The 55,221-nt window shown below is 71.0% G+C and carries 55 protein-coding genes; 29 read left to right on the top strand and 26 right to left on the bottom strand.

Features of this window, described 5'->3' with window-relative positions:
• The first annotated feature begins 78 nt into the window (after positions 1–78).
• The 4 genes from ctaE to qcrB are packed head-to-tail and all read left to right on the top strand — an operon-like array spanning position 79 to position 4,325.
• Complete coding sequence (gene ctaE, locus KDK95_RS09415; RefSeq protein ID WP_212517671.1) at positions 79–729, top strand: aa3-type cytochrome oxidase subunit III; 651 nt, start codon at positions 79–81, stop codon at positions 727–729.
• A gap of 34 nt (positions 730–763) precedes the next feature.
• Positions 764–1,618, top strand: coding sequence for a cytochrome bc1 complex diheme cytochrome c subunit (gene qcrC / locus KDK95_RS09410; protein ID WP_212517670.1), 855 nt, complete (start codon positions 764–766; stop codon positions 1,616–1,618).
• 2 nt (positions 1,619–1,620) lie between these two features.
• Positions 1,621–2,703: a cytochrome bc1 complex Rieske iron-sulfur subunit gene (gene qcrA / locus KDK95_RS09405; protein ID WP_212517669.1), complete on the top strand. Its 1,083-nt coding sequence runs from the start codon at positions 1,621–1,623 to the stop codon at positions 2,701–2,703.
• The gene (gene qcrB, locus KDK95_RS09400) at positions 2,700–4,325 is read left to right on the top strand and encodes a cytochrome bc1 complex cytochrome b subunit (protein WP_212517668.1); all 1,626 of its coding nucleotides are present in this window, start codon (positions 2,700–2,702) and stop codon (positions 4,323–4,325) included. The genes qcrA and qcrB overlap by 4 nt, the downstream gene beginning before the upstream one ends.
• A gap of 180 nt (positions 4,326–4,505) precedes the next feature.
• On the opposite strand, the gene KDK95_RS09395 is transcribed toward qcrB, so the two are convergent.
• A complete protein-coding gene (locus KDK95_RS09395) occupies positions 4,506–4,784 on the bottom strand; it encodes an Lrp/AsnC ligand binding domain-containing protein (RefSeq protein ID WP_212517667.1) in 279 nt (92 codons plus the stop codon).
• Between the two features lie 131 nt (positions 4,785–4,915).
• On the opposite strand from KDK95_RS09395, the gene KDK95_RS09390 reads away from it, so the two are divergent.
• From KDK95_RS09390 to KDK95_RS09375, 4 genes are all read left to right on the top strand, one after another.
• Entirely contained in the window at positions 4,916–6,499 is a 1,584-nt protein-coding gene (locus KDK95_RS09390; RefSeq protein ID WP_212517666.1) for an NYN domain-containing protein, read from the top strand.
• A gap of 102 nt (positions 6,500–6,601) precedes the next feature.
• Complete coding sequence (locus tag KDK95_RS36790) at positions 6,602–7,690, top strand: C40 family peptidase (protein WP_212517665.1); 1,089 nt, start codon at positions 6,602–6,604, stop codon at positions 7,688–7,690.
• Between the two features lie 448 nt (positions 7,691–8,138).
• Positions 8,139–8,624 (top strand): carboxymuconolactone decarboxylase family protein, encoded by a 486-nt coding sequence (locus KDK95_RS09380; protein ID WP_212517664.1) that lies wholly within the window; start codon positions 8,139–8,141, stop codon positions 8,622–8,624.
• A 69-nt stretch (positions 8,625–8,693) separates the two neighbouring features.
• A complete protein-coding gene (locus KDK95_RS09375; protein WP_212517699.1) occupies positions 8,694–9,626 on the top strand; it encodes an RNA polymerase sigma-70 factor in 933 nt (310 codons plus the stop codon).
• 25 nt (positions 9,627–9,651) lie between these two features.
• On the opposite strand, the gene KDK95_RS09370 is transcribed toward KDK95_RS09375, so the two are convergent.
• The gene (locus tag KDK95_RS09370; protein WP_212517663.1) at positions 9,652–10,986 is read right to left on the bottom strand and encodes a glycosyltransferase family 87 protein; all 1,335 of its coding nucleotides are present in this window, start codon (positions 10,984–10,986) and stop codon (positions 9,652–9,654) included.
• 78 nt (positions 10,987–11,064) lie between these two features.
• Between KDK95_RS09370 and KDK95_RS09365 the strand changes: the two genes are divergently transcribed.
• Positions 11,065–12,228: a glycosyltransferase family 4 protein gene (locus KDK95_RS09365; protein ID WP_212517662.1), complete on the top strand. Its 1,164-nt coding sequence runs from the start codon at positions 11,065–11,067 to the stop codon at positions 12,226–12,228.
• 16 nt (positions 12,229–12,244) lie between these two features.
• Here KDK95_RS09365 and KDK95_RS09360 read toward each other — a convergent pair whose 3' ends face one another.
• Positions 12,245–13,027, bottom strand: coding sequence for a hypothetical protein (locus KDK95_RS09360; RefSeq protein WP_212517661.1), 783 nt, complete (start codon positions 13,025–13,027; stop codon positions 12,245–12,247).
• 178 nt (positions 13,028–13,205) lie between these two features.
• On the opposite strand from KDK95_RS09360, the gene KDK95_RS09355 reads away from it, so the two are divergent.
• Entirely contained in the window at positions 13,206–14,045 is an 840-nt protein-coding gene (locus tag KDK95_RS09355) for a TrmH family RNA methyltransferase (protein WP_307844294.1), read from the top strand.
• A 68-nt stretch (positions 14,046–14,113) separates the two neighbouring features.
• On the opposite strand, the gene KDK95_RS09350 is transcribed toward KDK95_RS09355, so the two are convergent.
• Genes KDK95_RS09350 through KDK95_RS09335 form a run of 4 tightly spaced genes read right to left on the bottom strand, consistent with a single transcriptional unit; the run spans position 14,114 to position 17,891 of the window.
• Entirely contained in the window at positions 14,114–14,797 is a 684-nt protein-coding gene (locus KDK95_RS09350) for a ThuA domain-containing protein (RefSeq protein ID WP_212517659.1), read from the bottom strand.
• Positions 14,798–14,819: 22 nt separating this feature from the next.
• Positions 14,820–15,659, bottom strand: coding sequence for a sugar phosphate isomerase/epimerase family protein (locus KDK95_RS09345; protein WP_212517658.1), 840 nt, complete (start codon positions 15,657–15,659; stop codon positions 14,820–14,822).
• On the bottom strand, positions 15,652–16,725 hold the full coding sequence (locus KDK95_RS09340) for a dihydrodipicolinate synthase family protein (protein WP_212517657.1): 1,074 nt from the start codon (positions 16,723–16,725) through the stop codon (positions 15,652–15,654). Before KDK95_RS09340 ends, KDK95_RS09345 begins: the two co-directional genes overlap by 8 nt.
• On the bottom strand, positions 16,725–17,891 hold the full coding sequence (locus KDK95_RS09335) for a Gfo/Idh/MocA family protein (RefSeq protein WP_212517656.1): 1,167 nt from the start codon (positions 17,889–17,891) through the stop codon (positions 16,725–16,727). The genes KDK95_RS09340 and KDK95_RS09335 overlap by 1 nt, the downstream gene beginning before the upstream one ends.
• 69 nt (positions 17,892–17,960) lie before the next feature.
• Between KDK95_RS09335 and KDK95_RS09330 the strand changes: the two genes are divergently transcribed.
• Positions 17,961–19,091, top strand: coding sequence for a LacI family DNA-binding transcriptional regulator (locus KDK95_RS09330; RefSeq protein WP_212517655.1), 1,131 nt, complete (start codon positions 17,961–17,963; stop codon positions 19,089–19,091).
• A gap of 17 nt (positions 19,092–19,108) precedes the next feature.
• On the opposite strand, the gene KDK95_RS09325 is transcribed toward KDK95_RS09330, so the two are convergent.
• Positions 19,109–20,920: an AMP-dependent synthetase/ligase gene (locus tag KDK95_RS09325; protein ID WP_212517654.1), complete on the bottom strand. Its 1,812-nt coding sequence runs from the start codon at positions 20,918–20,920 to the stop codon at positions 19,109–19,111.
• Positions 20,921–21,128: 208 nt separating this feature from the next.
• On the opposite strand from KDK95_RS09325, the gene KDK95_RS09320 reads away from it, so the two are divergent.
• From KDK95_RS09320 to KDK95_RS09305, 4 genes are all read left to right on the top strand, one after another.
• The gene (locus KDK95_RS09320) at positions 21,129–21,575 is read left to right on the top strand and encodes an SRPBCC family protein (RefSeq protein ID WP_212517653.1); all 447 of its coding nucleotides are present in this window, start codon (positions 21,129–21,131) and stop codon (positions 21,573–21,575) included.
• The gene (locus KDK95_RS09315; protein WP_212517652.1) at positions 21,559–22,932 is read left to right on the top strand and encodes an ArsA family ATPase; all 1,374 of its coding nucleotides are present in this window, start codon (positions 21,559–21,561) and stop codon (positions 22,930–22,932) included. Before KDK95_RS09320 ends, KDK95_RS09315 begins: the two co-directional genes overlap by 17 nt.
• Positions 22,933–23,014: 82 nt before the next feature.
• A complete protein-coding gene (locus KDK95_RS09310) occupies positions 23,015–23,488 on the top strand; it encodes a hypothetical protein (RefSeq protein ID WP_212517651.1) in 474 nt (157 codons plus the stop codon).
• Between the two features lie 28 nt (positions 23,489–23,516).
• Positions 23,517–24,464: an ROK family glucokinase gene (locus KDK95_RS09305; protein WP_212517650.1), complete on the top strand. Its 948-nt coding sequence runs from the start codon at positions 23,517–23,519 to the stop codon at positions 24,462–24,464.
• A 138-nt stretch (positions 24,465–24,602) separates the two neighbouring features.
• Here KDK95_RS09305 and KDK95_RS09300 read toward each other — a convergent pair whose 3' ends face one another.
• Positions 24,603–25,142, bottom strand: coding sequence for a hypothetical protein (locus KDK95_RS09300; protein ID WP_212517649.1), 540 nt, complete (start codon positions 25,140–25,142; stop codon positions 24,603–24,605).
• The gene (locus tag KDK95_RS09295) at positions 25,139–25,954 is read right to left on the bottom strand and encodes an alpha/beta hydrolase (protein WP_212517648.1); all 816 of its coding nucleotides are present in this window, start codon (positions 25,952–25,954) and stop codon (positions 25,139–25,141) included. The genes KDK95_RS09300 and KDK95_RS09295 overlap by 4 nt, the downstream gene beginning before the upstream one ends.
• A 244-nt stretch (positions 25,955–26,198) precedes the next feature.
• Here KDK95_RS09295 and KDK95_RS09290 point away from each other — a divergent pair, with 244 nt between their 5' ends.
• Positions 26,199–26,966, top strand: coding sequence for a lysophospholipid acyltransferase family protein (locus tag KDK95_RS09290; RefSeq protein WP_307844293.1), 768 nt, complete (start codon positions 26,199–26,201; stop codon positions 26,964–26,966).
• Here KDK95_RS09290 and KDK95_RS09285 read toward each other — a convergent pair.
• Complete coding sequence (locus KDK95_RS09285) at positions 26,912–27,571, bottom strand: GTP cyclohydrolase II (RefSeq protein ID WP_249160759.1); 660 nt, start codon at positions 27,569–27,571, stop codon at positions 26,912–26,914. The two genes, KDK95_RS09290 and KDK95_RS09285, sit on opposite strands and share 55 nt — an antisense overlap.
• A gap of 318 nt (positions 27,572–27,889) precedes the next feature.
• On the opposite strand from KDK95_RS09285, the gene KDK95_RS09280 reads away from it, so the two are divergent.
• Complete coding sequence (locus tag KDK95_RS09280) at positions 27,890–28,915, top strand: 6-phosphofructokinase (protein ID WP_212517646.1); 1,026 nt, start codon at positions 27,890–27,892, stop codon at positions 28,913–28,915.
• 55 nt (positions 28,916–28,970) lie between these two features.
• Here KDK95_RS09280 and KDK95_RS09275 read toward each other — a convergent pair whose 3' ends face one another.
• Both KDK95_RS09275 and KDK95_RS09270 read right to left on the bottom strand, forming a co-directional pair.
• A complete protein-coding gene (locus KDK95_RS09275) occupies positions 28,971–30,806 on the bottom strand; it encodes an anthranilate synthase family protein (protein WP_212517645.1) in 1,836 nt (611 codons plus the stop codon).
• Positions 30,807–30,993: 187 nt separating this feature from the next.
• The gene (locus KDK95_RS09270) at positions 30,994–32,520 is read right to left on the bottom strand and encodes an MFS transporter (RefSeq protein ID WP_212517644.1); all 1,527 of its coding nucleotides are present in this window, start codon (positions 32,518–32,520) and stop codon (positions 30,994–30,996) included.
• A 215-nt stretch (positions 32,521–32,735) separates the two neighbouring features.
• Between KDK95_RS09270 and KDK95_RS09265 the strand changes: the two genes are divergently transcribed.
• On the top strand, positions 32,736–33,323 hold the full coding sequence (locus tag KDK95_RS09265; protein WP_212517643.1) for a TetR family transcriptional regulator: 588 nt from the start codon (positions 32,736–32,738) through the stop codon (positions 33,321–33,323).
• Between the two features lie 58 nt (positions 33,324–33,381).
• Here KDK95_RS09265 and KDK95_RS09260 read toward each other — a convergent pair whose 3' ends face one another.
• The 4 genes from KDK95_RS09260 to KDK95_RS36780 all read right to left on the bottom strand — a co-directional run bounded on the left by KDK95_RS09260 (position 33,382) and on the right by KDK95_RS36780 (position 36,336).
• Positions 33,382–34,023 carry a hypothetical protein gene (locus tag KDK95_RS09260; RefSeq protein ID WP_212517642.1) on the bottom strand — a complete coding sequence of 214 codons (642 nt, stop codon included), beginning with the start codon at positions 34,021–34,023 and terminating at the stop codon, positions 33,382–33,384.
• Positions 34,024–34,043: 20 nt separating this feature from the next.
• Positions 34,044–34,601, bottom strand: coding sequence for a ribonuclease FAU-1 family protein (locus tag KDK95_RS35695; RefSeq protein ID WP_212517641.1), 558 nt, complete (start codon positions 34,599–34,601; stop codon positions 34,044–34,046).
• A gap of 183 nt (positions 34,602–34,784) precedes the next feature.
• Positions 34,785–35,273, bottom strand: a complete 489-nt coding sequence (locus KDK95_RS09250) for an NUDIX hydrolase (RefSeq protein WP_212517640.1) — start codon at positions 35,271–35,273, stop codon at positions 34,785–34,787.
• A gap of 67 nt (positions 35,274–35,340) precedes the next feature.
• Positions 35,341–36,336, bottom strand: coding sequence for a helix-turn-helix domain-containing protein (locus tag KDK95_RS36780; protein ID WP_212517639.1), 996 nt, complete (start codon positions 36,334–36,336; stop codon positions 35,341–35,343).
• 64 nt (positions 36,337–36,400) lie between these two features.
• Between KDK95_RS36780 and mgrA the strand changes: the two genes are divergently transcribed.
• The 4 genes from mgrA to KDK95_RS09225 all read left to right on the top strand — a co-directional run bounded on the left by mgrA (position 36,401) and on the right by KDK95_RS09225 (position 41,098).
• Entirely contained in the window at positions 36,401–37,393 is a 993-nt protein-coding gene (gene mgrA, locus KDK95_RS09240; protein ID WP_212517638.1) for an L-glyceraldehyde 3-phosphate reductase, read from the top strand.
• Positions 37,394–37,639: 246 nt separating this feature from the next.
• Positions 37,640–38,962: a class II 3-deoxy-7-phosphoheptulonate synthase gene (locus tag KDK95_RS09235; RefSeq protein WP_212517697.1), complete on the top strand. Its 1,323-nt coding sequence runs from the start codon at positions 37,640–37,642 to the stop codon at positions 38,960–38,962.
• Positions 38,963–39,005: 43 nt separating this feature from the next.
• Complete coding sequence (locus KDK95_RS09230) at positions 39,006–40,040, top strand: threonine aldolase family protein (protein WP_212517637.1); 1,035 nt, start codon at positions 39,006–39,008, stop codon at positions 40,038–40,040.
• A gap of 113 nt (positions 40,041–40,153) precedes the next feature.
• Positions 40,154–41,098: a hypothetical protein gene (locus KDK95_RS09225; RefSeq protein WP_212517636.1), complete on the top strand. Its 945-nt coding sequence runs from the start codon at positions 40,154–40,156 to the stop codon at positions 41,096–41,098.
• 153 nt (positions 41,099–41,251) lie between these two features.
• Here KDK95_RS09225 and KDK95_RS09220 read toward each other — a convergent pair whose 3' ends face one another.
• A complete protein-coding gene (locus KDK95_RS09220) occupies positions 41,252–42,790 on the bottom strand; it encodes an MFS transporter (protein WP_212517635.1) in 1,539 nt (512 codons plus the stop codon).
• A gap of 160 nt (positions 42,791–42,950) precedes the next feature.
• Here KDK95_RS09220 and KDK95_RS09215 point away from each other — a divergent pair, with 160 nt between their 5' ends.
• On the top strand, positions 42,951–43,910 hold the full coding sequence (locus KDK95_RS09215) for a TetR/AcrR family transcriptional regulator (protein WP_212517634.1): 960 nt from the start codon (positions 42,951–42,953) through the stop codon (positions 43,908–43,910).
• Between the two features lie 117 nt (positions 43,911–44,027).
• Here the strand turns inward: KDK95_RS09215 and bfr are convergent, their stop codons facing one another.
• Complete coding sequence (gene bfr, locus KDK95_RS09210; RefSeq protein WP_212517633.1) at positions 44,028–44,510, bottom strand: bacterioferritin; 483 nt, start codon at positions 44,508–44,510, stop codon at positions 44,028–44,030.
• Between the two features lie 88 nt (positions 44,511–44,598).
• Entirely contained in the window at positions 44,599–44,844 is a 246-nt protein-coding gene (locus KDK95_RS09205; protein ID WP_212517632.1) for a (2Fe-2S)-binding protein, read from the bottom strand.
• Positions 44,845–44,973: 129 nt separating this feature from the next.
• Between KDK95_RS09205 and KDK95_RS09200 the strand changes: the two genes are divergently transcribed.
• On the top strand, positions 44,974–45,579 hold the full coding sequence (locus tag KDK95_RS09200) for a molybdopterin-dependent oxidoreductase (RefSeq protein ID WP_212517631.1): 606 nt from the start codon (positions 44,974–44,976) through the stop codon (positions 45,577–45,579).
• 13 nt (positions 45,580–45,592) lie between these two features.
• Here the strand turns inward: KDK95_RS09200 and KDK95_RS09195 are convergent, their stop codons facing one another.
• Positions 45,593–46,198, bottom strand: a complete 606-nt coding sequence (locus tag KDK95_RS09195; RefSeq protein WP_212517630.1) for a DUF4230 domain-containing protein — start codon at positions 46,196–46,198, stop codon at positions 45,593–45,595.
• Positions 46,199–46,395: 197 nt separating this feature from the next.
• On the opposite strand from KDK95_RS09195, the gene KDK95_RS09190 reads away from it, so the two are divergent.
• A complete protein-coding gene (locus KDK95_RS09190; RefSeq protein WP_212517629.1) occupies positions 46,396–46,614 on the top strand; it encodes a hypothetical protein in 219 nt (72 codons plus the stop codon).
• Here the strand turns inward: KDK95_RS09190 and pknB are convergent.
• The 5 genes from pknB to KDK95_RS09165 all read right to left on the bottom strand — a co-directional run bounded on the left by pknB (position 46,598) and on the right by KDK95_RS09165 (position 51,377).
• Positions 46,598–48,424 (bottom strand): Stk1 family PASTA domain-containing Ser/Thr kinase, encoded by a 1,827-nt coding sequence (pknB, locus tag KDK95_RS09185; RefSeq protein ID WP_212517628.1) that lies wholly within the window; start codon positions 48,422–48,424, stop codon positions 46,598–46,600. The two genes, KDK95_RS09190 and pknB, sit on opposite strands and share 17 nt — an antisense overlap.
• Positions 48,425–48,484: 60 nt before the next feature.
• Positions 48,485–49,258, bottom strand: coding sequence for a thiazole synthase (locus tag KDK95_RS09180; protein WP_212517627.1), 774 nt, complete (start codon positions 49,256–49,258; stop codon positions 48,485–48,487).
• Between the two features lie 4 nt (positions 49,259–49,262).
• On the bottom strand, positions 49,263–49,463 hold the full coding sequence (gene thiS / locus KDK95_RS09175; protein ID WP_212517626.1) for a sulfur carrier protein ThiS: 201 nt from the start codon (positions 49,461–49,463) through the stop codon (positions 49,263–49,265).
• The gene (thiO, locus tag KDK95_RS09170) at positions 49,454–50,599 is read right to left on the bottom strand and encodes a glycine oxidase ThiO (protein ID WP_212517625.1); all 1,146 of its coding nucleotides are present in this window, start codon (positions 50,597–50,599) and stop codon (positions 49,454–49,456) included. The genes thiS and thiO overlap by 10 nt, the downstream gene beginning before the upstream one ends.
• Positions 50,600–50,822: 223 nt before the next feature.
• Positions 50,823–51,377, bottom strand: a complete 555-nt coding sequence (locus tag KDK95_RS09165; protein WP_212517624.1) for a hypothetical protein — start codon at positions 51,375–51,377, stop codon at positions 50,823–50,825.
• 127 nt (positions 51,378–51,504) lie between these two features.
• Between KDK95_RS09165 and KDK95_RS09160 the strand changes: the two genes are divergently transcribed.
• From KDK95_RS09160 to KDK95_RS09145, 4 genes are all read left to right on the top strand, one after another.
• Positions 51,505–51,870: an Rv2175c family DNA-binding protein gene (locus KDK95_RS09160; RefSeq protein WP_307844291.1), complete on the top strand. Its 366-nt coding sequence runs from the start codon at positions 51,505–51,507 to the stop codon at positions 51,868–51,870.
• Position 51,871: 1 nt separating this feature from the next.
• The gene (thiE, locus tag KDK95_RS09155; protein WP_212517623.1) at positions 51,872–52,552 is read left to right on the top strand and encodes a thiamine phosphate synthase; all 681 of its coding nucleotides are present in this window, start codon (positions 51,872–51,874) and stop codon (positions 52,550–52,552) included.
• A gap of 313 nt (positions 52,553–52,865) precedes the next feature.
• Positions 52,866–54,512, top strand: coding sequence for an MFS transporter (locus tag KDK95_RS09150; protein WP_212517622.1), 1,647 nt, complete (start codon positions 52,866–52,868; stop codon positions 54,510–54,512).
• A gap of 3 nt (positions 54,513–54,515) precedes the next feature.
• Positions 54,516–55,157, top strand: a complete 642-nt coding sequence (locus KDK95_RS09145) for a TetR-like C-terminal domain-containing protein (protein ID WP_212517621.1) — start codon at positions 54,516–54,518, stop codon at positions 55,155–55,157.
• Positions 55,158–55,221: the final 64 nt, after the last annotated feature.

Here is a 55,221-nt window from a genome sequence, read left to right as displayed (position 1 = left end):
CGCCATTAGAAGGATCGTCAGCGACACCCGCACCAAAGGGGTACCCCGACGACGGCCGCTCGGCGGCAGGGGGCAATAATGGCGGCCGTGGCGACAGCAACTGCAACCCAAGCCGCACCCGCGCACCGGGTGCCCAATAGGCCCAACCTGGTCAGCGTCGGGACGATCATCTGGCTGGCCTCCGAGCTGATGTTCTTCGCGGCGCTGTTCGCGATCTACTTCACCCTGCGCTCGGTATCCGGGGACGCGTTCTTCAAGGCGAACGCGGACAACCTGGACGTGACCCTGTCGACGATCAACACGATCATCCTGGTCTCGTCCTCGTTCCCCTGCCAGTTCGGCGTGTTCGCGGCGGAGCGCCACCAGGTCAAGCGCACCGGCTCGATCCTCAACGTCCGGCGCTACGGCATGCGCGAGTGGTACATCCTCGCGTTCATCCTCGGCGCCGTGTTCATCTCGTTGCAGGTCTTCGAGTACTCGTCCCTGGTCAAGGACGGTCACCCGATCTCCGAGAACCAGTGGACCAGTGCCTTCTACCTGGCGACCGGCTTCCACGGACTGCACGTGACGGGTGGTCTGTTCGCCTTCCTGATGGTGCTGATGCGCACCTACAAGGCCAAGCGCTTCACCCACGACCAGGAGATCTCCGCGATCGTCGTGTCGTATTACTGGCACTTCGTCGACGTGGTGTGGATCGGCCTGTTCTTCGTTATCTACGTGCTCAAGTAACTCCGGACGAGAAGCTCCATTAGGGACACTAGTCGTGAAATCGCTCTCTACACGGCGACGCCACCCGCTGGCAGCGTTCGTCGTCCTGGCGCTCGCACTGGCTTTCGCGGGCACCCTCTTCGCCGCGTTCCTGTCGCCGAATTCGGCCTCGGCCGACAGCGGCACCAGCAACGCCCAGGCCATCGCCAACGGCAAGGCGCTGTACGAGACGTCCTGCTCCAGCTGCCACGGTCAGAACGCCGAGGGCTCGAGCTACGGGCCCAGCCTGGTCGGCAGCGGCGCGGCGGCGGTCGACTTCCAGGTCTCCACGGGTCGCATGCCCGCCCAGCAGCCGGGCGCGCAGATCCAGAAGAAGGCCGTGCTCTACACCCAGGAGCAGATCGACGAGATGGCCGCGTACATCGACTCGCTCGGTGGCGGCCCGGCTGTTCCCGACTCCAGCAAGTACCAGGTGGACGACAACCTGGTGCAGCTCGGCGGCGTGCTGTTCCGCACCACCTGCTCCCAGTGCCACAACTTCGCGGGCGAGGGCGGCGCGCTGACGGACGGCAAGTACGCGCCGTCGCTGACGCAGACCAACCCGAAGGCCATCTACGAGGCCATGCTGACCGGCCCGCAGAACATGCCGAACTTCCCGGACACGGTCATCTCCCCGATGGAGAAGCAGGCCATCATCTCGTACATCGTCACCATGCGTGACGAGCCCAACTACGGCGGCGCCGGCCTCGGCCGACTCGGCCCGACGTCCGAGGGTCTGTTCATCTGGACGTTCGGTCTGATCGCGCTGCTGCTGTTCGCGGTCTGGATCGCGGCCCACACTACGAAGGCCTCCGCCGAGCGGGTCGCCAAGGCCAAGGCCGCGACCGGGGCGAAGGGAGGCAAGGAGTAACCATGAGCGGTGACATGACACACGACGAGGGACACGGCTCGGTCGCCGTCGAGCAGGAGCACGGCCACGGCGTGGTCGCGGAGAACCCCTTCGCCGACCCCGGCCTGCCGGAGCACCAGCCGCGGCTGACCGACATCGACGAGAAGGTGGCCAGGAAGTCCGAGCGGATCGTCGCCGGGCTGTTCATCCTGTCCGCGCTCGCGACGATCGCGTTCATGGTCTGCTACACCGAGGTCCCGAACAACACCGCGACGATCGTGGACTTCTTCCCGATCGGCGCGATCTCGGCCTCGAACTTCGCGCTCGGCCTGACCCTGGGCGTGGCGCTGTTCTCGATGGGCGCGGGCGCGATCTACTGGGCCCGCACCCTGATGACGGACGTCGAGCTGCCGCAGGAGCGGCACCTGCTCGAGTCCACCCCGGAGGACAAGGCGGTCGCGGCCGCCGAGTTCCAGCAGGGCCTCGAGGACTCCGCCTGGAAGCAGCGCCCGCTGATCCGCCGCACGCTGATCGGCGCCATGGCGGTGCTCCCGCTGCCGGCGCTGTGGATCCTGCGCGACCTCGGCCCGCTGCCCGGCACGACGCAGCGGCAGACGGCGTGGACCGCGGGCGAGCTGATCATCAACGACAACTCGATCTCGCTGGACGGCACCCAGGGCAGCGGCATCAAGCCCGAGGACCTCCAGGTCGGCACGCTGGTCAGCGCCAGCCCCGCCGCGGTGCTCACCGCCGGGGACAACGCGGTCAACATGATGACGATGTCGGCGATCCTGCTGGTCCGGATGAATCCGGCCGACATCAAGTCGCAGCAGGAGATCGACTGGGGCTACGAGGGCATCGTGGCCTTCTCCAAGATCTGCACGCACGTCGGCTGCCCGGTGCAGCTCTACGAGCAGCAGACGCACCACATGCTCTGCCCCTGCCACCAGTCGACGTTCGACCTCTCGGACAACGGCAGGGTCGTCTTCGGCCCGGCGGCGCGCTCGCTGCCGCAGCTTCCGATCACTGTCAACGCCGACGGCTACCTCGTCGCCAAGGCCGGCTTCGACCAGCCCGTCGGTCCGAGCTTCTGGGAACGCGGATGAGCACTTCGACGAGCAACGAGGAGATCGTCCCGACCACGCTCGGTGGGAAGGCCTCCGACTACCTGGACCAGCGCCTCGGCATCGCCGGCGCGGCCAAGAAGAACCTGCGCAAGATCTTCCCGGACCACTGGTCCTTCATGCTGGGCGAGGTCTGCCTCTACAGCTTCATCATCCTGCTGCTGTCCGGCATCTTCCTGACGCTGTTCTTCACCCCGTCCATGGGCGAGGTGACGTACAACGGCTCGTACACGCCGCTGGACGGCATCAAGATGTCCGAGGCCTACGCGAGCACGCTGAACATCTCGTTCGACGTGCGCGGCGGCCTGCTGATGCGCCAGATCCACCACTGGGCCGCCCTGGTCTTCGTGATGGGGATCATGGTGCACATGCTCCGGATCTTCTTCACCGGCGCGTTCCGCAAGCCGCGCGAGCTCAACTGGCTGATCGGCTTCACGCTGTTCGTGCTGGCGCTGCTCGAGGGCTTCGCGGGCTACTCGCTGCCGGACGACCTGCTCTCCGGCACCGGTCTGCGGATCATGCAGGGCATCATCCTGTCGATCCCGATCGTCGGAACGTACCTGTCGTACTTCTTCTTCGGCGGGCTGTTCCCGGGGCACGTGCTGATCCCGCGGCTGTTCACGGTGCACATCCTGCTGGTGCCGGGCATCATCCTGGCGCTGATCACGGCGCACCTGATCCTGGTCTTCTACCAGAAGCACACGCAGTGGGCCGGTCCCGGCCGGACCAACGAGAACGTGGTCGGCCTGCCGCTGATGCCGGTGTACATGGCGAAGGCTGGCGGCTTCTTCTTCGTGGTGTTCGGCTTCATCGCGCTGCTCGGCGGCCTGGTGTCGATCAACCCGATCTGGGACTACGGACCCTACGTGCCGACGCAGATCACCGCGGGCTCGCAGCCGGACTTCTACATCGGGTTCTTCGAGGGCGCGCTGCGCATGATGCCCAACTGGGAGATCAACGCCTGGGGCCACACGCTCTCGCTGAACATCCTGATCCCGGCCGTGGTCGTGCCCGGCATCCTGTTCACCGGGCTGGCGATCTACCCGTTCTTCGAGGCGTGGGTCACCGGCGACAAGCGCGAGCACCACATCCTGGACCGCCCGCGCAACATGCCGACCCGCACCGCGATCGGCGTGGCCGGCATCGTGTTCTACGGCATCGGCTGGATCAACGGCGGCAACGACCTGGTGGCCACGCACTTCAACCTGTCGGTGGAGACCATCACCTGGGTCGACCGGGTGCTGATCTTCGTCGGCCCGGTGTTCGGCTTCTGGCTCACCCGCCGGATCTGCTTCGGCCTGCAGCGCAGGGACCGCGACAAGGTGCTGCACGGACGCGAGTCCGGCATCATCACCCGGTCGCCGGAGGGCCAGTTCTCCGAGATCCACACCCCGCTGCCGCAGGGCGACCTGCACAAGCTGACCGCGCACGACGTGCACCGTCCGCTGACGCTCACCGAGGTCACCGACAGCAACGGCGTTCCCGCGCCGAAGCTGCGCCTCGCCAAGCTGCGCGCCCGCGCCACGCGGTGGTACTTCGGCGAGCGGGTGGAGAAGCCGACCGAGGAGGAGTACCGCCAGGCGATTTCCAGCGGTCACCACTGAGCGACCGTGGACCGACCGCGGAGGAGTACCGCCACGCGATGCTGTACTCCTCCCGCGGTCACCACTGAGCGACCGCCGAGCGCCCGCGAAAAAGCTGTAGCCACAAAGCACTTCCCCTCCGTACCGTGCAGGTACGGAGGGGAACGTGTTTATGCGGGCGGCATGATCGCGGCTGCTGCGCTACTCGAGCCCGAGCGCGAAGGCGGCGTCCAGGTCCACGTCGCTGTACGCGCGGAAGGCCGTGTGCGTCTCGGTGCGCAGCACACCGTGCACCTTGTTCAGGCGGCCCGGGATCAGGTCGGCCAGATCCTCGTGCGCCTGCACCCGGGCGATGGCGATCAGGTCCCATTCGCCGGTCACCGAGTAGACCTCGCTGATCCCGTCCAGCGCGGCCAGGGCGGCGGCGGTCTCCGGGATGAGCCCGGTCTCGGCCTTGATCATCACTATCGCGGTCACCATGCCGTTCAGCTTAGACCGCGACGCCCCGGGGGCGCGCGGGGGCTCTCGGATGGCGCGTGAAAGCGTCTACGCTGGGAAATACCCGATAAACCATCAGTCAGCGCAGCACGGAAGCGACGGAGAGGCCAGAGATGAGCGGCGAGGAGCCCGGCGTCGACGCGCCCGCCGCCGCGCCCGACCGCAGCCCGGGCGGCGCCGAGCACGATGGCGGCGCCGGCGGCGCAGGCGACGTCGCGGCCGAGAGCGGCGTGAGCGGTGCTGAGCACGATGGCGGCGTCGGCGGCGTGGGCGACGTCGCGGCCGAGAGCGGCGTGAGCACGGCTGCGGACGGCTCCGACCTCGGCCCGGGCGAGGCCGTCCCTGATGACGGCGGCACTCCGTCCGCTCCCGCGCCCGCTCCCGATCGCGCACCCGGCGCCGCGGCCCTGTCCGAGCCCGTCCGGGCGCGGGTGCTCGACTTCGCGGCCCAGGTCGCGGGCGGTCTGCCGACGGCCACGCTGCCCGTCTCGCTGCGCCCCTTCGCCAAATTCACCCCGGCCAAGCGCGCCCGGCTGGCCGCCACTCCGCTGGCCGCCGCGCTGGAGGCGGACGCCGTCTTCCGCGGCCGGGTGGCCGAGCGGGTGCGCGACACGTATCCCGAGGTCGCCGAGGCCCTGTTCGCCGGCGCCATCCCGCCCGCCGCCGACCCCCGCGACGTGGCCGCGATCGTCTACCTGCTGCGTCCAGAGGGCTGGGTGGACCTGCTCGGCCAGGCCGAGCTCGCCGCCCGCGAGTCGGAGCGCGCCCTCGCGGACGAGCATCTGGGTGACGAAGTCGCCCGGCTCAAGGCGGAGATCGACGCGATCCGCGAGCAGACCAAGGCCGAGACCGAGCGGCTGAAGGCCGAGCTGGCCGCCGAGCGCCGGGAGGGCGACTCCCTGCGGCGGCGCATCCGGCAGCTGGAGGCGGACATGCGTCGTGCCCAGGCGCACGCCCGCGAGGCCGTCTCGGAGAGCAGCGCCGTGCAGAACGCCGCGTCGATGCAGGTCTCCGCGGCCGAGGCCGAGCTGCGCCGGGTCCGTGCCCGGCTGGCCGAGTCCGAGGCGGCCCTCGAGTCCGCCCGCAGCGCCACCCGCGCCAGCCGCGGCGCCGACGAGGTGCGCATGCGGCTGCTCCTGGAGACCATCAGCGAGGCCGCGGCGGGCCTGCAGCGTGAGCTGGCCATCTCGCCCACCGACGCGCGCCCCGCGGACACCGTGGAGGCCGTCCGCGCCGACACGCTCGGCGCCCACGACGTGGCCGGCCAGGCCCGCGCCGCCGACGACCCCGCGATCCTCGACGCCCTGCTGGCCCTCCCGCGCGCGCACCTCGTCGTCGACGGATACAACGTCACCAAGACCGGCTTCCCGACGCTGTCCCTGCACGAGCAGCGGATAAGGCTGCTCAAGGGCCTGGGCGGCATCGCCGCCCGCACCGGCGCCGAGGTCACCTGCGTCTTCGACGGCGCCGAGCTCGGCGGCCCGGTCCCCGTCCCGCAGCACAAGGGCGTCAGAGTGCTGTTCTCCCGGGGCGGCGAGATCGCCGACGAGCTGATCCGCAGGCTCGTCGCGGCCGAGCCCCAGGGCCGCCCCCTCATCGTCGTCTCCTCCGACAAGGAGGTCGCCGACGGCGTCCGCCGCTCCGGCGCCCGCCCGGTCCCGTCGTCGATGCTGGTCAGACGGCTGGGCAGAAGCTAGGTGCGGACTGGGCCGCGTAAGCGCCGCCACTTATCAGCCTATTCGCTCGCCCGGGTGACGTATGTTTGATCAACGCCGGATTCGGCCGATACGTTGCGCTCCGTGCATCGACATGTTTCGGGGCAGGGACAGCGTGCCGCGTCGGTGACGGCGGCGACGTGTGCTGTGCTGGGGCTGGGCGCGGGGGTCGGGCACGCGCAGCCGGCGACGGATGTGCGGCAGGCCGCGGAGCAGCGCATTTCCACGCTCTACGCGCAGGCCGAGGCGGCCACCCAGCGGTACGACGCGGCGGACGAGCGGATCGGGCAACTGCAGGCGGCGATCGACAGCGCGAACAGCCAGAGTGCCCAGACCCGGCAGATGCTGGAGATGTTCGACGGCGGGCTCGGCCGGCTGGCGGCCCAGCAGTACCGGAACTCCGAGTTCGGCAGCGCCGTCTCGCTCCTGTTCGCGACGCACCCCGACGACTATCTACGGCGAGCGAGCATGACCAGCCGGGTCGCCGCGCTCGACGACCAGCAGATCCGCCAGGCCGCGGAGGCTCAGCGTGTGCTGGATGCCCTGTCGGAGCTGGGGGCGCAGGAGATGCAGCAGCTCCAGGCGACGCAGGCTCAGCTGGCGTCCGCGCGCACGATGATTCAGGCAGAGCTCGCCCAGGCCCGGCAGCAGCTGGCCGAGCTCGATGCCGCCGACCGACGTGCCGTCAGCTACGCGCTCGACCAGGGTGCGGCCGGCGGCGGCCTCGGGACCCCGTTCGCAGGGCGGGCTCCGTCGCTCGGCACGCTGCTGAGCTCGGTGACGTCCGCCGCCGCCGGTGCGGGCCAGGAGCAGAACTTCGACTCAGCCCGCGCCCAGAAAGCGATCGAGGCCGCCTACTCGGAGCTGGGCAAGCCCTACGTCTGGGGCGCGGTCGGCCCCGACGGGTTCGACTGCTCGGGCCTGATGCAGCACTCCTGGAGCCAGGCCGGCGTCATGCTCCCACGCACGTCCCAGGAGCAGGCAGACGCCGGGCGCACCGTGCCGCTCTCCGCCATCCGGCCCGGCGACCTGGTGATCTACTTCCCAGGCCGCACGCACGTCGGCATGTACGTCGGCAACGGCATGATCATCCACGCCCCGCGCCCCGGCTCCGCCGTCCGGTTCGCCCCGGTCACGTCGATGCCGATCAACACGATCGTCCAACCGGACTGAGGGCCGGTACATCGGCGCCAGTCATGACGAAATTCCCCGTCATGCATGCTTGAGGCCGCGCGCCCTGGCCGAGGGGTACGCCGCTCCGGTCGCCGGAATGGGGTGCGGATTGCTGCCCGGACGATGGTGTCGAGAGCTGCTGGTCTGCACTGCCCGGGTCTGCTGCGGCTCATCAAGGGGTGCTGAGGCGTAGGGCGTGGTCCAGCTCGCGGATCAGTTCGCCGACTCGGCCTCCACCTGCAGGCGCGGCGGGGTAGCGGGTGAGGATTTCGACGAGTGCGGGGGTGGCTCGGCGGCGGGCACGTTGGATGTGGGTGATAGCGGCGGCGGACGGCTCGCCGACTGGGGCCGGTTCGGTGGCCAACTCCGTCATCCTCCTCCGTGTCACAGCCGGCCGCGCTGTCTCGTCTACGGGGTTGTAACCGGGAACGAGCGCACGGAGGACATCATGGACGCACGACTGGACATCTTCGCCACGCCGACGGCGGGCAAGGCGTTCAAGCACCTGATCGCCGCGGGGCACGCCGTGGAGGAGTCGACGGTGCCGTTCGCGACGCGGGAGCTCATGAAGCTGCGGATCAGCCAGATCAACGGGTGCGCGGTCTGCATCGACATGCACACGAAGGAGGCCGTCGCGGCCGGTGAGACGTCGGTGCGGCTGAGCCTGGTGCCGGCGTGGCGGGAGGCGACGGTGTTCACCGAGGCCGAGCGGGCCGCGTTCGAGCTGGCCGAGGAGGGGACGCGGGTCGCGGACGCTGCGGGCGGGGTGAGCGACGAGGTGTGGGAGCGGGCCGCCCGGCACTACGACGAGGAGCAGCTCGGCTCGCTCCTCATGCTGATCTGCTTCATGAACATGGTGAACCGGGTGAACATCATCGCCCGGCGGCCGGCCACCGGCGAGTACGTGGCCGGGCAGCTCGGGAAGACGCGCTGAGCGAAGGCGGGAGTCGGGCTGCGGAGCGGGAAGGGGACGGACGTGGGCGAAGTCGAGGAGGGAACCGGCGTGGGCAAGGTCGAGGAGTTCGAGCAGCTGCGGTCCCTGCTGTTCTCGATCGCCTATCGGATCCTGGGCAGCGTCGGCGAGGCCGAGGACGCGGTGCAGGAGGCCTGGCTGCGCTACGACGCCACCGCCACGGTGCCCGACTCGGCCAAGGCCTTTCTCTCGGCCACGGTGACGCGGATCTCGATCGACGTGCTGCGCTCCGCCCGCGTGCGGCGGGAGCAGTACGTCGGGCCGTGGTTTCCGGAGCCGCTGCTCAGCGATCCGTACGAGGATCCGGCGCGGGCGGCGGAGCTGGCCGACTCGGTGTCGATGGCGGCGCTGCTGCTGCTGGAGCGGCTCAGTCCGCTGGAGCGCGCGGTGTTCGTGCTGCGGGAGGTGTTCGGCTTCGAGTACGACGAGATCGCGGCGGCGGTCGGGCGCGCGGAGCCGGCCTGCCGCCAACTGCTCGTGCGGGCGCGGCGGCACATGCAGGCAGGGCGGCCGCGGTTCGAGGCGGACCGGCGGGAGCGGCGCGAGCTGGCCACGCGGTTCTTCGACGCGCTGCGGGACGGGGACGTGGGCGGGCTCCAGCAGCTGCTCGCCGCCGATGTGCAGCTCGTCGGGGACGGCGGCGGCAAGGCGCCGAACCTGTCGCGGACCGTCGTCGGCGCGGATCGGGTGGCCCGGGTGCTCGCCGCGTACTACCCGGTGCTGATCCAGGTCGGCGTGACCTGGGAGCCGCACGAGGTCAACGGCCAGCCCGGGGCGATCCTGCGGGACCGCGCGGGCGCCGTCGTCAGCACCATGGTCCTGGAGGTGCTGGACGGCCGGGTGCAGTCCGTGCGCAGCGTGAACAATCCAGAGAAGCTCGCCCACCTCGGCCCGGTCGCCGACGCGTGGGACGTCTCGCGGCAGGTGCGCGAGGCCCGCAGGGCGAACGCCGACCGCGGCTGAGCACGCGAGGGAGGCCGCCGCCGAGTCACACGCACGGCTCCGGCTCGCGGTCCGCCTCCTCCTCCGCCTCGGGGATCTCTGGGACGCGCCTTTCGACGACGACGTACCGCTTCCACAGCAGGAACGCAGCCCAGATCGTCGCGCCGACGAGCAGGCCGTTGCGGCAGGTGACGAAGAGCGCGGCCTTGGTGCTGCCGTGCACGAGCGCGGGGAACAGCAGCGGGAACTCCAGCTGGGTGACGGAGATCGTCCCGAGCAGCAGCCAGCACGGCCCGGCCAGCACCGTGCCGCCGTGCTTGAGCGGCGCGATCGCGAGGCAGAGGGCGATCAGGCCGCACACCCAGACGAGGTACTGCGGGCTCAGCACCCTGCTGGTGATGATCGAGATCATGACGGCGACGAGGGCCGCGTCGTAGTACACGCCCTCGGTCCAGCGGCCCGGTGTCAGTTTCGCGCGACGGCGCCACCACAGCAGCCAGCAGAAGCCGAGCAGCGTGAGCAGTTCGCAGAACGCGGCGATCGCGCTGATGCCCGGCCCGATGATCTCCCAGGAGCCGTAGCGGTTGCGGATCACCGCGTGGTAGCCGAAGTGCCGGGCCAGCAGGAACGGCGTGGCCAGCACGGATTCGATCTCCAGGCCCCGGCCGCCCTGCTGCTGCAGGAAGGAGAGCGAGCCGGGCATGATCAGCAGCAGGAGCATCGGAACGCCGCCGCCGAGCACCGTCCAGACGACCGCCCGCCGGCCGTCGCGGCCGCGTGGCAGGCCGAGGAGCAGGGCCATCGGCCAGAGCTTCACGATCGTGCCGAGGCCGATCGCGGCGCCGCGCAGCCGCCACGTCGAGGCGGCCGTGCGCAGCGTCACGACCAGGCCGACCGACGCGATCATGGTGACCGTGATGTCGTAGCGGCCGAAGATGAAGGGCCCGAGCATGAAGATCGCCGCGACGTACGCGTAGGCGCCGGTGTAGTCGGCCTTCTCGCCGCCGGTCTCCGTCTGGGTGCGCCAGCAGCGGTAGACGACCAGCAGGAAGATGATCAGATCGGATGCCAGCGCCATCGCGTAGAACGTCGAGTAGTAGCTCAGTCCGGTCACCGAGCGGACCAGCCGCGGGAACTCGATGACCAGCGCGGCGCCCGGCGGGTACTGCCAACTGCGGTCGCCCTGCGGGAAGTGCCCGGTGCTGAAGATCGTCGACCAGCGGTTGTAGAGCTTGAGGTCCCCGGTGATGTCGCCGTGCGAGATGTACGGCAGCACGTTGTAGACGTACAGCAGCAGCACGCCGCGGGTCCACGCCCAGACGGCCGCGGGCAGCGCCGCCGAGCGCAGCCGCGGGAAGGTCAGCATGGCCCGGAGCGTCATCGGCGGTCCTGTTCTGCTGTGGAGCGGTCCCGTGGTGGGCGGTGCGTCGCCGGGGCACGGAGATGAGATCGTAGAGCCATGGCCCGCACCCTCGTCGTCACCAACGACTACCCCCCGCGACCCGGCGGTATCCAGGCGTTCGTCCAAGCGATGGTCGACGGGTTCACCCCTTCGGACGTGGTCGTCTACGCCTCCACCTGGCGCGGCAAGGCGGCGGAGTGCCGTGCGTATGATGCCGAACGTCAGTATCTGACGATTCGTGACCAGACAACCGTGATGGTTCCGGACCCGAAGCGGGTGCGGCGCGCGGTGGAGATCGCCAGATCCGAGGGCTGCGACCGGGTGTGGTTCGGCGCCGCCGCGCCGCTCGCGCTGATGGCGCCGACGCTGCGCCGCAAGGCGGGCGTCGAGCGGCTCGTCGCGACCACGCACGGCCACGAGGCGGGCTGGGCGCAGCTGCCCGCGGCCCGGCAGCTGCTCCGCCGGATCGGTGACGGAGTCGACGTGCTCACCTACCTGGTCGAGTACTACCACCGCAAGGTCGGGGACGTGCTCAAACCGGCGGCGCGCGAGCGGATGGCGCAGCTGCACCCCGGCGTGGACGTGCAGACCTTCCACCCCGGCGTGCGCGACGAGCCGGAGACCGCGCAGCTGCGCAAGAGCCTCGGCCTCGCGGACCGGCCGACGGTCGTGTGCGTCTCCCGGCTGGTGCCGCGCAAGGGCCAGGACACGCTGATCAAGGCCCTGCCGCTGATCAAGAAGGCGGTCCCGGACGCGGCCCTGCTGATCGGCAGCGGCGGACCGTACCGCAAGGACCTGGAGAAGCTCGCCGCGGACACCGGCGTCGCGAAGGACGTCGTGTTCAGCGGGCCGGTGTCCTGGGCCGAGCTGCCGCGGCTCTACGCGGCGGGCGACGTATTCGCGATGCCGTGCCGGACCCGCCGCGGCGGCCTGGACATCGAGGGCCTCGGCATCGTCTACCTGGAGGCCTCGGCCCTCGGCATGGCCGTCGTCGGCGGGGACTCGGGCGGCGCGCCCGACGCGGTGATCGAGGGGGAGACGGGTTACGTCGTTCCCGGGAGCGGCGAGCTGAGTGTCACTCAGACGGCCGAACGTGTCGCGGAGCTGCTGAACGACCCGGCGAAGGCGGCGCGGATGGGTGTGGCCGGCCGGGCCTGGGTGGAGCGCGAGTGGCAGTGGCCGCTCGTGCAGCGCAGGTTCCGGGAGCTGCTGCAGATCTGACCGCGGTGGCGGCCGGCTACTGCTTGTCCCGCCAGCGGCGGAGCAGGTCCTCGCGGTGCTCGGCGAGGTCGGTGACGCTCTCCTCGGGCAGCAGGATGGTGTAGTCCTGCGCGGTGCCCGGCTCGGGGTGCAGGTAGTCCCAGGCGAAGTGCGCCTGGCCGCCGATGTACAGGCCCTTGATCCGGCCCTGCGTCACGTCGACGACCTCGAAGGGCTCGTTCCACCAGCGGAAGGTCCAGGTGGCGGTGTACCACTCCTCGACCTCGTCCAGCGTGACCCGGAGCGGGCCCACGTGCGACGGGCCGGTGAGCGCGAGCCGCGACTGCTCGTCGACCGCGTCCGCGGCCGGCAGGACCCGGCCCTCGAAGCGCGCGAAGGTGCCTGAGCGGTACCTGCCCGCGTCGGCCATCAGCGCCTGCTCGCGGCGGAAGCGGGGGAGCAGCGGATCGCGGTGCTGCGTCAGGTCGGCGATCTCGGCGCGCGGGAAACGTCCCCAGCGCCCGGAGCCCGGCCTCAGGTGTTCGGCGGCGAATTCGGTGTCAGCGCCGAGGTATACCCCTTCCATCATGTCGTCGGTCAATCCGCGCGCCTCGAAGGGCTCGCCGCGCCAGGTGAACGTCCAGCGCGAGGTGAACCACTCGTCGAGCCGGTCCGGGTGGACCAGGATCGTGTTCTCCCCCTTGATCAGCGCTACCCGCGGCCATATCGGATCATCCACTGACCCCTGGCGGTAGGCGACGCCGTGGAACACGGCCACGTCCGTCGCGCGATACCCCCAGGGGTCTCCTCTGTCGACCACTGTTTTGATTCTTCTCCCGCCGGCGCGCGAGTGGGAGTTCGCGCTTCGAGCTCGGCGTAGTTATCAGACAACTGCCGGAAACTTCTCTCGTCATCCTGGGATGAACGAATCTGCACCCTACCGTCTGTGCTGTTTTGAACACAACGCCGCAGCTTCGCCCCTCGCTACACTCCTGCGGGTGGAGAGGATCACGTCGCGCAACGCCCGGTTCCAGCAATGGGAGGCCCTGCTCGGGAACCGCAGCAAGCGGCACCGGGCCGGGGAGTTCCTGGTGCAGGGCGTTCGCCCGATCGGCCTCGCGCTGCAGTACGGCTGGCCGGTGCACGCGCTGCTGTTCGATCTGGACCGGCCGCTCTCCCGATGGGCCGCCGACACGCTGCGTTCCACCCGTACGGCGCAGTACGGCATGGCCGGGGAACTCATCGCGGAACTCGGCGAGAAGGATTCGACCCCGCCGGAACTCATCGCTGTCGTCGGTATGGCGCCGGACTCACTCGATCGGCTCAATGGACGGCCCGGCGCCACGGCCGGGGCCGACGCATTCCTCGGTCTCGTCTTCGACCGGCCGACCAGTCCCGGGAATCTGGGCTCGATCATCCGCTCGGCCGACGCGTTCGGCGCGCACGGGGTGATCGTGTCCGGCCACGCCGCCGACCCCTACGACCCGAAGGCCGTGCGCGCGAGCACCGGCTCGCTCTTCGCGCTGCCCACGGTGCGGGTGCCCGGCCACGCGCAGGTCCAGGAGTGGATCGCCGGCCGGCGTGCCGCGGGCAGCCCGATCCAGGTGGTCGGCACGGACGAGCACGGCGAGGCGGACGTGGCCGAGTTCGACCTGACCGTCCCGACGCTGCTCGCGATCGGCAACGAGACCAACGGGCTCAGCCAGGGCTGGCGCGAGGCCTGCGACGCGCTCGTGCGCATTCCGATCGGCGGCGCGGCGAGCTCCCTCAACGCAGCCAACGCGGCAAGCGTCGTGCTCTACGAGGCGGCCCGGCAGCGACACTCCACGGCCCGCTGACAGCCGACTGGCGGCCAACTGACGGCCGACTGACGGCCGACGAGGTGGCGGCGGTCTTCGACGCCCTCCTACGCCTCGTCCGGTTCCTTCGTCTCCACGCCGAGCCACCGCAGGCCGCCGAGCACGTGGCGCAGGAATTCCGGGTCCTGGTACGTCTCATCGGCGTGTCCGAGGGCGGTGTAGAACGCCTTGCCGCCGCCGTATTCGTGGCACCAGGACAGCGGATGGTCGGCGCCCATCGTGCCGCCCTGGTACGTCGCCTCGTCGACCGTCAGCAGGATCCTGATGTCCTGCACCGCCGAGCGCGGGTTGCGGCGGAACGCGTACCACTCGTCGGTGCGCTCCCACTTCTCGCCGAGGTGCTCGGTCGCCGGGTGCTCGCGGTCCTCGACGTCGATGACCGCGGGCTGGATCTCCGGGTGCCGGTCGAACCACGCGCCGACCAGGCCCTCGAACCACGGCCAGTCGTACTCGGTGGTGGACGCGGCGTGGATGCCCAGCCAGCTGCCGCCCTGCTTCATGTAGTGCGCGAGGGCGGCGCGGCCCATCTCGTCGAGCACGGCGCCGCTGGTGGACAGGAACACGATCGCGTCGTACCGCTCCAGCCGGCCGGGCCGGAAGCAGTGCACGCCCTCGCTCGCCTCGACGGCGAAACTGTGGTCGGCGCCCAGCTTCTCCAACGCCTCGACCCCGGCCTGGATCGACGAGTGCCGATATCCGGTCGTCCGCGAGTACACCAATATCCGCGCCATGACGGCCGTACGCTCCGTCCGCTCAGTCCAGCTCGGCCAACAGTTGCGTATGCCGGTCTATCACGGTTCGCAGAGTCTGATCACCCGGTGTGTCCCAGATCTCCTGGTTGAAGATCTCCACTTCGATGAATCCCTTATATCCCGCCTCCCGCACGGCGCGGACGAACGAAGCGATGTCGATCACGCCGTCGCCCACGTGCCCGCGGCCGAGCAGCGCGTCCGCCGGGATCGGGATCAGGAAGTCGCACACCTGGAACGCGAGGATCCGGCCCGCCGCGCCCGCGCGCTCGATCTGCGCGAAGACCTGCGGATCCCACCAGATGTGGTACGTGTCGACGCACACCCCGACGTTCCGGCATCCGGTGCGCACGGCGACCTCGTCGGCGATGTCCAGGGCCTGGCCGAGGGTCGAGACGACCGCGCGGTCGGCGCAGAACATCGGGTGCAGCGGCTCGATCGCCAGCTTCACGCCGCGCGACTCGGCATACGGCGCGAGCTCGGCGATTCCGTCCGTCACCGCCGCACGTGCCGCGGCCAGGTCCCTGCTGCCCGACGGCAGACCGCCGACGACGAGCACGAGGACGTCCGTGCCCAGCGCCACGCACTCGTCCACGGCGGCGTGGTTGTCCGCCTGCCAGTCAGGCGAGGTGAAGAACCCGCCGCGGCACAGGCTCGTCACGGTCAGACCCGCCTCGCGCACCAGCTTCGCCGAGGCTTCGAGGCCGTGCTCGGCTACCTTGTCGCGCCACAGGCCGATGCCCGGCACGCCCTGCTCGACGCAGCCGGCTACGGCCTCGCCGAGGCTCCAGCCCTTCGTCGTCCAAACGTTCAGCGACAGCTGCTCAGCCGTGTGATCAGTCACCGCAGTACCCCTTGAAGCGCGCCGCGGCGACTTCCGCGTCGGGGAGGATGCCGCCGGCGACGGCCATCTCGTACAGCTTCGCCAGATGCTCGCGGTCGCGGCCGGCCTCCTGGCCGCCGAGCATCGTGAAGTGGTCCTGATAACCGGACAGGTACGCCAGGAACACGACGCCGGTCTTGTAGAACTGGGTCGGGGCCGCGAAGATGTGCCGGGCCAGCGGGACCAGCGGGTCGAGCACGCCGCGGAACCCGGCGACGTCGCCCGCGTCCAGCAGCGCGAAGGCCTGCGCGGCCTGCGTGGCGAGCGGGTCGAAGATGCCGAGCAGGGCGTGGCTGAAGCCGTGTTCGTCGCCCGCGACGAGCTCCGGGAAGTTGAAGTCGTCGCCGGTGTACAGGCGAACGCCCCGCGGCAGCCGGCGGCGAAGCGCGATCTCGCGGTCCGCGTCGAGCAGCGAGACCTTGATGCCGTCGATCTTCGCCGCGTGCTCGTTGATGATCGCGAGCACTGATTCGGTCGCGCCGTCCAGGTCGGCGCCACCCCAGTAGCCCCGGAGCGCGGGGTCGAACATGTCGCCGAGCCAGTGCAGGATCACCGGACTCGACGCCTGGCCGATGACGCGCGCGTACACGTCGGCGTAGTCGTCGGCGCCGCGTGCGCCGGCGGCCAGCGCGCGGCTGCACATCAGCACCGGCTGCGCTCCGGCCTGCTCGACGACCTCAAGCTGCTGTTCGTACGCGGCGACGATGTCCGCGAGCGCGCTTGCTCCGGTCGCCGGTCCGTTCGCGACCAGCTGGTCCGTGCCGACGCCGCAGCAGAGCAGACCGCCGACGGCCCGCGCCTCGGCGCCCGAGCGGCGGATCAGCTCCTGCGTGGCGGCCCAGTCCAGGCCCATGCCGCGCTGCGCGGTGTCCATCGCGTCGGCGATGCCGAGGCCGAGCGACCAGAGCCGGTGCCGGAACGCGAGGGTCGCGTCCCAGTCCACCGCCGACGGGGCGCCCGGCGCGTTGTCCGCGTTCGGATCGGCCACGACGTGCGCGGCGGCGAACACGGTGCGGGAGGCGGGCATCAGGCGCCCCGGCCGAGCTCGGGAACCTCGACCCGGCGGCCCTCGGCGGCGGAGAGCAGGCCGAGTTCGGCGAGCTGCACGCCCTTCGCGCCGGCCCACAGGTCGTGCGCGAACGGCGTTCCCGGCGCGCTCAGTGCGACGTGCTTGAGGAACAGCTCCCACTGGATCTTGAATCCGTTGTCGAAATCGCCGTTGTCCGGCACGGTCTGCCACTGCTCGCGGAAGGGCACGGTGTTCGGGATGTCCGGGTTCCACACCGGCTTCGGCGTTCCGGCGCGGGACTGGAAGCGGCACTCGCGCAGGCCGGCGACGGCGCTGCCGTGCGTTCCGTCCACCTGGAACTCGACGAGTTCCTCGCGGTTGACCCGGACTGCCCAGGAGGAGTTGATCTGCGCGACGATGCCGCCTTCGAGCTCGAACACGCCGTACGCCGCGTCGTCCGCGGTGGCCTGGTAGGGCTTGCCGAGCTCGTCGACCCGCTCCGGGATGTGCGTGGCGGCGTGCGCGTACACCGAGCGGACCGGCGCGACGATGTGCTCCAGGACGTACTGCCAGTGCGGGAACATATCGAGCACGATGCCGCCGCCGTCCTCCGCGCGGTAGTTCCAGGACGGTCGCTGCGCCTCCTGCCAGTCGCCCTCGAAGACCCAGTAGCCGAACTCACCGCGCACGGACAGGATCCGGCCGAAGAAGCCGCCGTCGACCAGGCGCTTGAGCTTGAGCAGGCCCGGCAGGAAGAGCTTGTCCTGCACGACGCCGTGCTTGACGCCCGCGGCGTCGGCGAGCCGGGCCAGCTCCTGGGCGCCGGTCAGCGAGGAGGCGGTGGGCTTCTCGACGTAGATGTGCTTGCCCGCCGCGATCGCCTTCTTGACGGCGGCCTCGCGCAAGGGGGTGAGCTGGGCGTCGAAGTAGATCTGGTTGGCCGGGTCGGCGAGCGCCGCGTCCAGGTCGGTGGTCCACCGCGACAGGCCGTGCTTTGCGGCGAGGGCTTCGAGCTTGTCCGCGTTGCGGCCGACGAGCACGGGCTCGGGCCACAGGACCGTCCCGTCGGGCAGCGCGAGGCCGCCCTGCTCGCGCAGGGCCAGGATCGAGCGGACGAGGTGCTGGCGGTAGCCCATGCGTCCGGTGACGCCGTTCATCACGATGCCGAGAGTGCTGCGGCTCATCTGGCCCTTCCTCGGGGAAGCTGGAGACGGGAAATTTGGAAAGCGCTTTCCAGCGAGTAGGGTAGGGGCGTGGACGAGCAGAGGTCAAGAGCCGCCGAGGTCCCCGCCGGCCGGGTCAGGCCGGTGACCGGCGCGGTGACGCTCAAGCAGGTGGCGGCCGAGGCCGAGGTGTCGCTCGCGACGGCCTCCCGGGTGCTGCACCGCTCCGGCGGCCGCGAGGTGCGCGGCGCGCTCGCCGAGCGCGTCCAGGCCGCCGCCGAGCGCCTCGGCTACGTCTCCAACCCGCACGCGCAGGCCCTGGCCCGCGCCCGGTCGAGCACCGTCGGCCTGATCGTGCACGACGTGACCGACCCGTACTTCGCGGCCATCGCGACCGGCGCCATGCACGCCGCGCACGCCGACGGCGTCATGGTGATGATGGCCGCGACCTTCCGCGACCCCGAGCTCGAGATCGACTACCTCGGCAGGCTGCGGGCCCAGGGCGCGCGCGGCGCCCTGCTCGCGGGAAGCGGCAGCACCGACCCCGCCGTCAGCGGCCGGCTCGCCGACGCGATCACGGCGTTCACCCGCGAGGGAGGCCGCGTCACCGCGATCGGCGCCCGCCCCGACGCCCACATCGACGCCGTCGTCCCTGACAACACCGACGGCGCCCGCCAGGCCCGCGCGCACCTGGAAGCGCTCGGCCACCGCCGCATCGGCGTCGTCTCCGGCCCCGGCACGCTGCTGACCGTCCGCCAGCGCCTCGAAGGCCTCGGCGACGGCCTGCGCACGGTGGAGGCGGACTTCACCCGCGAGGGCGGCTACGAGGCCGCCGCGAAGCTCCTCGCGGCGCACCCGGACGGCGGCCTCACGGCCCTGATCGCCCTCAACGACCTCATGGCCGCCGGAGCCCTCGCCGCGGCGCGCGACGCGGGCCGCCGCGTCCCCGAGGACCTGTCCGTGGTCGGCTTCGACGACCTCCCCTTCGCCGCCGACCTCAGCCCCGCGCTGACCACCGTCCGCCTGCCGCTGCGGCAGATGGGCGAACGCGCGATGGCCCTGCTGCTGACCGGTTCCGACGGCGCGTCACCCGCCGCCGGGCCGTCCGCCGCGTCGGCCGCCGAGCCCGGCGCTGCCGCGTCCCGGCGGACCGTCGACTTCCCCGTGGAACTCGTCGTCCGCGCGTCCACAGCCGAGGCTGCGGGCGCGCGGACGACGTAGAGCGGTTCGACCGCGCCTCAGCGCGCGTACATCGCCTCGATCTTGTCGGCGTACTCGGCCGTCAGGATGTGCCGGCGGATGCTCTGCTTCGGGGTGAGCTGGCCCGCGTCGATGCTCCACTCGACCGGCAGCACCTCGAACTTGCGGACGGACTCGGCCTTGGAGACCGCCTTGTTCGCGTCGTCCACGGCGGCCTGGAGGTCGGCGAGCAGCTCCGGGTCCTTGCACAGGTCGGCGAGCGGCATGTCGGCGGGCTTGCCGTGCTGGGAGAGCCAGTGCGGCAGCGACTCCGGATCCAGCGTGATCAGCGCGCTGATGAACGGCTTGGCGTCGCCGACGACCATCGACTGGGCCACCAGCGCGTGCGCGTTGAGCCGGTCCTCGAGCACGGCCGGGGCCACGTTCTTGCCGCCGGAGGTGACCAGCAGCTCCTTCTTGCGGCCGGTGATCCGCAGGTAGCCGTCCTGGTCTAGCTCGCCGAGGTCTCCGGTCTTGAAGAAGCCGTCCTCGGTCATCACGTCCTTGGTCGCGGCGTCGTTGTTCCAGTAGCCGTGGAAGACGACCTCGCCCTTGGCCTGGATCTCGCCGTCCTGCGCGATGCGCAGGGTGACGCCCGGCAGCGGGGTGCCGACCGTGCCCGGGCGGATCGCGTCGATCGGGTTCACCGCGATCGCGGGGGAGGTTTCGGTCAGGCCGTAGCCCTCGCAGACCGTCAGGCCGATGCCGTTGTAGAAGTACGTCAGCCGCTCGCCGAGCGGGGCGCCGCCCGAGATGGTGTGCGTGGTCCGGCCGCCGAGGGCCGCGCGCAGCTTGCCGTAGACGAGGCGGTCGAAGACCTTGTGCTTGAGGTTCAGCCCGACCGGGATCCTGCCCTGGTACTTGGCCTCGCCCCAGGCGATCGCGGTGGCGGCCGCGGCGTCGAAGATCTTGCCCTTGCCCTCGGCGTGCGCCTTCTGGCTGGCCGAGTTGTAGACCTTCTCCAGCACGCGCGGGATGGTCAGCAGGAAGGTCGGCTTGAAGGACGCGAGCTCCGGCAGCAGCTGCTTGGTGTCGCCGCAGTGGCCGAGCTTCGCGCGGGCCATCAGCGCGCCGAGGTTGACGATGCGCGCGAACACGTGGGCCAGCGGGAGGAACAGCAGGGTGCTGGCCTCCTCGCCCTTGAACATCTTGGTCAGCTGGGCGACCGCGTTGCCCGCCTCGGCCAGCAGGTTGCCGTGGGTGAGCACGCAGCCCTTCGGGCGGCCGGTGGTGCCCGAGGTGTAGATGATGGTGGCGACGCTGTCCGGGCGCAGGGTGGCGCGGCGCGCGGCCAGCGTCTCCGCGCTCACCTCGGCGCCGGCCTCGGCCAGCATCGCCAGCGCGCCGCGGCCGTCGCCGCTCGGCTCGATCTGCCAGATGTTCTTGAGGGCGTCCGCCTGGTCGCGCACCGACTCGACCATCGCGGTGTTCGCGTCCAGCTCGGTGAACACGGCCACCGCGCCGGAGTCCTTCAGGATCCAGGCGACCTGCTCGGCCGAGGAGGTCTCGTAGATCGGCACCGGCACGCCGCCGGCCTCCCAGACCGCGAAGTCGAGCAGCGACCACTCGTAGCTCGTGCGCGACATGATCGCGACCCGGTCGCCTGCCGACACGCCGAGGGCCACCAGGCCCCTGGCCGCGGACTGCACTTCCGCGAGGAAGGTCGCAAAGGTCACGTCCCGCCAGGCGCCGCCGACCTTGCGGGCCAGGCCGACTTGATCCGGCACCTCGACCGCGGGCGTGTGCACCAGGTCGGTCAGGTTCGCCTTCTCGGGCACCTTGTACAACGGTTCGACGGTGAACTCGCGCACGGACAGGCTCCTTGCACTGGAGGGTAGGCAGGCGGGACCGAAAAACGCCCGCGCCACGAAGGTACAACTTATTACCGGCCGGTAGCCAGAGTGTATGGGCAAGATTTCCGCGCCGGTGGACCGGGCCGGACCTCGTGTCGGGCCGACGCGATACCCTTGGGCGACAGGGAGCGTTAACGCGGAGCGGCGACGGATGGGAAGGGGACCGATGGCGGACCGTACCCGGGCCTCGATCGAGATCGGCGCGCCGGCCGACGCGGTCATGGCCGTGATCGCGGACCTGCAGACGTACCCGGAGTGGACCGGGGAGGTCAAGCGGGCCGAGGTGCTGGAGACCGATCCGGCGACCGGGCGGGCCAGCCGGGCCGTGCTGACCATCGACGGCGGCGCGCTGCGCGACCGGCAGGAGCTGGCCTACACCTTCGAGGGGGACAGCGCCGTGCGCTGGAGCCTGGTCAAGGGCGACATGCTGCGCTCGCTGGAGGGCGCGTACACGCTGACGCCGGGCGCCGACGGGGCGAGCACGACGGTGGAGTACACCCTCGCCGTGGACACCAAGATCCCGCTGCTCGGCATGATGAAGTCCAAGATGGAGAAGGTCATCATCGACCGCGCCCTGGCCGGGTTGAAGAAGCGCGTTGAGTCCCTACGGTAACGGCGGCCCCGGCTCGGGCGAGGGGGAGGCGGACGGCGGCGCGCGCTCGGCGGCGCAGGCCGGCCCGGACTCCCGCGTGACCAATCTGATCCTGTTCACCGGCAAGGGCGGCAGCGGCGTGACCACGCTGGCCGCCGCCACCGCCGCGCACGGGGCGCAGCGCGGCATGCGCACGCTGCTGCTCTCCCTGGGCTCGCTCTCCCACGACGGGGACGGCGCCGACCTGGCCACCGTCCTCGACCACCCGGTCGGCGCGGTCCCCACGCAGGTCGACGGCCTGCTTTACGCGCAGAGCTTCGCCCCGCAGGCCGCCTTCGAGCAGTGGTACGGCAAGGCAGTCACCCGGGTCCGCACCTTCGTCGAGACCGTCGGCCTGACCCCGCCGGACGCCGCCGAGCTGCTCGCCCCGCCCGGCGCCGGCGAGCCCCTCGCCCTGGCCGAGATCGCGGCCGCGGTCGACGGCGGCGCCTGGGACCTGGTCGTGGCCGACCTGCCGCCGCTCGGCCAGGCGCTGCGGCTGCTCTCCCTGCCGGTCGCCGCGCGCGACTGGCTGCGCCGCGCCCGGCCGGTGGAGACGCAGGCGGCCCGCGCGCTGCGGCCGATGCTGGCGACCTTCGCCGGGCTGCCGATGCCGCAGACCGCGCTGGTCGACCTGACGGACGCTCTGGTGCGCGAGTGCGGCGCCGTCGAGGAGGTGCTGACCCATCAGCTCTCCTCGGTGCGGCTGGTCGCCACCCCGGACATCGTCGGCCTCGACCGGCTGCGCACCGCCCGCTGCGGACTCGCGCTCTACGGGCTGCGGCTGGACGCGCTGATGGTGAACCGGCAGGTCGTGGAGGCGCCGCGGGACAGCTGGTCGCGCGGCTGGGCCGCCGCCCAGCAGATCGCCGCCGAGCAGCTCGCCGAGATCTTCGCCGGGGTCGCCCGGCACGAGGTGCCCTACCGGCCCTGCGAGCCGCTCGGCCTCGAGGAGCTCGCCGTGGTCGCCGCGGCCGCCTACGGGGAGGTGGACGGGCTCGGCGCGCCGGGCCGGGCGCCCGCTCCGGCGGTGGCGAAGTCCGGGGAGGGGTATGTACTGAGCGTGCCCCTGCCGGGAGCGGACCGCCGGGCGATGGGGCTGCTGCGCCGGGACGAGGAGCTGGTGCTCACCGTCGGCCCCTATCGACGTACGCTGCGACTGGAGCCGGTGCTGCGGCGCTGCAAGATCGCCGGAGCCGTGCTGCGCAATCAGGCCCTGGAGATCCGCTTCGTGCCCGACCCCGCGCAGTGGCCCGCGGACCGCGCGGACGAGGAGCCCGCGGACGGCGGGCCGCCCGCGCCGCCGGACGCCGCCGGAGCCGCGGCCGCCTCGTCCTGAGCGCAGGGCGCCCGCGGCGGCCTGCCGCGCACCCCAGTCCACCGTCCACCAGTTGTCGAAGAGCCGAATCGGGGAGCAGAGCGTGAACGAATCTCAGCGCGAACCGCGCGACGAGCAGTTCGACGGGTTCGATGAGGCCGAGGGCTTCGAGATCCCCGTGCAGGACGCCGAGCGGGAGCTTCCGGCGGCCTCGGCCGACGGACCGGACTGGACGCGGGCTCGTCAGGTGAGGGATGATCCGGAGTCGTTGGGCGCGGAGGCCCGCAAGCTGTGGGACGCCGTGTACTCGCAGTTCCTGCAGCCTCTGGTGCGCAACTACCCGGAGGCGGCCGGGCACCTGACGACGGCGGGCGAGGAGCTGGCCTCGGCGGTGCGCTCGCTGATCCGCGGAAACGAGCAGCTGTGGGCCGGTTCCGGCCCGCGGGACGCGGAGCCGTCCGAGACGGCGGACGTCGTCGAGGTTCTGCTGGACGACGACGCGCCCGCGCCGGGCGACGGCGCCGGAGCGGCCGGCGCGGACGACGGGCCGGGGCAGGACCAAGAGGCGGAGAGCTGATGCGAGCGACGAGGCGTGTGAGGACAGCATGGCACTGACGGTCGGCGTGGACATCGGCGGCACGAAGATCGCCGCCGGTGTGGTGGACGAGCAGGGCGCGATCCTGGAGCGGGTCAAGCTCGCCACCCCGCACGATTCGGCGCAGGTCGCCGCGACGATCGCCGAGGCCGTCAACACGGTGCGGCAGGGGCACGAGATCGAGGCCGTCGGCCTCGGCGCGGCCGGCTTCGTCAGCGCGGACCGCGCGACGGTGCTGTTCGCCGCGAACATGTCCTGGCGCAACGAGCCGCTGCGGGACCGGATCGAGGCGATGGTCAACCTCCCGGTCGTGGTGGAGAACGACGCGAACGTGGCCGCCTGGGGCGAGGCCCGGTTCGGCGCGGGCTCCGGCCGGGACAACGTCGTGATGCTGACGATCGGCACCGGCGTCGGCGGCGGCGTGATCATCGGCGGCCGCCTGCTGCGCGGCCACTTCGGGATCGGCGCCGAGCTCGGCCACTACCGCGCGGTGCCGGACGGGCTGCCCTGCGGCTGCGGCCAGCACGGCTGCATCGAGCAGTACGCGTCGGGCAGCGCGCTGACCCGGATCGTTAAGCAGGGCGCGGCCCGCGAGCCGGAGCGGGCGAAGATCCTGCTCGGCCTCGGCGACGGCACCCCGGAGGGCATCGTCGGCTCGCACATCACGGTCGCCGCCCGCGAGGGCGACCCGGTCGCGCTCGAGGGCTTCACCGAGGTCGCGACGTGGATCGGCCAGGCGATGGCGGACATGACCGCGATCCTGGACCCGGGCGTGATCATCCTCGGCGGCGGCGTGTCCGAGGCCGGCGAGATCCTCGTCGCCCCGGCCCGCAAGGCCTACCAGGAGAAGGCGCCGGCCGCCGGCCAGCGCCCGCTGGCCGAGGTGGTCGTCGCGACCCTCGGCCCGGACGCCGGCATCATCGGCGCCGCCGACCTCGCGCGCGATCGCGGTATGTGAGCTCTCGCAGGCCCGCTGCGCGATCGGTTGCGTGAGCGGGGCCCGGGCTCCGAGACGGTGGTACGGCTGTCTTACGCAGGTGGGCGGGTGCTTTTTCAAGCGCCCGCCCATTTCCGTTCTTCAGCTCGCCGGCTCCGCTCAGACCACCGCGCCGTAGTTGTCGTCGTCATCGTCGTCCCGGTGCGGCTTGAGCCGGCTCACCAGGTAGCCGAACCCGCACAGGCCGGCGAACGCGCAGCCCACCGCGGCCCAGGTCGGCGTCTGCCAGTTCAGGATCGTCGCCGCCATCAGGTACCCGGGCCCGCCGAGCGCACCGAGCCACGCCGCCTTGGTCGGCCAGTTCAGCTCGGGCAGCGGCTCCGGGGTCGGCGGCTCGAAGGACTCCGGAGTCGGCTCCTGCGGCTCCGGCACGTCGCGCGGCCCGATCGCTCCCGAGGTCCAGGTCAGCCGGGCGTCCACGGAGCGCGGCGGGGCCGGCCGGGCGGCCGGGCGCACCACGCGGGCGCCGGGCTCCAGCGCCCCCGGCGCGGGCGGCTGCTGGCTGACGTTCTCCGCCTCCGGCCACGGCACCGGTCCGTCGCCGGACGGCGACTCGTGGAACGCGGCGACCAGATCGTTCCAGACGGCCTCGGCCTCGGCGTCGGCGCGACCGTCCGGCTCGCGCTCGGGTTCGCTCATGACGCCCTCTCCGTTGCTCCGATCCGTGCGACGAACTCCGCCGAGTCGGCGAAGATCCGCTCCGCGTCGTGGTCCAGCGTCGCGACGTGGAAGCTCTCGCGCAGCACGACCTCGCGCTTGTCCGTGGAACTCACCTTCCCGAGCACCAGTGCGCTGTTGCGGGGATGCACGACGTGGTCCTCCGCCGAGTGCAGCACCAGCAACGGCGCCGTCACCTTCGGCAAGTCCGCGGTGACGACCGTCCAGAACCGGCTCAGCGAGTGGGCGGCCTTCAGCGGCGTGCGATCCGTCCCCGTCTCCTTCATGCCCGGCTTCTTGATGTCCGAAGCGATCGCGGGGATGGACGGGATCACCTTGCTCAGCAAGGGCAGCAGCGCCTCGGCGGGTTTGTTCCGGGTCACCGACGGGTTCACCAGCACCAGGCCGGCCACGTCCGCCGCGTGCTCCTCGGCCAGCCGCAGCGCGAGGCCGCCGCCCATCGAAAGACCCATCAGGAAGACCTGGTCGCAGCGCGCCTTGAGCTCCGCGAACGCCTCGTCGAGCCGGGCGTACCAGTCGGTCCAGCGGGTGGCCTGCAGCTCGCGCCACGGCCGGCCGTGCCCCGGCAGCAGCGGAAGCTCGATCGCGTACTCGGGGTGGCGCTCGGCGAGGTACTCGCCCCAGGGCCGCATCGACTGCGGCGAGCCGGTGAAGCCGTGGCACAGCAGCACGCCGATCGCCGCGCGCTCCGGTCCGGCGCGCCACGGCTCGACGCCGGACAGCGCGGCCTCGCCCACGGGGCCCTCGACGGTGTCAGTCTCCACGTCGGCCATCGGCCCGCTCCTTCAGAGGGTCACGCGCTACTGTTCGCATGGTCCCACGCGATCCCTTGTCTCGTACAGTAATACGCCGGAATGTGGCCCCGGCCCGTGCTCGCGGCGAACGGCGCGTAGGTCCGGCCGCTTCGGTATCTTCCAGGTTAGAGCTTTCCAGGGACGGGGGCCGGATCCGGGAGCGGCCCCCGAGCCCGGCGGCCGTCCCGCGGACGCTCTTCAGTCCCTGTCGATCGGAGGACCGGTGTTATACGGCTTGCTCAAGCGCGGCCTGCTCGGCCCGGCACTGCATGTCGTCTTCCGCCCGCAGGGGGAGGGGGTCGAGAACATCCCGGAGTCCGGCCCGGTGCTGCTCGTGGCGAACCACCAGTCCTTCTCCGACTCGATCTTCATGCCGCTGCTCACACCGCGCCCGGTCAAGTTCCTGGCGAAGGCCGAGTACTTCACCGGGCACGGCGTGAAGGGCTGGTTCTCGAAGGGCTTCTTCGCGGGCGTCGGCTCGGTGCCGATCGACCGCGGCGGGGCCAAGGCCGCCGACGCCGCGATCAAGACCGCGCTGCGGCTGCTCGACCAGGACCAGATCGTCGGCCTCTACCCGGAGGGCACCCGTTCGCCGGACGGCCGGCTCTACAAGGGCCGCACCGGAGCCGCGCGGATCGCGCTGACCGCGCGCTGCCCGGTCGTGCCCTGTGCGATCTCCGGCACCGAGAAGGTGCAGCCCACCGGCAAGCTCGTGCCGAAGGTCTACCCGGTCACCGTCACCTTCGGCGCGCCGCTGGACTTCTCCCGCTACGCCGTCGGCCTGTGGGCCGAGGTCCACGGCACCGAGCACGAGCACACCGTGCTGCGCGCCGTCACCGACGAGATCATGCAGACGCTGGCCGAGATGACCGGCAGCGAGTACGTGGACCGCTACGCCTCCGACGTGAAGAAGGCGCCCCTCGCGCCGCCGGAGGCTCAGGCCGCCGCGGCCGGGAACGCCGGGGCGCCGGAGCCGTCCAGCAGGATCTGATGCCCGGTCACGGTCACCTTGGCCTGCAGGTAGCGCAGGTTGGTGGGCGTGACGAAGACGCCGGTGGGCACCCTGCGCTCGATCTCGATGCCGTGCGCGGACAGCTGCTTCGCCTTGTCCGGGTTGTTCGACAGCAGCTCGATCCGGCGCACGCCGAGGGTGTTCAGCATCTGCGCGGCGGCGGTGTAGTCGCGGCCGTCGGACGGCAGCCCGAGCGCCTCGTTCGCCTCGTAGGTGTTCAGGCCCTGGTCCTGCAGCGCGTACGCGTCCAGCTTGTTGTACAGGCCGATGCCGCGGCCCTCCTGGCGCAGGTAGACGAGGTACCCGCCGACCCGGGAGATCTGCTCGGCCGCGTCGCGCAGCTGCGGCCCGCAATCGCAGCGGGCCGAGCCGAACACGTCGCCCGTGAGGCACTCGGAGTGCAACCGGACGAGGGGCGTGTTCGTATGCTCGTAGTCGCCGAGGCCCAGGGCGACGTGCTCCTGCCCGTCGGCGAGACCGTCGAAGGTGAACACCTGGGCGTCGACCCGGAAGCCGTCGGAGAACCGCAGCGGGATCCGCACCGAGGTGCGCACCGAGGCCGGCGCGGGAGAGGAGCTGCTCATCGATCTGTCTCCTGGGGCTCGAGGGGACCTGAAGTACGTACGGTTCTCGCTACTCAACGGACGACGCCCGCCCGGAAATTCCCCCGGACGCTCCGATCGGCCGCTGTTCATCCGCGCGTAACCGGTCCGCGATACGAGCCGGGCATCCGAAACCCGTCGGTAACCGGTAAGTTGGGGGGTGAGGTCGGTGACCGTAGGGTGTCTGGACGGTCCGAGGGCAACGGCGCCCCACCTCGACCCCACAGTCAAAGGCTTTTCTGCCTGTGCGGGCCGGTGCGGCGGCTGACGGCACACGTGAAGATACCCGAAGGGAACGACATGCGCGTCGGAGTGCTCACCGGCGGGGGCGACTGCCCCGGTCTCAACGCCGTCATCCGGGCGGTGGTCCGCAAAGGCGTCCAGCAGTACGGCTACGAGTTCGTCGGCTTCCGCGACGGCTGGCGCGGTCCGCTCGAGGGCCTGACCCGTACCCTCGACGTCAAGGCCGTGCGCGGCATCCTGCCGCGCGGCGGCACGATCCTCGGCTCGTCCCGCACCAACCCGATCAAGATCGAGGGCGGCGTCGAGCGCATCAAGGAGAACCTGGCGAACCTCGGCGTGGACGCCCTGGTCGCCATCGGCGGCGAGGACACCCTCGGCGTGGCCACCGCGCTGCACGCCCAGGGCGTGCAGGTGGTCGGCGTGCCGAAGACCATCGACAACGACCTGAACGCCACCGACTACACCTTCGGCTTCGACACCGCGGTGACCATCGCGACCGAGGCCATCGACCGGCTGCACACCACGGCCGAGTCGCACCACCGCGTGCTGGTCATCGAGGTCATGGGCCGCCACGCCGGCTGGATCGCGCTGCACTCCGGCATGGCCGGCGGCGCCAACGTCATCCTCATCCCCGAGGAGAAGTACGACATCGAGCAGGTCTGCGAGTGGGTCGAGTCCCGCTTCAAGTCCGAGTACGCGCCGATCGTCGTCGTCTCCGAGGGCGCCGCTCCGCAGGAGGGCGACGAGATCCTGCTCAACCAGGAGGTCGACTCCTTCGGCCACGTCCGCCTCGGCGGCGTCGGCGAGCGGCTGGCCGCCGAGATCGAGAAGCGCACCGGCAAGGAGTCGCGCACCACGGTGCTCGGCCACGTGCAGCGCGGCGGCACCCCGACCCCCCGCGACCGCTGGCTGGCCACCCGCTTCGGCCTGCACGCGATCGACGCGGTCAAGGACGCCGACTGGGGCAAGATGGTCGCGCTGCAGGGCACGGACATCGTCCGCGTCCCGCTGAGCGCCGCCACCACCGAGCTCAAGACCGTCCCGCTGAGCCTCTACGAGGAGGCCAAGGTCCTCTTCGGCTAAAGCCGTAAGCGATCTTCGGACCGGGCCCTCGCGCGCGAGGGCCCGGTCTTCTCTTTCATCCCGGCAGCAGGCGGGCCAGCTCCCGGCGCAGGATCGCCAGCCCGTCCCTGGTCAGCACGGACTCGGGATGGAACTGCAGGCCGGTGTAGTGCGGGCCGCGCAGCGCGGCGAGCTCCGGCCCGTCGTGCGCGAGCTCCCACTCGCCCGCGGCGCGCGGCGCGAGAACGGCGTACGAGTTGTAGTACCCGAGCGCCTCGGTCCGCCCGAACAGCCCGACCGGGATCTGCGCCCCCTGGTTCGGCGTGGGCCTGCGGTGCAGCTCCAGGCCGAGCTCCGCGCACATCAGCTGGTGGCCGAGGCAGATGGCGAGCGTCGGGCGCCGCTCGTCGAGCAGCTGCCGGGCGAACGCGCGCACGGTCCGCATCTTCGGGTTCTGCGCGTCCCGCGGATCGCCCGGCCCGGGGCCGAGCACGACGAGGTCGTAGCCGTCGGTGCCGTCCACGGCGTCGTACGGCAGCCGGGTGACCGCGAGGCCGAGACTGCGCAGCTGGACGGCCAGCATCGAGGTGAACGCGTCCTCGTTGTCGATGATCAGCACACTGCGTCCGGCCAGCTCGGGTGCCGCGAGCTCGCCCGGCGCGTGGTACGTGGCCCAGGCGGGGGAGAGCCGCTCGTTGCGCGACGCGAGCGCGGCCCGCACCACCGGATCGTCCGCCCAGACCGGCCCGGTCGCCACGCCGTACGACGTCGTCGCACCGGACGTCGGCGCCGTGCGCACCCCGAACGCCCGCAGCACGCCCGCCGCCTTCGCGTGCGTCTCCCGCACCTCGCCGTACGGATCCGAGCCGCGCACCAGCGTCGCCCCGACGGGAACGCGCACCGAACCGTCCGCCGGATCCAGGTACGCCACGCGCAGCATCAGCGGCGCGTCCATGGTCTGATTCCCGTGCCCGTCCCGCCCGATCAGCGCCGCGACGCCGCCGTAGTAGCCGCGGCCGGCCGTCTCGTGCCCCCGGCTCTCGTGCCGCAGAATCACCCGGAAGGCGTTGCGCAGCGGCGATCCGGTCGCGGTCGGCGCGAACATCGTCGTGCGCAGGATCTCGCGCGCGTCCATCGTGGTACGGGCCCTGATGTAGTACTCGGTGTGCGCGAGGTTGGCCATCTCCTTCAGGTACGGCCCGTCGATCACGCCGCCCTGGTCGCCGACCTCCGCGAGCATCTTCAGCTCCTCGTCGACGACCATCGCGAGCTCGTCGCGCTCCTTCGGGTCGCTGAGGAAGGCCAGCAGCTCCTCGCGGGTGACCGAGCTCGGCGGCTTGCGCAGCGTGCCGCTGATCGGGTTCATCGTGCACACGCCCGACTCCAGCGACACGTGCCGCTCCGGCGTGGCGCCGACCATGATCGCGTCGCCGGTGTGCACGAGGAACGTCCAGTAGGCGTTGCGTTCCTGCACGAGGAGGTTGCGGAACGCGCCGAACGCCGTCTCGGCCGCGTCGTCGCATCGTGCGACGTAGGTGCGCCGCAGGACGAAGTTCGAGCCTTCTCCGGCGGCGATCTCCTCGTCCAGGATGGCCTTGACCTTGAGCGCGTACTCATCGTCCTCGACGTCGAACGCGCCGTCGCGCACCCGCGCGGTGCCCGTCGGCAGGTCGCTGAGCTGGACCGTCTCCCGGGACTCGACGATCAGCGCACGCAGCGGCGTCCCGTCGTCGTGGCAGGCGTCGCCGCGTTCCCGCAGCTGGCGGTACGGCACGAGCGCGAGCAGTTCGCCGCCCTCGTCCTCGACGCGCGGCAGGTCGGCGAGCAGCTCGAAGGTCTCGACGCGGCCGCGCAGCAGCTCGATCGAGTCGTGTCGGCGGATCAGGGCGTAGGGCGGAGCGAGCGGTTCCATGGGCGGGCGTCCTTCGGGGTCGTGTGCCGCCACAACGCCCGGGAACTGTCCGTGGGAACACGAAACCGGCCGCCTGACGGCGGCCGGTCGCGGGGTTCGGGGAGAAGCGCGCGCTCAGTGGTCCGCCGGGGTCACCGGCCACCACCACTGGTTCTGCGCGAGCGCGAGCTTCATGGCGCTGACTGTATCAGGCCCGGGCGACCTTCTTCGGGAGCAGGAACGCCGACGCGAGCACGAGCACCACGATTCCGAGCCCGACCGCGGAGGCGGTCTCCATCGCGCTCACGAACGAGCTGAGGTGGACGCCGTTGCCCAGCACCGAGAAGAAGATCGTGCCCAGCACGGTCGCGCCCACCGCGTTGCCGAACTGCTGAGCCGTGGTCAGCGCGCCGGCCGCCATGCCCGCCTTGTGCGGCTCGATGCCCGAGGAGAGCACCGCGCCGATCATCGAGGGGATGGCCATGCCGTTGCCCAGGCCGATGACGACGCCGCCCGGGATCAGCTCCAGCGCGGTCACCGCCGAGCCCTTCCAGGCCAGCACGCCGATCGTGACCGCCAGGCCGACGAAGCTCAGGCTCGCGCCGAGCACGATCACCCGGTTGCCGATCCGGTCGGCCACCCGCCGCGCCAGCGTGAACGAGCTGACCGCGAACGCGACGCCGAGCGGGGCGAACGCGAGCCCGGCGCGCAGCGGCGACAGGCCGAGGCCGTCCTGCAGCAGCAGGGTCAGGCAGAGCATGAACCCGGCGAAGAAGGCCAGGTAGCCGCCGGAGATCACCATGCCAGCGGCGAAGACCCGCTCGCGCACCATGTTCGTGTCCAGCACGGGCTGGCCGTCCCGGGCGTGCAGCCGGTTCTCGTAGCGCAGCGTGGCCAGCATCACCGGGACGGCCGCGGCCATCGAGACGAAGGTCCACAGCGGCCAGCCCTCCGGGCGCCCGAGCGTGACCGGCACGAGCACCAGCGCGAGCGCCAGCGAGATGCCGATCGCGCCCACCGGGTCCAGCTTCGGCCGGTGCGTCGGCTCGTGCTTCGGCAGCCAGCGCGCGGCGAGCAGCACCGACGCGAGCCCGATCGGCACGTTGATGAAGAAGATCGCCCGCCAGCCCCAGCCGAACAGGTTGGCGTCCAGCAGCACGCCGCCGAGGACCTGCCCCGCGACCGCGCCGATGCCGATCGTCGCGCCGAACGCGGACATCGCCCGCGCCCGCTCCTCCGGCGGGAACATCGTGTTGATCAGCGCCAGCACCTGCGGCACCATCAGCGCCGCGGTGCCGCCCTGCAGCACCCGGAAGGCGACCAGCGACCAGCCGCTCGGGGAGAGCCCGCAGAGCAGCGAGGCTATCGCGAACAGCGCCATCCCGAACACGAACAGGCGCCGGTGCCCGTGCAGGTCGCCGAGCCTTCCGCCGGTGATCAGCCCGCTGGCGTACGCGAACCCGTACCCGCCGACGATCAGCTCGAGCGCGGCGGACCCGACGTGCAGGTCGTGCTGGAGGGAGGAGGCGGCGACGTTGACGACGAAGTAGTCGAACATCGCCATGAACATGGCGGTCAGAATCACCGGCAGGGCCCGCCACCGCGCCGGATAGGCGGTGAACGCGGGCCGGCGGGGGTTGGTTGTGTCGGCGGCGGGTGCGGATGCGGCTGACGCCGCGGCGGATGTCTCGGTGACGGACACGTGGTTCTCCAGGATCGTCCGACGAAGCTGCATGGGTCCTGCGGGTCCAGCTCGGCACGTGAAGCTCGGAAGTGAAGCTGAAGTCGAGGTCGGGGTCCGGAATCGGAATCCGCGTGCGCTCCCTCGCGTTACACGGACGATCCCCGTCGGGCCGTTGAGGCCCTTGCAGGGCCTCAACCAACCGGTTGGTTGAGAATATTCCATCCAGCGGGCTGGCTGTCAACTGACTAGTTGGTTACCATGGCCTCATGGCCACGCGAGACGCTGAAGCAACCAAGGCGCGCATCTTCGAGGCGGCGACCGCGGAGTTCGCCGCCCACGGGATCGCCGGCGCCCGCGTGGACCGCATCGCCCAGAACGCGCAGGCCAACAAGCAGCTCATCTACGCCTACTTCGGCGACAAGAAGAAGCTTTTCTACAAGGTCCTCGACAAGACCCTCGTCCAGGTCGCCGAGATGGTCTCCACCGACATCACCGACCTCGACCGCTGGGTCGACGAGCACATCGACTACCACCGGAAGCACCCCGAGCTCCTCAGGCTGCTGATGTGGGAGGCCCTCGAGGTCGAGTCCGAGAACACCTGCCGCAGCGAGGCCCGCGCCGAGCGCTACGGCGTCAAGAAGCAGAAGATCGTCGACGCCCAGACCCAGGGCATCGTCCGCGACGACATGCCCGCCGCCTACATGCTGATGCTGCTCATGGGCATGATCAACTACGCCGCCGCGCTACCCCAGGTCCGCGACCTCGTCTTCGGCCCCGGCTTCGACCCCGAGGCCCTGCGCGCCTGGACCAAGGACGCCGTCAAGCGCGTAGCGGTGAAAGCCGCGGAGGAGTAGGGGCTCGCGAGCCGGCCCGACGGTGGGGTGTTCGATGGCCCGCGGTCGGCGCTCGGCTCTATCGCAGCCGGGTGAAGTAGCCGATCGCCATCGACGTCCACCAGAGTGCCTGGGAGAGCACGGCACTGGCCACGGCGCGCGTCAGGAGACGGCGTGGCAGGGTGCTGATGCGTGCGGTGCGGGGGACTGCGCGGACGTGGTCGAGGATGTCGCGGGCGTGGACGGCGTTGACGCCCAGGGCCAGGACGACGAAGAAGTTGGCGACGACCCAGGCATTGCCGAAGTCGGGCTGCAGGAACGCGCCGCTGACGCACACGAGGGCGAAGCCGGCCCAGATCAGCCAGTCCGCGTAGAGCGCGAAGCGTGCCGCGCGGCTGATCGAGGTCCAGCCGAAGGCCGCGGCCAGGAACGCGCCGTCGACCGCGAGCACGGTGCCGAGGCCGAGGCAGAACCCGACGACGTGCACGGTCAGATAGCGCGTGCGTGCCGCGTCGGAGAGGTAGACGGTCGCGGCGCCTTCGTGCTTGCTCAGCAGGACGATGCCGAACCACGCGCAGACCACGAGCGCCGCCATGATCGCCAGCTTCGGCGCGCGGGCCTCGAGGGGCGGGACACGGTCGAAGGCTCCCTCGGAGGGCGGAAGGACAGCGGCTGCGGCTATCGCGGTGCGAGGGTCGTCGGCGCGGCGCTCAGGACTCATGCCCAGCAGTATAGGTAAGGCTAACCTTCGTTGCGCGGGAGGGTGGGTCGAGGCCACGCGGGGTCCGGGAGCCATCGGTGCGCCGGGTCGTCGCCGAGCAGGCCCGCGCGTGCTTCGACCAGGGCGACGGCCTCCTCGCGGGCCAGGCTGACCGCAGCGTGCTCCGCGGTCGTCACGATGCCGAGCCTGCGGCAGTGCTCGTATTCGTCCTCGTCCTTCCAGTGCCACGCGCCGTCCGGCTCGACGACGAGGTCGACCGCGAGGTCCATCGTGTCCCAGCCCGAGGCGTGCCACCTCGGCGGTCGCTCGAAGTTGACGTACCAGTAGGCGAGCGATCCGTCCTCGGCGTGCATCTTGGACACCGTGAACCAGCGGTCCGACACGATCTCCATGACCACTCCGGTCCGGCGCCACGTCCACTCGGCCATGTCCCACTCGCCGCCGGCCAGGTCATCGAGCGCGGCCGCCCGCAAGTGCTTCTCACGGCCCTCGCCGGACTCGACAAACCGCTTGGCCGCGAGCGTGACGATGCCCGGCCACATCGCGGTCACGGCGGCTGACGCGTCCGCCGCGAGCACGCGGACAGGGGACCGGGTCCACGCGCGCCCACGGAACATGTCGCGGCGCACGGCGGTGCATCCGGGCGGCAGCACAGGGCTCGGGAGATCGCTGGCAACGGCGCGAGACACATACGCCGTGGCCGGAGGCTCGTCGTCAGCCACGGGCCGCCACCCGGAATCCGTCTGCCACCTCGGACGCCCTCAGACGTTCGGGGTGTAGCCGAGTTCGATCGGCTCGGCCGGCGCGCCGTCTCGGCGCACCCGCGCGACCAGCTCAGGCAGGCCCGGCGGCCAGAACAGCGCCTTCGACTCGGCGAGCGCGCCGGGGGTCCACCAGCGCGTCGCCAGGATGCCGTCGATCCGGTGGGACTCGGTCAGATCGCCCTGCGGCTCACGGCGCGGACCCTCGGCGAGGTAGATCGCGTCGGTCTGCCTGGTGGGCACGCCGTCGCGGACGTAGTCGTGCTTCCACGTGCACAGCGCGGCGCCGACCTTCACGTCCGTCCAGCCGGTCTCCTCGGCCGTCTCGCGCACCGCCGCCTCGATCTCGCTCTCGCCCGCCTCGATGCCGCCGCCGGGAGGCGCCCAGTGCAGCCCGATCTCCGCATCGTCGTGCAGTTGCAGGTAGACGGCGCCGTCCGGGTCGATGATCAGCAGCCGGGCGGCGAGTCGGGGAGTGCGCTCTGTCATGCTCCGAGGGTAGCCGCGGCCACCGACAGCACCCCGTCCCGCCGCCCACCAGCGCCGGATCAGCGGATCAAGCAGATCCGGCGTCAGCACTGAGCGCCTTGATCAGCCACTGCATCGACGCGTACATCGGCGCCGTCTGCGCAACCAACTCCGGATTGCCGCCGACGATGCCGACCAACTGCCAGAACCGGTTGACCCGCGGGTCGTTCATCATCGTGAGCGAATCGACGATCAGCCTGCGCCACTTCTCGTCCGGGGCACGGTCCAGCTTCGCGCACCAGACCTCCAGGATGTGCGCCGCCCGCGCGGCGCCCTGCGCCGAGTCCGCCGCGATCCCGGACTCGCACGCCTCCACCGCGAGCGGGCAGATCTCGGCGAACGCCTGCTGGTCCCTCTGCCACTCGGCCTCGCTCATCTTGGCCCGCTTCGCGATTCCGTAAGCCGCCATCTCCCGCGAACGCGCGATGAAGTCCTCGTCCTGAACCAGCTCCACCAGGTCCACCCACGCCTCCACCTGCCGCTCCGTCGGGTCCTGCGGCAGGTCGGGGAAGGCGTTGCGCATCGCCGAGGAGAACGCCTCGCTCGCGCCGTGCTCGTCGTCCAGCCCCTCGTAGCACCGGTCGACGAACTCGTTGAGGATCCTCCTGCGGCCCTCGGCGTCCATCTTCGCCAGCCTGTTCATCAGTTCCAGCTCCTCCCAATCGGTGTCGCGGACCGCGACCGCGCGCAGCACCGCCTGCCGCAGCCGCAACGCCTTCACCGTCGCCTCCAGCGCGTCCGCCTGTGCACGCGCCACCTCGGCGACCGTCAGCTCCCGGGCCAGCACCCTGGCGATCGTCGGCAGGTCCACGCCGAGGTCGCGCAGCGTCCGGATCAACTCCAGGCGAGCCGCGGCCTCGAGGTCGTAGAGCCGATAGCCCGCCGCGCTGCGCAGCGCCGGTTCCAGCAGCGCGCGACCGTCCGCCAGGCTGTCCGAATAGAAGCGGATCGTGCGCACCGGCACGCCCGTCAACTCGCTCAGCTGGCCGATCGTCAGCAACCGCCGCACGGTTCGGTCCCTCATGGCGTCCACGCTCCGGCTTCCAGTGGGTGGAGAGTCAAGCTCGCTCAAGCCTAGGATCAACTTCATGAGCTACCTCGCTGCCGCGGATCGCTACGACTCGATGACCTACCGCCGCTCGGGTCGCAGCGGCCTGCGCCTGCCGGCCGTCTCCCTCGGCCTCTGGCACAACTTCGGCGACACCTACACGTTCGAGAACCAGCGCGCCGTCCTGCGCCGCGCCTTCGACCGCGGGGTGACGCACTTCGACCTCGCGAACAACTACGGCCCGCCGCCCGGCTCCGCCGAGGAGAACTTCGGCCGGCACCTGCGCGCCGACTTCCGGCCGTACCGCGACGAGATCGTCGTCTCCACCAAGGCGGGCTACGACATGTGGCCCGGGCCTTACGGCGAATGGGGCTCGCGCAAGTACCTGATCGCCTCGCTGGACCAGTCGCTGGCCCGGATGGGCCTTGAGTACGTCGACATCTTCTACAGCCATCGTCCCGACCCGGACACCCCGCTGGAGGAGACGATGGGCGCGCTCGACCACGCCGTGCGCTCCGGCAAGGCGCTGTACGTCGGCATCTCGAACTACGACCCCGAGCAGACCCGCCGGGCCGCGCACATCCTGCGCGAACTCGGCACGCCGCTGCTGATCCACCAGCCGCGCTACAACATGTTCGACCGGCAGCGGGTCGAGGGCGGGCTGCTCGACGCCCTCGAAGAGGTCGGCGCCGGCGCGATCTGCTTCTCGCCGCTGGACCAGGGGCGGCTGACCGACCGCTACCTCGACGGCGTACCCGCGGACTCCCGCGCGGCGGTCGGGCACTTCCTCACGGAGCAGGCGCTCACGGACGACGTGATGGCCAGGGTGCGCGCGCTCAACAAGATCGCCGAGGGCCGCGGACAGACCCTCGCCCAGCTCGCCCTGGCCTGGACGCTGCGCGACCCGCGCATGACGTCGACGCTGATCGGCGCCTCCTCCGTCCGCCAACTCGACGCCAACCTCGGCGCCCTCGACGCCCCGGCCCTCGACGACTCCGAACTGGCCGCGATCGAGGACGTGCTCGCCGACTGACGCGCCGGCCGCGGGGACGCGCGCGCTCGCCGTCGTGCCGTCGGCCGGGACGCGTGGCCCCGCGGGGCGGCCACGCCACGTCCTGGCACGCGCCGTCCGCCGGACCGCCCCGCCGCGCCGGGCGCCGGGCCGCGCCGCCCGCCGGCCCGGCGTATCCGCCCGTCCGGGGTGCGCGTCTCGCCTGGCGAAACCCGCTCGGGGGCGGCCATTGGCGTCCCGTACCCTGGACGGGTGGATACGACCGAAATGGATACCTGGCGGAAACTGACCGCCAAGCAGCAGCCCTCGTGGCCCGACGCCGGTGAACTGACCCGCGCCGCCGCGGAGCTGCGCTCGTATCCCCCGCTGGTCTTCGCGGGCGAGTGCGACCTGCTCAAGGAGCGGATCGCCGCCGTGGCCCGCGGCGAGGCCTTCATCCTCCAGGGCGGCGACTGCGCCGAGACCTTCGACGCCGTCACGGCCGATGCGATCCGGAACAAGCTCAAGACGCTGCTGCAGATGGCCGCCGTGCTCACGTACGCCGCCTCCGTGCCCGTCGTCAAGATCGGCCGGATCGCCGGGCAGTACGGCAAGCCCCGCTCCAAGGACACCGAGACCCGGGACGGCGTCACCCTCCCGGCGTACCGCGGAGACTCCGTCAACGGCTTCGAGTTCACCCCCGACGCCCGCATCCCGGACCCGTGGCGGATGGTCCGGATGTACCACTCCAGCGCCGCGACCCTGAACCTGGTGCGCGCCTTCACCACCGGCGGCTACGCCGACCTGCGCCAGGTGCACGCCTGGAACCAGGACTTCGTCGCCAGCTCCCCGGCCGGCGAGCGCTACGAGGTGCTCGCGGGCGAGATCGAGCGCGCGCTGCGCTTCATGGAGGCCTGCGGGACGGACCCGGAGGAGCTGCGCTCGGTCGAGTTCTTCTCCTCGCACGAGGGCCTGCTGCTCGAGTACGAGTCGGCGCTCACCCGCATCGACTCGCGCACCCGCGAGCCGTACAACACCTCGGCGCACTTCGTGTGGATCGGCGAGCGCACCCGCGACCTCGACGGCGCGCACGTCGACTACTTCTCCAAGATCCGCAACCCGATCGGCATCAAGCTCGGGCCGACCACGTCCCCGGACGCGGCGATCTCCTACCTCGACAAGCTCGACCCGCACCGCGAGCCCGGCCGGCTCACCTTCGTGGTGCGGATGGGCGCCGGCGTGGTGCGCGACAAGCTCCCCGCGCTGATCGAGAAGGTCACCTCCGAGGGCCACCAGGTCGCCTGGATCTGCGACCCGATGCACGGCAACACCTTCGAGGCGCCCAGCGGGCACAAGACCCGCCGCTTCGACGACGTGCTCGACGAGGTCAAGGGCTTCTTCGAGGTGCACCGCGGTCTCGGCAGCCACCCCGGCGGCATCCACGTCGAGCTCACCGGCGACGACGTCACCGAGTGCGTCGGAGGCGGCGACGAGATCGTGTTCGACGACCTCGGCACCCGCTACGAGTCGGCCTGCGACCCGCGCCTGAACCGCTCGCAGTCGCTCGACCTCGCGTTCCTGGTCGCGGAGATGTACCGCGAGACCCGGTAAACCCGGCGCTCCACCTCATGGCCGCGGCGCCTAAGCTGCGGCCATGACCATTTCTCCCCCCATCGACCTGCGCAGCGACACCGTCACCCGGCCCACCCCCGCGATGCGCGCGGCCATGCTCGACGCCGAGGTGGGCGACGACGTCTACGGCGAGGACCCGTCCGTCGCCGCGCTCGAAGCCCGCGCGCTCGCCCTGTTCGGCGGCCCGGACTCCCGACTGACCACGGCCCTGTTCGTGCCGACCGGCGTCATGGCCAACCACATCGGCCTGCGGATGCACGCGGCGCCCGGCGAGGAAGTGGTCTGCGACGCCGACGCCCACATCGTCGCGCACGAGGACGCAGGCCTGGCCTGGCACGCGGGCGTGCAGACCCGCACCACGCTCACCGAGCGCGGCCTGCTCACGGCAGACCAGCTCGACCGCCTCGTGCGCCCGCACGGCCCCTACGTGGTCGGCACGAAGGTCATCGAACTGGAGAACACGCACAACCGCGGCGGCGGATCCGTTTACCCCCTCGAAACACTCCGCGAGATCAGGGCCCTGGCCGACGAGCGCGGAGTCAAGATCCACCTCGACGGCGCCCGCCTGTGGAACGCCCACGTCGCCGGCGGAACCCCGCTCGCCGAGTACGGCAAGATCGCCGACACCCTGTCCGTCTGCCTCTCCAAGGGCCTGGGCGCCCCCGTGGGCTCGATCCTCCTCCTCGCCGAAGAGCAGCGCGAGCAAGCCAGGGTCCTGCGACACCGCCTCGGCGGCGGCTGGCGCCAGGCCGGCATGCTCGCCGCCGCCGGGCTGTACGCGCTCGAGCACCACATCGAGCGGATGGCCGAGGACCACGCCAACGCCCGCCTGCTCTCCGAGGGCCTGCGCGAGCGCGGACTGACGGTCAGTGAGCCCGAGACCAACATCCTGCTCATCGACGCCCCCCGCGGCGCGTCCGGCGTGGCGGACCGGGCGCGGGAGCAAGGGGTACTGATCGGGGCGATGGGTCCCAGAACCCTGCGAGCCATCACGCATTTGGACGTAACGGAGAAGTCGGCGGCGACCGCGGCCCAGATCATCGCAGATTGCGTATGAACTGCGGCGTACTGCGCCGATATCGAACTGTTTGAGGCTGTTGATAGACCCCTGGGGCGGGGGCTACCTTCGTGCGCGACAGCGAAGGACCGACCACACCCCAGGGGGCGGACATGGGCTTTTTGAAGAAGATCTTCGGCGACGACGAGGAGAAGGAGCGCGAGGAGGCGGCGAAGCGCAAGGCCGCCGAGGAGTACGCGGAGAAGCACTCGCACTCCCACGAGGCCGAGGCGGAGCCGGCCCCGGCCAAGAAGGCCGCGGCGAAGCCCGCGGCGGCGAAGAAGGCCGAGCCGGCGCAGGAGAAGCCCGCCGCCAAGAAGGCCGCCGCGGCCGAGGACAAGCCCGCGGCGAAGAAGGCAGCGGCCAAGACCGCCGAGCCGAAGGCCGAGGCGCCGGCCAAGAAGGCCGCCGCCAAGAAGACCGCCGAGAAGCCCGCTGCGGAGCCCGAGGCGCCCGCGGCGCACTCGCACGAGCACTCGCATGACCCGGTCCCCCCGCAGCGCACCTACGCCCCGCTCGCGGGCGCTCCCGCCGCGCACGCGCACACGCACGTGAAGGACGTCGCCGACGCCCCCGTGACCGCCGCGCACGACCAGATGATGACCGTGCACATCGAGACCCACGTGCCGGACCACGCCCCGCGCGAGGACGACCCGCACTACCACCTCTTCGAGCAGGCCAAGGCCCGTCTCAAGCGCCAGGGCCTGTGGAAGTGCATCATCGCCGACGAGCTCTGCGGCGGCGAGCCCGAGCTGCACCACACCTACATCGAGTTCTCCCAGATCAACGAGGTGGACCCGAAGAAGCTTCAGGAAGCGCTCGGATTGCATTTCGATAATGACGAAGAGTTCCAGCAGTGGGCTGAGTCGCCCGGGAACCTGGAAGTCTTGTGCGCCAATCATCACCGGACTCATTACGGAATCCACGTGATCCCTGGCCCGCTGTGGGAGGCGCTGCGTTTCCGGATGGCCGGCACCGAGGCCGCCGCCGAGTTCGTGACGGCGGACGAGGCGAAGAAGGAAGAGAAGGAAAAGGAAGGCGCCGCGGCCGACAAGTAGCCGCGACGAATTAGCCTCACTGCTCGACGAAGCGCCGGAGGGCATTCCTCCGGCGCTTCGCTGTGTTCATCTCATGATTCGCATTGGTGCTCCACGGGCATGTGCTCCGACTGGCTCGCCCCCCAAGGCAAGGGCCTGACGAACTAGGGGATGTCAGTGCGCTTCGAGTGCCGAGGGCTTGATGCGCTTCGGCATCAGGAAGCCGAGGGGGATGCAGAGCACGACGACGACGGTGGCCCAGGCGAGGGTCGAACTGGCCGACGAGACCGAGGTGTGGCCGTCGGTGAGGCCGTTGAAGTACAGGGTGCCGAACAGGGCCGCGCCCAGGGTGTTGGCGAGCTGCTGGAGGGCGTTCATCAGTCCTCCGGCCGAGCCGGTCTCGTGGTCCTCGATGGCGCTGACCATGATGCCGAAGTAGCTGGCGACGAGCAGGCCGAAGCCGAGGCCGCACAGGGTGTATGCGGGTGCGAGGTCGAGGCTCGTCAGGCTCATGCCCCAGTGCTCGATGCTCCAGGCGAGACCGGCCAGCCCGATGGCCATGGCGACGATGCCGGCGTGCAGGACGTGGCGGCCGAACTTCGGGGCGAGCAGGCCGCCGCCGAGCCCGGCGCCGATCGCTACGGCGAGGGAGAACGGCAGGCTCGTCAGGCCTGCGTGCAGGGAGGTGTAGCCCAGCGAGAGCTGAAGGTGCAGGACGAGCACCAGGAACAGGCCGCCGAGTGCGCAGAAGAAGAACATGCCGAAGATCTGGCCGCCGACGAAGGCCGGCTTGCGGAACAGCGACAGCGTGACGAGCGGGGTGCGGCCGCTGCGGGAGCGCATCCGCTGCTGGAGGCCGAAGAGCGCGAAGACCGGGACCGACGCGGCCATGAGTACGAACATGTACACCGGCCAGCCCTTCTCGCGGCCCTGGATGAGCGGGTAGACGAGCAGCAGCATGCCGATTCCGGACAGCAGCATGCCGGTGACGTCGAGGGTCGGCGCGTCCGGGCCGTGCGGCTCGTCCCTGGGGACCACGCGCCAGGCGCAGACGAACGCGAGGACGCCGACCGGGATGTTGACCCAGAAGATCGAGCGCCACTGCGAGCCGAACAGGTTCGCGGTCACCAGGGCGCCGCCGAGGATCGGGCCGACGGTCGCGGCCACGCCCATCACCGGGCCGAAGATGCTCATCGCGGCGCCGGCCCTGTCGGACGGGAAGACCGAGCGGATGATCGCCAGCCCCTGCGGGAGCATCAGCGCGGCGGCCAGGCCCTGCAGGAACCGCGTCGTGACCAGCATCTGCGGGTCGACCGAGGCGCTGGCGAGCGCGGACATCAGGGTGAAGGCGCCGATGCCGCCGAGGAACATCCGGCGGCGGCCGTACAGGTCGCCGAGCCGGCCGCCGGTGATCAGCGCGACGGCCATGGCCAGCGTGTAGCCCGCGATGATCCACTGCAGCTGGGTCGTGGTGGCGCGCAGGTCGCGGGCGATCGACGGCGAGCCCACGTTGACGATCGTCGAGTCCAGCAGGTCCATGACGTCGGCGCCGAGCACGGTCAGCAGCACGGCCGTCTGCAGACGCGAGTTCTTGGCGGCCTTGCCCGCCTTCGCCGCGCCGTCAGCGCCGTCAACGCCGTCAACGCCGCCCGCGCTTGCGCCGGCGTCGCCGGCCGCGCCGGTGTGCGGCTCCTTGTCCATCGTGGTGCTCATCGGAATCCCTCCCCGGGACGAACAGTGTTTAGCTTTCGAACACCGTTCTACGCGCGAACGGCGTTCGTGTCAAGAACGCCGTTCGCATTGCGTACGCTGTTCGTCCGGCGGTACGGTGGCCGGGTGCCCGCAGACGTGCGGGCCGCGAGAAGGAGGCGGGATGCCAGCGCAGTCGGAGCCGGCCGGGGACGAGTCCGGGGACGAGGCGCGGCGGCCCGTCGGCCAGTCCGGGGACGAGTCCGAGGGCGAGGCGGGTCAGGCCGTCGGCCAGTCCGAGGATGCGGCGCGGCAGGCCGGGGATCTGCGTGCGGCCGCCTCTCGGGCCGCCGCGAGCCGGGTTTCCGCTACTCGCGCCGGGGTCATTCCGCCGCCGCCCTGGGCCCGCGAGGCCGGTTCGCGCAAGCCGCGTTCCGATAAGCCCGCGCTCAGCCGGGAGGCCATCGTCGCGGCTGCCATCCGGATCATCGACGAGGAGGGGTTCGACGCCGTCTCGATGCGCCGCGTCGCCCAGGAGTTCGGCACCGGGGCCGCGTCGCTCTACGCGTACGTGGCGAACAAGGATGAGCTGATGGACCTGATCGTCGACGAGATCATGGCGGAGAGCGCTGTCGGCGCGCAGGACCCCGCCGGAGACGTCGTCGACTGGCAGGAGCAGATCAAGAACATGGTGCGCGCCGGCTATCGCACGCTGACCGCGCACCGCGACATCGCCAGAGCCCTGCTGGGCCGGATCCCGTTCGGCCCCAACGGACTTCGGAACATCGAGAACATGCTCAGGCTGCTGCGCGCGCACGGGATGCCGGACTACGTCGCGGCGTACGCGGGGGACCTGATCGGCCAGTACATGGTGGGTACGGCGATCGAGGACTACATGTGGCAGCAGCGGTACCCGGACTCCACGCCCGAGCAGGTGCGGGAGGCGATGAGCCAGGTCGGCGACTACCTCGAGGCGCTGCCGGAGGAGCAGTTCCCGAACCTGACGTCGCTGGCGCGGGTCATGGTGGGCGAGACCGGCGATCCGGAGACGCCGATGTTCGACCGCTTCGAGCTGGGCCTGGACATCCTGGTTCGGGGCCTGTCGACGTTCCTGCCGCCGAGCGGGCACGAGCGCCGGCGCTGAGCGGTATCAGCCGCGAGCGCCCGTCCGGACGCCGCCTTCAACCGTGGTCGGTAGCTCGACACAGGCACGAGCGCCGGCGCTGAGCGGTATCAGCCGCGAGCGCCCGTGCCGGACGGCTCAGCTGTGGTCGGGCTGCTCGACCAGCTGCGCCAGGTAGAGCGGTTCGCCCAGCTTCTTGACGAGGTCGAGCTGGGTCTCGAGGTAGTCGATGTGCTCCTCCTCGTCCTCGAGGATCTCCTCGAAGAGGTTCGCGGAGGTGACGTCGTCCTTGTCCCGCATCAGCCTGATCCCGCGGCGCAGCCGCTCCACCGCTTCGAGCTCGACCTTCATGTCGCACTCGAACATCTCGGTGACGGTCTGCCCGATCCGCAGGGGCTGGAGCTTCTGGAAGTTCGGCAGCCCCTCGAGGAAGATGATGCGCTCCGCCAGCTTGTCGGCGTGCTCCATCTCCTCGATCGACTCGTGCCGGGTGTGCTTGGCGAGCTTCGTCCAGCCGTTGTTCTCCTGCAGCTTGTAGTGCAGCCAGTACTGGTTGATGGCGGTGAGCTCGGCCGTCAGCTGCTCATTGAGGATCGCGATGACGTTCTTGTCGCCCTGCATCGCCCGATCCCTTCCGTGCCGTGGGGTGGAGGAATGACGGCAGGTAGTCTTTCATGCGCGCACGGTGAATCCTGGGCGCCCCGCGCTTTCAGGCGGCGAGCGTCTCGCCCGCCCGGGCCGCGGCGTCGCAGGCCGAGGGGCACGCCCTGAGGGTCTGCTCGACGCACGGGCGCAGCCGCGCCTCCTCGATCAGGCAGCCGAGCCGCTCGACGCAGGTCCCGCAGCTGGTCCCGGCCCCGCAGCGCTCGCCGATCTCCTCCTCGGTGCTCGCGCCCGCCGAGATCTCGTCGTGTATCTCCTCCTCGGTGATGCTGAAGCAGACACAGGCGTACATCGGCGGAACTCCTCGGTACCAGGGCACGGTTAGGTAAACCTAAGCTAACCTGGACGTTCCGGGACGCGCAAGCACGGGAGGGCCGAATGTGGTCGGAAGCACACCTCGCGGTCTGGGACGATAGAACCCATGGGTTCTCTTGACGAGGACCGGCCGGGGGAAGCAACGCCGCTGCCGCCCGGGCAGCGTGCGCAGACCCAGTGGCCGGTGCTGCATTACGGTCCGGTGCCCCGCTTCAAGCCGGAGCGCTGGGATCTGCAGGTCTACGGGGCCACCGTCGACGGGGCGAAGCACAGCTGGGACTTCGGTGAGTTCCACCGGCTGCCGACGGCGGAGGTCACCGCCGAGATGCACTGCGTCACCAAGTTCAGCCTGGTCGCCAGCACGTGGACCGGCGTGCTGGCGCGCACGATCCTGGAGCTGGCGCCGCCCGCGCCGGAGGCGACGCACGTGCTGGCCTGGGCCGAGTACGGCTACTCCGCCAACCTGCGCATCGAGGATCTGGCAGCGCCGACCACGATCTTCGCGACCGGCCGCGGCGGCGCGGAGCTCACGCCGGAGCACGGCTTCCCGCTGCGCCTCGTCGTGCCGCACCTCTACGCCTGGAAGGGCCCGAAGTGGGTGCGCGCGATCGAGTACCTGACCGAGGAGCGGCGCGGGTTCTGGGAGGAGCGCGGCTATCACAAGATCGGCGACCCCTGGCAGGAGCAGCGTTACTCCTACCAGGAGGACTGAGCCGGCTCCGGAATCAGGACGTGTACTTGACGGTGATGTTCTTGAAGCCCAGGGACTGCAGCAGGCTCGTGAGCATCGTCCGGGTGTTGCGCTCGGCGTCCGTGATCAGCGCGCTCTTCGCCGCGGCGCCCTGGATCTGCTTCTGCGCCAGCTCGTAGACCGCCTGCTGCGAGTTCGGGTTGCCGCTCAGGAAGCCGTTCACCCGGGTGAACAGGCCCTGCTGCTGCGCGAAGACGTAGGACTGCTGCACGTTGAGCTGCGCGGTCTCCAGCTGTGCCGGCGGGAGCGTGATCGTCGCCGAGAGCCGGTCCGCGGAGACCTGCACCGCGCTGCCCTTGAGCTTGGAGAAGTCCACGTACGCGTTGTCGGTGCCGACGCCGATGAACAGCGTGTCGCTGCCCTCGAGCCAGCTCGGCAGGATCGAGCCGCCGGACGATATGTCGACGACCACCTGGAAGTTGCCGCTCGCGGCCTCGTACCTCGACAGTTCCACGATCGACTGGAGCAGCACCGGCCCGGACCGCTCGGTGGTCTGCTCGGAGAATGGATTGCGCAGTTGGGGTAGAAGGTGGATGGCGGATGCCAGCAGCACCAGTCCCACCACCACGACCAGCGACACGCCACCGACGACTATTCGCCTGCGCCACCGAGATACGACCGCCACCACAACAGCCACCGCCCCTTGACTCGAACCCTGTTCCATCGGTCCCTACGAGCCCCGGAGTCTACGGGCTCGAAGTTCCGGGGTGCTCGTCATACCCTGATTCCCCGACGCCAGACCCCCGTACCGGCAATCCGGAAAAGGAGCGCAGATCGTTGCCAGGCTTGAGAATCCCCCGACGACGCCACCACAGGGAGGAAGAAGACCGCCGGCCCCGCCGGCGCGGCTTCAACGCGCTGTGGGCCTTCTTCTGGCTGATCCTGATCATCATCCTGCTCGGGCTGATCTTCGGCGGCTACCGCAAGGGCACGCAGATCAACAACCCGGGCTCGTGGGTGACCGCCGGGATATCCGTGCTCAGTAGTAGAGGGTGACGGTGCCGCCGGGCGTGGTGGTCTGACCGCCGCCCGGGCTCTGGTTGACCACGGTGTTGAACACGAGCGTGACGTGGTGGGTGACGACCTTGAAGCCGTCCTTCTCCAGCTCGTTGGTCGCGTCGGTGATGTTCTGGCCGGTCACGTCGGGCACGGTGCTCTGGCCGGCGCCCGCGGAGATGGTCAGCGTTATGGTCGAGCCCTGAGTCTGCGTGCCGCTGGGGGAGTAGGAGGCGACGTCCCCGGCGGCGACGCTGCTCGAGTACTGCGTCGTGGAGGCGACGGAGACGTTGAATCCGGCGGACTTCAGCTGGCTGGTGGCGTCCGACTGCGTCATCCCGGTCACGTTCGGCACGCTCACCTGCGCCGGCCCGGTGGAGACGGTCAGTGTCACGGTGCTGCCGTCGGAGACCGGGTGGTTCGAGCCCGGGTCGGTGGAGATCACGTCGCCGGTGCCGACCGTCGTGCTCGAGGACTGCTTCACCGTGAACTTCAGGCCGTCGCTGGTCAGCGCCTGCTCGGCCTGGCTCTGCGAGAGCCCGGTGAGGTCCGGCATGGACTGCCAGTGCGTGCTGCCCCACAGCCAGGTGCCGAAGCCGATCGCGGCCGCCAGGACCACTATCACCAGGAAGACCACCAGGCCGCGGTAGCTGCGGCGCCGGCCGCCGTCGTCGACGGGCCGGTACGGCTCGTCCGGGTCGCGGCGCGGGGCGATCGGGGGCAGCCCGGAGCGCGGCGGCACGGCCTGCCGCGACAGGTCCACCCGGGTCGGCGAGATGCCGGCGCGGGTGCCGTCGGCGTCGACGCGCAGCTGCTGGGTGGGTTCGGCCCGCTCCGCGGAGCCGCCGAAGTCCAGCGCGGCGTCCGGCAGGTTCGCGTAGACCGCGCGCAGCTCCGAGCGCAGGGCGTTGGCGTCCGCGGGGCGCTGGTCAGGCTCCCGGGCCGTGGCGCGGGCCACCAGGGCGTCGACGGCCGGGTCCAGGCCGCGCAGCTGGGCCGAGGGCGCGGGCACCCGGTGCGTCACGTGCATCTGCGCCACCTCGACCGGCGTGGCCGCGACGAAGGGCTTATGCCCCGTCAGCAGCTCGAAGAGGACGATCCCGGCCGAGTACACGTCCGAGCGCTGATCGCAGGTGCCGAAGCGGACCAGCTCCGGCGCGAGGTACGACGCGGTCCCTATCAGCCCGCCGCCCGGCAGGCTGCCGCCGAGCGTGCTGGCCTCCGCGCTGCCGGCCACCGAGCGGGCCAGGCCGAAGTCGGTGACCTTCAGCGCCGCCGCGTACGAGTGCGACTGGGCCAGCACCGCGTCGTTGATCAGCACGTTCTCCGGCTTGACGTCGCGGTGCACGATCCCGGCCCGGTGCGCGGCGCCGAGCCCGGCCAGCATCGCGTCGAGCACCTGCAGCGCCTGGCGCGGGGTGAGCCGGCCGCGGCGGCCGAGGACCTGCCGCAGGGTGCTGCCGGGCACGTACTCCATCGCCAGGTAGGCCAGCGTGCCCTGCTTCGCGGCGCCGTAGCCCGCCGGCGCCGGCCGTATCGCCGACTGGTCGTAGACGGCGACGATGTTCGGGTGGCTGAGCTTCGCGCAGGACTTCGCCTCTCGGATGAACCGGGCGACGTACTCGGGCCGCCGGGCCAGCCCCGGCTCTATCACCTTCAGCGCGACGGCGCGGTCGAGCCGGTCGTCGAACGCCCGGTAGACCGTGGCCATGCCGCCGTGTGCCAGGCGCGCCTCGACCCGGTACCGGCCGTCGACGACCTGGCCCGGCTTGAGGTCGTCGGGCGGCAGATTGACGGTCGCGGTGCTCACGGTCATCGAGTGTAGGCGTAACCGGGTCCACTAGAGTGTGCCGACTGCGTCCCAAAACGGTTAAAACGCAGGCGATTCGTCACGGCTTGGGCTCGATGCGAGCGCGAAACGGCGAACGGGGATGCGGCCCGCGGCCCGGCAGGCGTATCCGGCGGCGACCGCGTCGCGCATCGCCGCGGCCATGAGCGCCGGTTGCTGCGATCGGGTGACGGCGGAGGCCAGCAGAACCCCGGCGCAGCCGAGTTCCATCGCCAGCGCGGCGTCGGACGCCGAGCCGATTCCGGCGTCCAGGATCACCGGGACCCGGGCCGCCGCCACGATCAGCTCGATGTTGTGCGGGTTGCGGATGCCGAGCCCGGAGCCGATCGGCGCCCCCAGCGGCATCACGGCCGCGCAGCCGACGTCCTCGAGCCTGCGCGCGAGCACCGGATCGTCGTTGGTGTACGGCAGCACGGTGAAGCCGTCGTCGACCAGCGTGCGCGCCGCGTCGACCAGCTCGATCGGGTCGGGCAGCAGCGTGTGCTCGTCGGCGATGACCTCGAGCTTGACCCACGACGTGCCCAGCGCCTCCCTGGCCAGCCGCGCGGTGAGCACGGCGTCGCCCGCGGTCAGGCAGCCCGCGGTGTTCGGCAGGACGTCGATCTCCAGCTCGGCCAGCAGGTCCAGGATCGAGCCGCGGGTGCCCGCCGCGACCCGGCGCATGGCCACGGTCGTCAGCCGGGTTCCGGAGGCGATCAGTGCCTCCCGCAGGATCTCGATGCTCGGCGCGCCGCCGGTGCCCATGATCAGCCGCGACGCGTAGGACCGGTCGCCGATCGTGAAAGTTTCAGCCACGCGTTCAGCCTCCCTGGACCGCGGTGAGGATCTCGACCGCGGCGCCGTCGTCGAGGACGTACGCGGACCACCCGGTCCGCGGCACGACCTCGCCGTCGACTGCGACGGCCACGCCCGCGCGGACGTCCGTGTGCTGGGCGATCAGGTCGGCGAGCAGCAGGCCGGAAGGCACGGTCCGGCGCTCTCCGTTGACGGTCACGCGCATGAGGGGCCTCCGAAGCGCTGAGGGCTGAAAGGAACCGCGTACCCCGGGATCGTCCCGTCGATCAGCAAGGATGCGATCGCGTCGGCGGTGACGGGCGTGAGCAGGACGCCGTTGCGGTAGTGGCCGGTCGCCGCGATCAGGCCGGGCAGCGCCGTCTGTCCGAGGAGAGGGGCGTTGTCGGGGGAGCCGGGGCGAAGGCCGGTGCGCGACTCGACGAGCGCGAGCTCGGTGATGCCGGGGACGACCTCGTGCGCGTCCCGCAAGAGCTCGTAGACGCCGCCCGAGGTGACCGAGGTGTCGAAGCCGAGTTCGTCCGTGGTCGCGCCGATGACGAGCTCGCCGTGGGCGCGGGGGACGAGGTAGACGTAGCGGCCGCGGACCATGGCGCGGATCGTGCGCGCCAGCAACGGCTGGGTGCCCATCGCGAGGCGCAGGATCTGGCCGCGTACGGGGCGAATCCGCGGTAGCGCGCCGGGCGGCAGGCCGGGTGTCTCGGAGGACCAGCACCCGGCGGCGAGCACGACCTGGTCGGTCGCCAGCACCTCGCCGGATTCGAGCCGTAGCCCGCGCGCGCGCCCGTCCTCGACGACGATTTCAGCGGCGGACCGGTGGATCCGCACGCCGGCGCGAACGGCGGCGGCCAGCAGAGCCCGGTGCAGCAGCCGGTTGTCGACCTGGTGGTCGTGCTCGACCAGCAGCGCCGCCTGAACCCCCGGAGCGAGCATCGGTTCGAGCGCGCGGGCCTCGCGTCCGGTCAGGGGGGTCGATTCGAGGTCGAGCTTCCGGTGGTACGCGGCGGTCTCGGCGAGCACCGCGCGATCGTCCCGGTCGAACGCCACGGCGAGGGTCCCGCGCGTGTCGTAGCCGGTGGGCAGGTCGGTGAATCGCGACAGTTCGTCGGCGAAGGACGGGTAGAGCTGCGCGGAGCGCAGATTCAGGTCGAGGAGGCGTTCCTCGCCGTAGTGCGCCTCGGTGACCGGTGCGAGCATTCCGGCAGCCGCGCTGGAGGCCCCGGCGCCGGGGTCCGGATCCGCCAGATGGACGCTGAGGCCGCCGAGCGCCGCGCGCCAGGCGACGGCGAGCCCGATGAGGCCGCCGCCGAGCACGGCGCAGTCGCAGCCCGAAGACGATGACATTCCGCTCCCTCCACCGGCACGGCCCGAGGGCGGCGCGCGGCCAGGTTCGAACGGTCGGAGACCGAGGCCGTCTCCCTCTCATCCCCCGCGTCGTGGGGGCTCCCGTGGTGGTGTGGTGCCTATGCGGTTGTTTTTTCCGGTAACCAGCTTAGCCGGAACCGCGAGGCGGTTCCGGCAGGGGCTGGTGTCCGTGGGTGTGCGTCGTGCCCGAAGACGGGGTGGATCAGCCGGCGGTCGACGGCGCGACGATGTGGCCGCCGAAGACGCCGGCGAGCGTCAGGATCGCCAGCAGCGCCGCGATCAGGCCGACGATGACGGCGGCGGTCGCGCCGGCCTTCGCCCAGCCCGGGGTGCGCCCGCTCAGCAGGATGCTCGGCGAGAGCAGCGAGCCCGCGCCGAACAGCACCGCCCCGAGCGCGAAGGCCAGGGCCCACCACGCCTGGGTGTGCCAGCCGTTCTCGTACATGTTCAGGGAGACCTGCGCCGAGGCCGTGCTGGTCTCGTGCACCTCCTGCGTGTACTGCGCGTGCGAGACGACGATTCCGCTGGTCCAGTTCGTGGTCAGCGAGACGATCGCCAAGGCCAGGCCGGCGAAGCCGAAACCGCCGCTGACCGTGCCCGTCCCGGGGACGTCGTCCTCGTCGTCGGCTCCGTCGTCGTCGATCTCGATGAGCTCCTCGGGCAGAGCAGCTTCCTCTTCCCGTGCGGAGCCGACAGAGACGAACTCGGTCTCTTCCTCGGCGTCCGACCCGCCCGTGGTCGTGGTGTTATCCGTCATAGCCGCACACCCTACGGCCTAAGACTGAGAGTGTGGTAAACGAACGGACACGATTCTCGGTTCCCCGGCTGTCCTGATTACGACGCATCGGCGGGTCGGCGCCGGAACGGCGTGGCAGAGTATATGTGTGACTACCCCTGACACAGACCTCGATTCGCTGATCACCGACTGGCTCACCCTGCCCGACGTGGCAGAGCGCATGGACCTGCCGATCACCAAGGCCCGCCAACTGGTCAAGGACCGGCAGTTGGTGGCGGTGCGGCGCGGCGAGCGCAACGTGCTCTCGGTGCCGGCGGATTTCCTCTCCGGCGATCAGGTGCTCAAGGGGCTCCCCGGAACTCTCACCCTTCTGGCCGACAATAAGTACACCGACGAGGAGGCGCTGCGCTGGATGTTCACCGCGGACGAGTCCCTGCCGGGCACGCCCGTCCAGGCGCTGCGGGACAACCGCGGCACCGAGGTGCGCCGCCGGGCGCAGGCGCTGGGCTTCTGAGGTGGCGGACCAGCGGGCCCGCATAGCCGACGCACGGCTCTACCTCTGCACCGACGGACGCCTCGAGCGCGGCGACCTGCCGGCGTTCCTCGACGCGGTGCTGGCGGGCGGTGTGGACGTCGTGCAACTGCGGCACAAGGGGCTCGAGGCCTCGCGCGAGCTGGAACTCCTCGCCGTGTTCGAGGAGGCCTGCGAGCGGCACGGCAGGCTGTTCGCCGTCAACGACCGCGCCGACGTGGCCTACGCCTCGGGCGCGCCGGTCCTGCACCTAGGCCAGGACGACCTGCCGGTCGGCTTCGCCCGCGCGATCGTCGGCCCGGAGACGCTGCTCGGCCGCTCCACGCACGCCGAGGCCGAGGTCGAGGCCGCCGCCGCCGACCCGGAGACCGGCTACTTCGCCGTCGGCCCGTGCTGGCCGACCCCGACAAAGCCGGGCCGTCCCGCGCCCGGCCTCGGCCTGGTCCGGCACGCCGCGCGGGTGGCCCCTCCCGGCGCCGAGGGCGTGCCGCCGTGGTTCGCGATCGGCGGCATCGACGAGCGGAACCTCGGCGAGGTCCTCGACGCCGGCGCACGCCGCATCGTCGTCGTCCGGGCCCTCACCCAGGCGCCGGACGCCGCCGCGGCGGGCGACGTGGCCCGCGTGCTGGCGGCCCGCGTGCGCGCCGTACCGCTGGGCGCCTGACGCCGCCTCGGACCCTCGCCCCACTCACTCAGCACGCACGCTACGCACGGCCCCGCTTACCGCGCACGCCGCACGCGCCGCGGCCCCCCGCCGGGGCCGCGGCGCTGTCGCGTTCTGGGGGCGGTTCGCAGGCGATTAGGAGCCGGCTCGCGCGCGATTCGGCACGCGGCCGCGGCGATCCGGCGGGCGCGGGCGCGTGTCGCAGCCCGGTCCCGTTCACAGGATTCCCTACGATACGGAACGGTTGCGTATCGGAAATGCCGGGAGTAGGCTCGGCGGCATCTGATACGGAACGGTCTCGGATCGAAATTCGATGCCTTCGGGAGGGGTAACCGCCGTGAGTGAGTCAGCAGCCCGCGCCGTGGAGCACCCCGAGCACGCAGGCCACCCCCGCCGGTGGATCATCCTCACCGGCCTGGTCTTCTCGCTGCTCGTGGTCGTCCTCGACAACACCGTCCTGAACGTCGCCCTGAAAACCATGTCCGAGCCGAAGCCCAAGGGCCTCGGCGCCAGCCAGTCGGACCTCGAGTGGGCGATCAACTCCTACACCCTGATCTTCGCCGGGCTGCTGTTCACCTGGGGAATCCTCGCCGACCGGCTCGGCCGCAAGCGGATCCTGATGCTCGGGATGATCCTGTTCGGCCTTTCCTCGCTGCTGACCGCCTACGCGCAGACCCCGGCCGAGCTGATCGCCGCGCGCGCCGCGATGGGCTTCTCCGGCGCCGCGATCATGCCGTCCACCCTGGCGATCATCGCCAACGTCTTCCCCCGGCACGAGCAGCCCAAGGCGATCGGCATCTGGTCCGGCTCGGTCGGCCTCGCGATCGCCATCGGCCCGATCGTCGGCGGCGCGCTGCTGAACAACTTCTGGTGGGGCTCGGTCTTCCTGATCAACGTGCCGATCACGGTCATCGCGTTCATCGTGATGCTGATCCTGCTGCCGGAGAGCAAGAACCCGAAGCCCGGCAGCCTCGACCCGGTCGGCGTCCTGCTGGAGATGGCCGGCCTGGTGATCTTCGTCTACGGCATCATCCACGCCGGCGACACCGGCGACTGGGGCGCCCCGAGCGTGTGGGGCTCGATCGCGGGCGGCCTGCTGCTGCTGGTCGGATTCGTGTTCTGGGAGCTGCACACCGAACACCCGGCACTGGACGTGCGCCTGTTCGCCAACCGGATGTTCTCCGCCGCGGTGATCTCGGTCGCGCTGACCTTCTTCGCGATGATGGGCGGGATGTTCTTCTTCTCGTTCTACCTGCAGTCGGTGCGCGGATACTCGCCGCTGATGTCGGGTGTGTTCATGCTGCCGTTCGCCGCGGCGATGGTGATCTTCGCTCCGCTGTCCTCGAACATGGTCAAGCGCTTCGGCCCGCGCACCGTCGCCGTCTCCGGCCTGCTCGCCATCGCGGTCGCCATGGCCTGCTACCAGTTCGTGACGCAGAGCTCGCCGATGTGGATCTACCTGCTGATCGCGTTCTTCCAGGGCGCGGCGATGGCGAACGTGATGCCGCCGGCGACGACCACCGTCATGGCGGCGCTGCCGAGGCAGATCGCGGGCGTCGGCTCGTCGGTCAACAACACCGTCCGCCAACTCGGCGGCGCCCTCGGCGTCGCGGTGCTCGGCACGATCCTGACCACGGCGTACCGCAGCCGGATGCAGCCGCTGGTCGACGCGATCCCGAACTCGCACCTGACGCCCGCCGAGTCGCACTACGTCAGCGGCTCGATCGAGGCGACCCAGCAGGCGGTCGGCGTCGCGGTCTCGCAGGGCAACACCCGGGCCACCGGCCTGCTGCAGCCCGCCGACGCGTCCTTCGTCCACGCCATGCACGTCACCACCCTGACCGGCTCGGCCATCATGGTCTTCGCCGCGGTCGTGGTCGCGCTCTGGCTGCCGCGCAAGGTCACCCAGCCCGGCGGCCCGGTCGACGCGGCGAGCAGGGCCGAGAGCGTGGCGGCCTGACCGATGTCGCTGAGAACGACGGGCGGCGGCGCGATTCCCGCGGACGCCGCCGCCCCATCCCCGAGGCGCCCCGGCCGCCCGCGCAGCGAGCAGGTCGAGGACGCCATCCTCGACGCCGTGATCGCCCTGCTGAGCCAGAGCGTCACCTACGACCTGCTCTCGATGGAGATGATCGCCGCCAAGGCGGGAGTGGGTAAGGCGGCGATCTACCGCAGGTGGGCCAACAAGGAGGAGCTGGTCATCACCACCCTCCAGCGCGCCTTCCACAGCACCCCCCGCAGGGCCCCGACCGGCGCCGGCGTCCGCGAGCAGCTGATCGACCTGCTCCTGCAGATGCGCTCGAACGTCCTCGAGACCCACGAAGGCACCGCGTTCGCCGTCCTGCTGCAGACGCTGGCGGGCAACCCCCAGCTGATGTTCCGCTACCAGGAAACCGTCATCGAACCCCGCCGCGAGCAGTACCGCGAAGTCCTGCGCGCCGCCATCGCCAACGGCGAGCTGCGGCCGGACCTCAACGTAGAGCGCGCGACGGTCATGCTGACGTCCACGATCCTGTTCGTCTGCAAGCTCTTCCCCGCCTTCGAAGTCACGGAGGACTACTGCGTGGGCCTGGTAGACGACATGCTCCGCGGAGCCCGCCCATGAGTGCCCTGCGAGCTCATCCGCGAGCGCTGCGTGCCTCCCGACCGAGCCTGCCGAGCGATAGCGA

Source organism: Actinospica acidithermotolerans, assembly GCF_018139625.1.
In the GTDB taxonomy this organism is placed as follows: domain Bacteria; phylum Actinomycetota; class Actinomycetes; order Streptomycetales; family Catenulisporaceae; genus Actinospica; species Actinospica acidithermotolerans.
This window is presented reverse-complemented; position numbering and strand designations above follow the sequence as displayed.

Excerpts from the sequence above, each read along its gene's own strand:
- ctaE (WP_212517671.1), top strand. The coding sequence starts at position 79 with ATGGCGGCCGTGGCGACAGCAACTGCAACCCAAGCCGCACCCGCGCAC.
- qcrA (WP_212517669.1), top strand. The coding sequence starts at position 1,621 with ATGAGCGGTGACATGACACACGACGAGGGACACGGCTCGGTCGCCGTC.
- qcrB (WP_212517668.1), top strand. The coding sequence starts at position 2,700 with ATGAGCACTTCGACGAGCAACGAGGAGATCGTCCCGACCACGCTCGGT.
- KDK95_RS09395 (WP_212517667.1), bottom strand. The coding sequence starts at position 4,784 with ATGGTGACCGCGATAGTGATGATCAAGGCCGAGACCGGGCTCATCCCG.
- KDK95_RS09390 (WP_212517666.1), top strand. The coding sequence starts at position 4,916 with ATGAGCGGCGAGGAGCCCGGCGTCGACGCGCCCGCCGCCGCGCCCGAC.
- KDK95_RS09380 (WP_212517664.1), top strand. The coding sequence starts at position 8,139 with ATGGACGCACGACTGGACATCTTCGCCACGCCGACGGCGGGCAAGGCG.
- KDK95_RS09370 (WP_212517663.1), bottom strand. The coding sequence starts at position 10,986 with ATGACGCTCCGGGCCATGCTGACCTTCCCGCGGCTGCGCTCGGCGGCG.
- KDK95_RS09365 (WP_212517662.1), top strand. The coding sequence starts at position 11,065 with ATGGCCCGCACCCTCGTCGTCACCAACGACTACCCCCCGCGACCCGGC.
- KDK95_RS09350 (WP_212517659.1), bottom strand. The coding sequence starts at position 14,797 with ATGGCGCGGATATTGGTGTACTCGCGGACGACCGGATATCGGCACTCG.
- KDK95_RS09340 (WP_212517657.1), bottom strand. The coding sequence starts at position 16,725 with ATGCCCGCCTCCCGCACCGTGTTCGCCGCCGCGCACGTCGTGGCCGAT.
- KDK95_RS09335 (WP_212517656.1), bottom strand. The coding sequence starts at position 17,891 with ATGAGCCGCAGCACTCTCGGCATCGTGATGAACGGCGTCACCGGACGC.
- KDK95_RS09320 (WP_212517653.1), top strand. The coding sequence starts at position 21,129 with ATGGCGGACCGTACCCGGGCCTCGATCGAGATCGGCGCGCCGGCCGAC.
- KDK95_RS09305 (WP_212517650.1), top strand. The coding sequence starts at position 23,517 with ATGGCACTGACGGTCGGCGTGGACATCGGCGGCACGAAGATCGCCGCC.
- KDK95_RS09300 (WP_212517649.1), bottom strand. The coding sequence starts at position 25,142 with ATGAGCGAACCCGAGCGCGAGCCGGACGGTCGCGCCGACGCCGAGGCC.
- KDK95_RS09295 (WP_212517648.1), bottom strand. The coding sequence starts at position 25,954 with ATGGCCGACGTGGAGACTGACACCGTCGAGGGCCCCGTGGGCGAGGCC.
- KDK95_RS09285 (WP_249160759.1), bottom strand. The coding sequence starts at position 27,571 with ATGAGCAGCTCCTCTCCCGCGCCGGCCTCGGTGCGCACCTCGGTGCGG.
- KDK95_RS09280 (WP_212517646.1), top strand. The coding sequence starts at position 27,890 with ATGCGCGTCGGAGTGCTCACCGGCGGGGGCGACTGCCCCGGTCTCAAC.
- KDK95_RS09275 (WP_212517645.1), bottom strand. The coding sequence starts at position 30,806 with ATGGAACCGCTCGCTCCGCCCTACGCCCTGATCCGCCGACACGACTCG.
- KDK95_RS09270 (WP_212517644.1), bottom strand. The coding sequence starts at position 32,520 with ATGCAGCTTCGTCGGACGATCCTGGAGAACCACGTGTCCGTCACCGAG.
- KDK95_RS09265 (WP_212517643.1), top strand. The coding sequence starts at position 32,736 with ATGGCCACGCGAGACGCTGAAGCAACCAAGGCGCGCATCTTCGAGGCG.
- KDK95_RS09260 (WP_212517642.1), bottom strand. The coding sequence starts at position 34,023 with ATGAGTCCTGAGCGCCGCGCCGACGACCCTCGCACCGCGATAGCCGCA.
- KDK95_RS09250 (WP_212517640.1), bottom strand. The coding sequence starts at position 35,273 with ATGACAGAGCGCACTCCCCGACTCGCCGCCCGGCTGCTGATCATCGAC.
- KDK95_RS36780 (WP_212517639.1), bottom strand. The coding sequence starts at position 36,336 with ATGAGGGACCGAACCGTGCGGCGGTTGCTGACGATCGGCCAGCTGAGC.
- mgrA (WP_212517638.1), top strand. The coding sequence starts at position 36,401 with ATGAGCTACCTCGCTGCCGCGGATCGCTACGACTCGATGACCTACCGC.
- KDK95_RS09235 (WP_212517697.1), top strand. The coding sequence starts at position 37,640 with ATGGATACCTGGCGGAAACTGACCGCCAAGCAGCAGCCCTCGTGGCCC.
- KDK95_RS09230 (WP_212517637.1), top strand. The coding sequence starts at position 39,006 with ATGACCATTTCTCCCCCCATCGACCTGCGCAGCGACACCGTCACCCGG.
- KDK95_RS09225 (WP_212517636.1), top strand. The coding sequence starts at position 40,154 with ATGGGCTTTTTGAAGAAGATCTTCGGCGACGACGAGGAGAAGGAGCGC.
- KDK95_RS09220 (WP_212517635.1), bottom strand. The coding sequence starts at position 42,790 with ATGAGCACCACGATGGACAAGGAGCCGCACACCGGCGCGGCCGGCGAC.
- KDK95_RS09215 (WP_212517634.1), top strand. The coding sequence starts at position 42,951 with ATGCCAGCGCAGTCGGAGCCGGCCGGGGACGAGTCCGGGGACGAGGCG.
- bfr (WP_212517633.1), bottom strand. The coding sequence starts at position 44,510 with ATGCAGGGCGACAAGAACGTCATCGCGATCCTCAATGAGCAGCTGACG.
- KDK95_RS09205 (WP_212517632.1), bottom strand. The coding sequence starts at position 44,844 with ATGTACGCCTGTGTCTGCTTCAGCATCACCGAGGAGGAGATACACGAC.
- KDK95_RS09200 (WP_212517631.1), top strand. The coding sequence starts at position 44,974 with ATGGGTTCTCTTGACGAGGACCGGCCGGGGGAAGCAACGCCGCTGCCG.
- thiS (WP_212517626.1), bottom strand. The coding sequence starts at position 49,463 with ATGCGCGTGACCGTCAACGGAGAGCGCCGGACCGTGCCTTCCGGCCTG.
- thiO (WP_212517625.1), bottom strand. The coding sequence starts at position 50,599 with ATGTCATCGTCTTCGGGCTGCGACTGCGCCGTGCTCGGCGGCGGCCTC.
- KDK95_RS09165 (WP_212517624.1), bottom strand. The coding sequence starts at position 51,377 with ATGACGGATAACACCACGACCACGGGCGGGTCGGACGCCGAGGAAGAG.
- KDK95_RS09150 (WP_212517622.1), top strand. The coding sequence starts at position 52,866 with ATGCCTTCGGGAGGGGTAACCGCCGTGAGTGAGTCAGCAGCCCGCGCC.
- KDK95_RS09145 (WP_212517621.1), top strand. The coding sequence starts at position 54,516 with ATGTCGCTGAGAACGACGGGCGGCGGCGCGATTCCCGCGGACGCCGCC.